This is a genomic window from Saccharopolyspora thermophila (assembly GCF_014646075.1).
GTDB lineage: Bacteria > Actinomycetota > Actinomycetes > Mycobacteriales > Pseudonocardiaceae > Saccharopolyspora > Saccharopolyspora thermophila.
In genome coordinates this window covers 115,094-171,200 of the sequence record NZ_BMMT01000013.1, presented here as the reverse complement: position 1 = coordinate 171,200, position 56,107 = coordinate 115,094, and the positions used below count along the sequence as shown (strand labels likewise).

At 70.4% G+C, this 56,107-nt stretch carries 55 protein-coding genes, 1 tRNA gene and 2 pseudogenes (2 of these 58 cut by a window edge); 23 read left to right on the top strand and 35 right to left on the bottom strand.

Annotation, left to right across the window (positions count from 1 at the left end):
- A protein-coding gene (locus IEY17_RS18360) for a class I adenylate-forming enzyme family protein (protein ID WP_188989365.1) crosses the window boundary here: on the bottom strand, window positions 1-820 show its 5' portion. It extends 749 nt beyond the left edge of the window; only the first 820 of its 1,569 coding nucleotides appear in the window; it begins with the start codon at window positions 818-820; its stop codon lies off the left edge, out of view.
- A 106-nt stretch (window positions 821-926) separates the two neighbouring features.
- On the opposite strand from IEY17_RS18360, the gene IEY17_RS18355 reads away from it, so the two are divergent.
- Window positions 927-1,484, top strand: coding sequence for a PadR family transcriptional regulator (locus IEY17_RS18355; protein WP_229680280.1), 558 nt, complete (start codon window positions 927-929; stop codon window positions 1,482-1,484).
- Window positions 1,485-1,585: 101 nt separating this feature from the next.
- On the opposite strand, the gene IEY17_RS18350 is transcribed toward IEY17_RS18355, so the two are convergent.
- The gene (locus IEY17_RS18350) at window positions 1,586-2,485 is read right to left on the bottom strand and encodes a helix-turn-helix domain-containing protein (protein ID WP_188989363.1); all 900 of its coding nucleotides are present in this window, start codon (window positions 2,483-2,485) and stop codon (window positions 1,586-1,588) included.
- A 147-nt stretch (window positions 2,486-2,632) separates the two neighbouring features.
- On the opposite strand from IEY17_RS18350, the gene IEY17_RS18345 reads away from it, so the two are divergent.
- The 4 genes from IEY17_RS18345 (at window position 2,633) to larB (ending at window position 5,981) form a co-directional block, all read left to right on the top strand.
- Entirely contained in the window at window positions 2,633-4,057 is a 1,425-nt protein-coding gene (locus tag IEY17_RS18345; RefSeq protein WP_188989361.1) for a lactate racemase domain-containing protein, read from the top strand.
- Window positions 4,054-4,359 carry a hypothetical protein gene (locus IEY17_RS18340; RefSeq protein WP_188989359.1) on the top strand — a complete coding sequence of 102 codons (306 nt, stop codon included), beginning with the start codon at window positions 4,054-4,056 and terminating at the stop codon, window positions 4,357-4,359. Before IEY17_RS18345 ends, IEY17_RS18340 begins: the two co-directional genes overlap by 4 nt.
- A 111-nt stretch (window positions 4,360-4,470) precedes the next feature.
- Window positions 4,471-5,298, top strand: coding sequence for an ATP-dependent sacrificial sulfur transferase LarE (gene larE, locus IEY17_RS18335; protein ID WP_188989357.1), 828 nt, complete (start codon window positions 4,471-4,473; stop codon window positions 5,296-5,298).
- Window positions 5,295-5,981 carry a nickel pincer cofactor biosynthesis protein LarB gene (larB, locus tag IEY17_RS18330; protein ID WP_188989355.1) on the top strand — a complete coding sequence of 229 codons (687 nt, stop codon included), beginning with the start codon at window positions 5,295-5,297 and terminating at the stop codon, window positions 5,979-5,981. The genes larE and larB overlap by 4 nt, the downstream gene beginning before the upstream one ends.
- 457 nt (window positions 5,982-6,438) lie before the next feature.
- On the opposite strand, the pseudogene cas6e reads toward larB, so the two are convergent.
- The 3 genes and pseudogenes from cas6e to IEY17_RS18315 all read right to left on the bottom strand — a co-directional run.
- Window positions 6,439-7,186 (bottom strand): annotated as a pseudogene (gene cas6e, locus IEY17_RS18325) (type I-E CRISPR-associated protein Cas6/Cse3/CasE).
- Window positions 7,177-7,914, bottom strand: coding sequence for a type I-E CRISPR-associated protein Cas5/CasD (gene cas5e, locus IEY17_RS18320; RefSeq protein ID WP_188989353.1), 738 nt, complete (start codon window positions 7,912-7,914; stop codon window positions 7,177-7,179). The pseudogene cas6e and the gene cas5e overlap by 10 nt, the downstream one beginning before the upstream one ends.
- Window positions 7,911-8,387, bottom strand: a pseudogene (locus IEY17_RS18315) (type I-E CRISPR-associated protein Cas7/Cse4/CasC); the annotation flags it as partial. The gene cas5e and the pseudogene IEY17_RS18315, both read right to left, overlap by 4 nt.
- A gap of 24 nt (window positions 8,388-8,411) precedes the next feature.
- Between IEY17_RS18315 and IEY17_RS18310 the strand changes: the two are divergent.
- On the top strand, window positions 8,412-9,695 hold the full coding sequence (locus IEY17_RS18310) for a recombinase family protein (RefSeq protein ID WP_229680279.1): 1,284 nt from the start codon (window positions 8,412-8,414) through the stop codon (window positions 9,693-9,695).
- An 896-nt stretch (window positions 9,696-10,591) separates the two neighbouring features.
- Here IEY17_RS18310 and IEY17_RS18305 read toward each other — a convergent pair.
- The gene (locus tag IEY17_RS18305) at window positions 10,592-11,059 is read right to left on the bottom strand and encodes a hypothetical protein (RefSeq protein ID WP_188989349.1); all 468 of its coding nucleotides are present in this window, start codon (window positions 11,057-11,059) and stop codon (window positions 10,592-10,594) included.
- Between the two features lie 251 nt (window positions 11,060-11,310).
- On the opposite strand from IEY17_RS18305, the gene IEY17_RS18300 reads away from it, so the two are divergent.
- Complete coding sequence (locus tag IEY17_RS18300) at window positions 11,311-12,960, top strand: transcriptional regulator (RefSeq protein ID WP_188989348.1); 1,650 nt, start codon at window positions 11,311-11,313, stop codon at window positions 12,958-12,960.
- On the opposite strand, the gene IEY17_RS18295 is transcribed toward IEY17_RS18300, so the two are convergent.
- From IEY17_RS18295 to IEY17_RS18285, 3 genes are all read right to left on the bottom strand, one after another.
- Window positions 12,957-13,313, bottom strand: coding sequence for a signal peptidase I (locus IEY17_RS18295; RefSeq protein ID WP_188989346.1), 357 nt, complete (start codon window positions 13,311-13,313; stop codon window positions 12,957-12,959). The genes IEY17_RS18300 and IEY17_RS18295 overlap by 4 nt on opposite strands.
- Complete coding sequence (locus IEY17_RS18290) at window positions 13,313-14,839, bottom strand: transcriptional regulator (protein WP_188989418.1); 1,527 nt, start codon at window positions 14,837-14,839, stop codon at window positions 13,313-13,315. Before IEY17_RS18290 ends, IEY17_RS18295 begins: the two co-directional genes overlap by 1 nt.
- A gap of 210 nt (window positions 14,840-15,049) precedes the next feature.
- Complete coding sequence (locus IEY17_RS18285) at window positions 15,050-15,433, bottom strand: helix-turn-helix domain-containing protein (RefSeq protein WP_188989344.1); 384 nt, start codon at window positions 15,431-15,433, stop codon at window positions 15,050-15,052.
- Between the two features lie 179 nt (window positions 15,434-15,612).
- Here IEY17_RS18285 and IEY17_RS18280 point away from each other — a divergent pair, with 179 nt between their 5' ends.
- The 6 genes from IEY17_RS18280 (at window position 15,613) to IEY17_RS18255 (ending at window position 21,271) form a co-directional block, all read left to right on the top strand.
- Window positions 15,613-15,822, top strand: a complete 210-nt coding sequence (locus IEY17_RS18280) for a helix-turn-helix domain-containing protein (RefSeq protein ID WP_188989342.1) — start codon at window positions 15,613-15,615, stop codon at window positions 15,820-15,822.
- The gene (locus tag IEY17_RS18275) at window positions 15,822-16,172 is read left to right on the top strand and encodes a WhiB family transcriptional regulator (protein WP_188989340.1); all 351 of its coding nucleotides are present in this window, start codon (window positions 15,822-15,824) and stop codon (window positions 16,170-16,172) included. The genes IEY17_RS18280 and IEY17_RS18275 overlap by 1 nt, the downstream gene beginning before the upstream one ends.
- A complete protein-coding gene (locus tag IEY17_RS18270; RefSeq protein ID WP_188989338.1) occupies window positions 16,169-16,501 on the top strand; it encodes a hypothetical protein in 333 nt (110 codons plus the stop codon). Before IEY17_RS18275 ends, IEY17_RS18270 begins: the two co-directional genes overlap by 4 nt.
- An 86-nt stretch (window positions 16,502-16,587) precedes the next feature.
- Complete coding sequence (locus IEY17_RS18265; protein ID WP_188989416.1) at window positions 16,588-17,223, top strand: hypothetical protein; 636 nt, start codon at window positions 16,588-16,590, stop codon at window positions 17,221-17,223.
- Window positions 17,213-19,357, top strand: coding sequence for an FtsK/SpoIIIE domain-containing protein (locus IEY17_RS18260; protein WP_188989336.1), 2,145 nt, complete (start codon window positions 17,213-17,215; stop codon window positions 19,355-19,357). Before IEY17_RS18265 ends, IEY17_RS18260 begins: the two co-directional genes overlap by 11 nt.
- A 150-nt stretch (window positions 19,358-19,507) precedes the next feature.
- Window positions 19,508-21,271 (top strand): recombinase family protein, encoded by a 1,764-nt coding sequence (locus IEY17_RS18255; RefSeq protein WP_188989414.1) that lies wholly within the window; start codon window positions 19,508-19,510, stop codon window positions 21,269-21,271.
- On the opposite strand, the gene IEY17_RS18250 is transcribed toward IEY17_RS18255, so the two are convergent.
- Window positions 21,253-21,337 (bottom strand) — tRNA-Leu (locus IEY17_RS18250). The two genes, IEY17_RS18255 and IEY17_RS18250, sit on opposite strands and share 19 nt — an antisense overlap.
- A 167-nt stretch (window positions 21,338-21,504) precedes the next feature.
- Between IEY17_RS18250 and IEY17_RS18245 the strand changes: the two genes are divergently transcribed.
- Window positions 21,505-22,812 carry a M20/M25/M40 family metallo-hydrolase gene (locus IEY17_RS18245; RefSeq protein ID WP_188989412.1) on the top strand — a complete coding sequence of 436 codons (1,308 nt, stop codon included), beginning with the start codon at window positions 21,505-21,507 and terminating at the stop codon, window positions 22,810-22,812.
- A 56-nt stretch (window positions 22,813-22,868) separates the two neighbouring features.
- The gene (locus IEY17_RS18240) at window positions 22,869-23,834 is read left to right on the top strand and encodes a tyrosine-type recombinase/integrase (RefSeq protein WP_188989334.1); all 966 of its coding nucleotides are present in this window, start codon (window positions 22,869-22,871) and stop codon (window positions 23,832-23,834) included.
- Here IEY17_RS18240 and IEY17_RS18235 read toward each other — a convergent pair whose 3' ends face one another.
- On the bottom strand, window positions 23,835-24,482 hold the full coding sequence (locus IEY17_RS18235; protein WP_229680278.1) for a VOC family protein: 648 nt from the start codon (window positions 24,480-24,482) through the stop codon (window positions 23,835-23,837).
- Between the two features lie 76 nt (window positions 24,483-24,558).
- Window positions 24,559-24,921: a hypothetical protein gene (locus tag IEY17_RS18230; protein ID WP_188989330.1), complete on the bottom strand. Its 363-nt coding sequence runs from the start codon at window positions 24,919-24,921 to the stop codon at window positions 24,559-24,561.
- An 18-nt stretch (window positions 24,922-24,939) separates the two neighbouring features.
- On the opposite strand from IEY17_RS18230, the gene IEY17_RS18225 reads away from it, so the two are divergent.
- From IEY17_RS18225 to IEY17_RS18215, 3 genes are all read left to right on the top strand, one after another.
- Window positions 24,940-25,782 carry a glycerophosphodiester phosphodiesterase family protein gene (locus tag IEY17_RS18225; RefSeq protein ID WP_188989328.1) on the top strand — a complete coding sequence of 281 codons (843 nt, stop codon included), beginning with the start codon at window positions 24,940-24,942 and terminating at the stop codon, window positions 25,780-25,782.
- A 102-nt stretch (window positions 25,783-25,884) separates the two neighbouring features.
- Complete coding sequence (locus IEY17_RS18220) at window positions 25,885-27,294, top strand: MFS transporter (RefSeq protein ID WP_188989327.1); 1,410 nt, start codon at window positions 25,885-25,887, stop codon at window positions 27,292-27,294.
- A 494-nt stretch (window positions 27,295-27,788) separates the two neighbouring features.
- A complete protein-coding gene (locus IEY17_RS18215; protein WP_188989325.1) occupies window positions 27,789-28,130 on the top strand; it encodes an RNA polymerase-binding protein RbpA in 342 nt (113 codons plus the stop codon).
- A gap of 61 nt (window positions 28,131-28,191) precedes the next feature.
- On the opposite strand, the gene IEY17_RS18210 is transcribed toward IEY17_RS18215, so the two are convergent.
- The 4 genes from IEY17_RS18210 to IEY17_RS18195 all read right to left on the bottom strand — a co-directional run bounded on the left by IEY17_RS18210 (window position 28,192) and on the right by IEY17_RS18195 (window position 33,380).
- Entirely contained in the window at window positions 28,192-28,977 is a 786-nt protein-coding gene (locus tag IEY17_RS18210; RefSeq protein ID WP_188989323.1) for a polyprenol monophosphomannose synthase, read from the bottom strand.
- A gap of 58 nt (window positions 28,978-29,035) precedes the next feature.
- On the bottom strand, window positions 29,036-30,610 hold the full coding sequence (gene lnt, locus IEY17_RS18205) for an apolipoprotein N-acyltransferase (RefSeq protein ID WP_229680277.1): 1,575 nt from the start codon (window positions 30,608-30,610) through the stop codon (window positions 29,036-29,038).
- A gap of 407 nt (window positions 30,611-31,017) precedes the next feature.
- The gene (locus IEY17_RS18200; protein WP_188989321.1) at window positions 31,018-32,637 is read right to left on the bottom strand and encodes an amidohydrolase; all 1,620 of its coding nucleotides are present in this window, start codon (window positions 32,635-32,637) and stop codon (window positions 31,018-31,020) included.
- Window positions 32,638-32,822: 185 nt separating this feature from the next.
- Window positions 32,823-33,380, bottom strand: coding sequence for an FxsA family protein (locus IEY17_RS18195; protein ID WP_188989319.1), 558 nt, complete (start codon window positions 33,378-33,380; stop codon window positions 32,823-32,825).
- A gap of 122 nt (window positions 33,381-33,502) precedes the next feature.
- On the opposite strand from IEY17_RS18195, the gene IEY17_RS18190 reads away from it, so the two are divergent.
- Window positions 33,503-34,582, top strand: coding sequence for a GDSL-type esterase/lipase family protein (locus tag IEY17_RS18190; protein ID WP_188989317.1), 1,080 nt, complete (start codon window positions 33,503-33,505; stop codon window positions 34,580-34,582).
- A 113-nt stretch (window positions 34,583-34,695) separates the two neighbouring features.
- Here IEY17_RS18190 and IEY17_RS18185 read toward each other — a convergent pair whose 3' ends face one another.
- The 7 genes from IEY17_RS18185 to IEY17_RS18155 form a co-directional block, all read right to left on the bottom strand.
- Entirely contained in the window at window positions 34,696-35,136 is a 441-nt protein-coding gene (locus tag IEY17_RS18185) for an Lrp/AsnC family transcriptional regulator (RefSeq protein ID WP_188989409.1), read from the bottom strand.
- A gap of 26 nt (window positions 35,137-35,162) precedes the next feature.
- Window positions 35,163-36,317 (bottom strand): M24 family metallopeptidase, encoded by a 1,155-nt coding sequence (locus IEY17_RS18180; protein ID WP_188989315.1) that lies wholly within the window; start codon window positions 36,315-36,317, stop codon window positions 35,163-35,165.
- Between the two features lie 246 nt (window positions 36,318-36,563).
- Entirely contained in the window at window positions 36,564-36,839 is a 276-nt protein-coding gene (locus IEY17_RS18175; protein WP_188989313.1) for an HPr family phosphocarrier protein, read from the bottom strand.
- A 24-nt stretch (window positions 36,840-36,863) separates the two neighbouring features.
- Window positions 36,864-38,330, bottom strand: coding sequence for a PTS fructose transporter subunit IIC (locus tag IEY17_RS18170; protein ID WP_188989311.1), 1,467 nt, complete (start codon window positions 38,328-38,330; stop codon window positions 36,864-36,866).
- On the bottom strand, window positions 38,327-38,779 hold the full coding sequence (locus tag IEY17_RS18165; protein WP_188989309.1) for a PTS sugar transporter subunit IIA: 453 nt from the start codon (window positions 38,777-38,779) through the stop codon (window positions 38,327-38,329). The genes IEY17_RS18170 and IEY17_RS18165 overlap by 4 nt, the downstream gene beginning before the upstream one ends.
- Window positions 38,776-39,720 carry a 1-phosphofructokinase gene (pfkB, locus tag IEY17_RS18160; RefSeq protein WP_188989307.1) on the bottom strand — a complete coding sequence of 315 codons (945 nt, stop codon included), beginning with the start codon at window positions 39,718-39,720 and terminating at the stop codon, window positions 38,776-38,778. Before pfkB ends, IEY17_RS18165 begins: the two co-directional genes overlap by 4 nt.
- Window positions 39,717-40,478, bottom strand: a complete 762-nt coding sequence (locus IEY17_RS18155; RefSeq protein ID WP_188989305.1) for a DeoR/GlpR family DNA-binding transcription regulator — start codon at window positions 40,476-40,478, stop codon at window positions 39,717-39,719. Before IEY17_RS18155 ends, pfkB begins: the two co-directional genes overlap by 4 nt.
- Before the next feature lie 97 nt (window positions 40,479-40,575).
- Between IEY17_RS18155 and IEY17_RS18150 the strand changes: the two genes are divergently transcribed.
- From IEY17_RS18150 to IEY17_RS18140, 3 genes are all read left to right on the top strand, one after another.
- The gene (locus tag IEY17_RS18150) at window positions 40,576-42,216 is read left to right on the top strand and encodes a phosphoenolpyruvate--protein phosphotransferase (RefSeq protein WP_188989303.1); all 1,641 of its coding nucleotides are present in this window, start codon (window positions 40,576-40,578) and stop codon (window positions 42,214-42,216) included.
- Window positions 42,217-42,291: 75 nt separating this feature from the next.
- Window positions 42,292-42,699: a YciI family protein gene (locus tag IEY17_RS18145; protein WP_188989301.1), complete on the top strand. Its 408-nt coding sequence runs from the start codon at window positions 42,292-42,294 to the stop codon at window positions 42,697-42,699.
- 88 nt (window positions 42,700-42,787) lie between these two features.
- Complete coding sequence (locus tag IEY17_RS18140) at window positions 42,788-43,705, top strand: 5'-3' exonuclease (RefSeq protein ID WP_188989407.1); 918 nt, start codon at window positions 42,788-42,790, stop codon at window positions 43,703-43,705.
- Window positions 43,706-43,710: 5 nt separating this feature from the next.
- On the opposite strand, the gene IEY17_RS18135 is transcribed toward IEY17_RS18140, so the two are convergent.
- The 11 genes from IEY17_RS18135 to pafA form a co-directional block, all read right to left on the bottom strand.
- Window positions 43,711-44,511 carry an MBL fold metallo-hydrolase gene (locus tag IEY17_RS18135; RefSeq protein ID WP_188989299.1) on the bottom strand — a complete coding sequence of 267 codons (801 nt, stop codon included), beginning with the start codon at window positions 44,509-44,511 and terminating at the stop codon, window positions 43,711-43,713.
- Window positions 44,512-44,539: 28 nt separating this feature from the next.
- The gene (locus tag IEY17_RS18130; RefSeq protein ID WP_373289900.1) at window positions 44,540-44,824 is read right to left on the bottom strand and encodes an LmrA/YxaF family transcription factor; all 285 of its coding nucleotides are present in this window, start codon (window positions 44,822-44,824) and stop codon (window positions 44,540-44,542) included.
- 90 nt (window positions 44,825-44,914) lie between these two features.
- Complete coding sequence (locus tag IEY17_RS18125; protein WP_188989295.1) at window positions 44,915-45,502, bottom strand: DUF4333 domain-containing protein; 588 nt, start codon at window positions 45,500-45,502, stop codon at window positions 44,915-44,917.
- Between the two features lie 83 nt (window positions 45,503-45,585).
- Window positions 45,586-48,366 carry a DEAD/DEAH box helicase gene (locus IEY17_RS18120; protein ID WP_188989292.1) on the bottom strand — a complete coding sequence of 927 codons (2,781 nt, stop codon included), beginning with the start codon at window positions 48,364-48,366 and terminating at the stop codon, window positions 45,586-45,588.
- A gap of 67 nt (window positions 48,367-48,433) precedes the next feature.
- Window positions 48,434-49,312 (bottom strand): diacylglycerol/lipid kinase family protein, encoded by an 879-nt coding sequence (locus IEY17_RS18115; protein WP_188989290.1) that lies wholly within the window; start codon window positions 49,310-49,312, stop codon window positions 48,434-48,436.
- 48 nt (window positions 49,313-49,360) lie between these two features.
- Window positions 49,361-50,311 (bottom strand): twin-arginine translocase subunit TatC, encoded by a 951-nt coding sequence (gene tatC, locus IEY17_RS18110; RefSeq protein WP_188989288.1) that lies wholly within the window; start codon window positions 50,309-50,311, stop codon window positions 49,361-49,363.
- Between the two features lie 20 nt (window positions 50,312-50,331).
- Window positions 50,332-50,604: a Sec-independent protein translocase subunit TatA gene (tatA, locus tag IEY17_RS18105; protein WP_188989286.1), complete on the bottom strand. Its 273-nt coding sequence runs from the start codon at window positions 50,602-50,604 to the stop codon at window positions 50,332-50,334.
- 76 nt (window positions 50,605-50,680) lie between these two features.
- Window positions 50,681-50,881, bottom strand: coding sequence for a bacteriophage holin (locus IEY17_RS18100; protein WP_188989284.1), 201 nt, complete (start codon window positions 50,879-50,881; stop codon window positions 50,681-50,683).
- A gap of 18 nt (window positions 50,882-50,899) precedes the next feature.
- A complete protein-coding gene (locus IEY17_RS18095; protein WP_188989282.1) occupies window positions 50,900-51,871 on the bottom strand; it encodes a helix-turn-helix transcriptional regulator in 972 nt (323 codons plus the stop codon).
- Complete coding sequence (locus tag IEY17_RS18090; protein WP_188989280.1) at window positions 51,868-52,845, bottom strand: helix-turn-helix transcriptional regulator; 978 nt, start codon at window positions 52,843-52,845, stop codon at window positions 51,868-51,870. Before IEY17_RS18090 ends, IEY17_RS18095 begins: the two co-directional genes overlap by 4 nt.
- Window positions 52,846-53,078: 233 nt before the next feature.
- A complete protein-coding gene (gene pafA / locus IEY17_RS18085) occupies window positions 53,079-54,437 on the bottom strand; it encodes a Pup--protein ligase (protein ID WP_188989278.1) in 1,359 nt (452 codons plus the stop codon).
- A 68-nt stretch (window positions 54,438-54,505) separates the two neighbouring features.
- On the opposite strand from pafA, the gene IEY17_RS18080 reads away from it, so the two are divergent.
- Window positions 54,506-55,981: a bifunctional phosphatase PAP2/diacylglycerol kinase family protein gene (locus IEY17_RS18080; protein WP_229680276.1), complete on the top strand. Its 1,476-nt coding sequence runs from the start codon at window positions 54,506-54,508 to the stop codon at window positions 55,979-55,981.
- A 115-nt stretch (window positions 55,982-56,096) separates the two neighbouring features.
- On the opposite strand, the gene prcA is transcribed toward IEY17_RS18080, so the two are convergent.
- A protein-coding gene (prcA, locus tag IEY17_RS18075; RefSeq protein ID WP_188989276.1) for a proteasome subunit alpha crosses the window boundary here: on the bottom strand, window positions 56,097-56,107 show its 3' portion. It continues 745 nt past the right edge of the window; 11 of the gene's 756 nt are visible here — the last part of the coding sequence; the start codon falls outside the window, past its right edge — the gene reads right to left on this strand; the stop codon is at window positions 56,097-56,099.

Here is a 56,107-nt window from a genome sequence, read left to right as displayed (position 1 = left end):
AGGCGAGCTTGCGGACACCGGTCTCGGTCAGCCGACCCGTACGCAGCAGGCTCCAGTAGATCGTGGGCACCAGGTACAGCGCCGAGACGCCCTCCCGGGTGATCAGCTCCAACGACTGCTCAGCGTCGAACCGGGCCTGCGGGACCCAGGTCCCGGCACTGACCACGCTGGACAACAGAGTGCGCAAGCCCATCGTGTGGAACATGGGCATCACACCGAGTGTCGTCTCAAACGGAGTCAACCGGGTTTGGTGCAGGTGCGCGAGGGCGGCGTGGAACTCCGCTCGGTGCGTGCGTGGAACGCCTTTCGGCTTCCCCGTGGTGCCGGAGGTGTAGAGCATGACGCTCGTGTCGGAATCGCGGACCTGCACGTCAAGCGCGCCGTCGGTCTGGTTGGCGGCGAGGTCCAGCAACGCTGTGGCGCCGGCCGGAACGCCGTCACCGACGTGTGCGTGCGCCAGGGGCTCGATGCGTTCCAGCGCCTCGCGCGCCGTCTCGACCGTGGACTGATCGGTGACCAGCAACGTCGGTGCCGCGTCGGACAAGCAGTAGGCGAGCTCGTCAACACCGAAACGGAACGACAGCGGAACCGAGACAGCCCCGAGCTTCTGCGCAGCCAGGTGCAGCGAGGCCATCGGTTCGCCACCGGCGAGCAGGAACACGACCCTGTCCCCGTGCCCGACACCGAGCTCGGCCAGGGCACGTGCCAGCCGATTGGTGTGGGCGTCCCACTCCGCGTAGGTCATCGAGAGCTCGCCACCAACCGCACGTCTGGCGGGGTACCGCTCGGCGGTCCAGCTCAGCACTGTCCCGAGATCCATTCCTAGTCCTCTCGCAACATCAGCGGCGCGACACAAGTCCGAAGACGATCATCCGGTCCACATCGTCTGAAACAGACGATGGGAAACGTACGGTAGGATTTGAAGCGTGTCAACGGTTCGGCTTTCCACGACCTCGTACGTCGTGCTGGGCATGATCGCCATGCGCGGGCCCTCAACCTCGTACGACCTCAAGCGGGCCATCGGACACTCGGTGGGCTACTTCTGGCACTTCCCGCACGCCCAGCTCTACTCCGAGCCCAAGCGGCTCGTACGGCTGGGACTGCTCGAGGTCGAGGAGGAGGACGACGGCCGTCGCCGCCGCACCTACACGATCACCGATGCCGGTCTCTCAGCCCTTCGCTCATGGCTGGCCGAGCCCACCGAACAGCACTTCGAGCTGCGCGACATTGCCGAGATCAAGCTCTTCTTCAACGAGGTCGCCGACCCCGACGACATCAAGCGGCTCGCGCGGGACCAGATCAAACAACACCAGGGGCGCATCACCGAGTACGAGCAGATACAGGAGCGCTTCGGCCACAACCCAGCCATCTCACGACGCCTGGTCACGCTCGGTCTCGGCCTGGAAATGGAGTACGCTGCCCTGCGATTCTGGACCTCAATCGCCGAACGCGCCGAGCAAGGCGAGTTCGAGGACCAACGCTGACGCGGGCCGTTCGGCAGCTACGCCCGCGAGCAGTTCGAACAGCAGCTCGACAGGAGGGCAGCGGGTCTGTTACTCGCGCTGCCACCCGGGGCACTGGTCCATCAGCTCTTTGTCTGGTTGTTCCGCCACCGCCCCGGCGGTAGGCCGTGCACCTGCCGAAACCGCCGGTTGAAGTGCGCGGGATCGGAGAAACCGACCGCGGCCGCGATCGACTCCACACTGCGGTCGGTGCTCAGCAGCAGCGTCCGCGCCTCCGCCATCTTCCGCTCCAGGATCCATGCCGACAGTGGGCGACCGGTCCGCTCGCGCACCAGCGTCGTCAGGTACGCAGGCGTCAGCCCGACTCGCGCGGCGACGTCGGCCGGCCCCAGATCAGTGGCCCAGTACTCCTCGATGACAGCGAAGACCTCGGCGAGCACGGGATCCTGCGCGGCACGCAGGTGGCGCTGGACGGGCTCGGCGCGCGACTCGGCGAGGCGGGCGATGTCGATGAGCAGCAGGAGCAGATTCCCGTACAGCGCGAGCGCTCGCCCGGTGCGGTTGTCCTGGTACTCGCGCTGCATCTGCCGACACCGGTCAGTCCACTCGGCCCGGTCCGGTCGCGGAACGCGAAGTCGAGCGGACACCCCGCCCGGCGTCACGTGGGCAAACGAACGCAGGAGGGGGTTGGCCCGCCACAGTGCGGTCGACGTGCCGCCACAGGTCATGCCGTCGAGGGCGGAGGCCGAGAACTCGATTGCCCATCCCTTCGCGTCCTGGTCGATGCCAGACAGGTCGTGCACGTGGCCCGGTGGGATGAGGTAGACATCGCCGTCGGCGAGCTCGTGCACCTCGCCGTCGAGGACATGCCGACCCTCGCCCCGTGCGAAGTACACGACCTGCAGATCCGCGTGGCGGTGGGGGCCGAGCAACACGCGGGGGTGCCTGCGGTCCACCACATGCACCTCGATCGCACCGAGGCCGCCGAGCAGGACCGGAGCCTGGAAGATCGGCGTGGACACAGCTGTGCACTCCTCCCCGTGGCCGAAAAGCGACGCAAGACCTACCGACGAATCGTCAAGATGGAAGGTGTCGCCTGGCTCACTCTAACCGTCTGAAACGCACTATGCCGCGGCCATGCGGTCGGCGGTGAGGAGCAGAGGTCAACGATGACAGAACCCTTCCGTGCCCGGATCCCCTACGAGTCGCTGGATCCACTGACGATCGGGACCACCGAGGACGAGGCCAAGGTCTACCGCGAGGAGCTCGAGCTCGAGATCCCAATGCGGAACCTGCTCGCCGCGATCTATCCCGACGAGCCGCCGGCGGTGCCGGACACGACCGCCGAGGCGCGCCGGGCGCTGGCGGAGCCGGTGGCCGGCAAGAGCCTCGCCCAGCTGCTCGAGGGCGGCCGAAGCATCACCGTCGTCATCGACAACCAGTTCCGGCCCACTCCCGCGTCGAAGATCCTCCCCGCCGTGCTCGACGAGATCGAGCGGGCAGAGACCACAAAGGCCACCGTCATCACCGGCAACGGCAAGGTCTTCCCGCTGTCGGAGAGCGACATCGAGCAGAAGGTCGGGCGCGAAAACCTCGCCCGGATGGAGCGACTGGGCATCCCGCTCCTGCAGAACGACCCGCTCAACTACGACGCCTACGCCTACCTTGGCGTCACCTCCCGCGGCACGCCCGCGTACGTCCACAAGTCGGTGGTCGAGCACGACGTGGTGATCACCATCGGGCAGGCCCAGGCGAACCACTGGGGATACGGCGGTGGCGGAAAGCTGATCATGCCTGGGGTCTGCGCCGACATCACGATCGAGGCCAACCACGCGAACTTCACGATGTCGCCGCAGACGCACTACGGCGCCCTCGCCGGCCCCATGCGATCGGACATCGACGAGATCGCCACGATGGCCGGGCTGACGGCCACGCTCGACGTTCTCCTCGACACGCGCGGCAAGGTCATCGAGATGAAATTCGGGTCCCACCCGGTGTCGCACCGCCGCGCCATCGAGCGGTTCAACGAGATCTACGCGTTCGACAACCCCGTCACCGAGCACGGGCCGGCCGACATCGCCATCTGCGGCGTCTTCGCACCAACTGACCACCTGTTCTTCCACACCGGGTGGGGTTGCATGTCCGCCGACTACGTCGTACGCGACGGAGGCACGATCATCTACACCAGCCCGTCGCCTGGCGTGAAAACGGAAGCGGGCGAGTTTCCCGGTCTCGCGCTGATGGATCTGATGAAGCCGTACATGCCGCCGAGCCGCGAGGGCCACGAACGGATGCTGCGCGACATCCACGCCCGCGAGATCCAGATGTGGGCCGGTTGCATCTGGGCACCGATCTACGACGTCATGGTGCGCAAGCACCTCACCCTCGTCACCCTCGAGGAAAACCTCGAGATGGCCGCCGACATCGGGATCGACGCCACCACCTCGCTGGACGAGGCGTTCGAGGCGGCGATGCGGCGCCACGGCCCCGACGCCAAGGTTGTGATCCTGCCGTTCGCGCGCTACCAGCTGCCCAAGACGCTGATCCAGCTCGACGCCCAGCCGTTGCGGTTCCCGCAGGAAGCCCTGACATGAGCGGCGCCGCCCCCGGCAAGGCCGCCCCCGGCGAGGGCGGCCGGCCGCGGGTGCGCGGCTCCACCACGATCGCCGAGCTGCTGCGGCGGCACCCTGACGGGTCGGCACGCAGGCTGCTCGCTGCGATCGGGGTGCCCTGCGCGTACTGCGGCGGGGCGCCGCGCGAGCCGATCACCCAGGCAGCCCGCAGGCACGGCCGCGACCCCGGAGCGTTCCTGCGGGTTTTCCAGGCCCTCGACGAGGGCTGGCCCGCCGACGAGCTCATCGCCGCCGCACAGCGTAAGACGGACAAGAAGAGGTAAACCCGTGGAGACGACCCAGCTCGCCGCGCGCGGCGAGGTTGCCGCGATCGAGTTCTTCGGCGACGGACCCTCGTCGACCCAGGCGAGGTACTTCTCGATTGGGGTGGTGGCGTGAACCGGCTTGCCGATCCCCTTACCGACCTCACGGCCCGTATCACCGCTCTCGGCAGCGCCGTCGTCGCGTTCTCCGGCGGCGTGGACTCCTCCCTGGTCGCGGCGGTCGCGGCCATCGCGCTGGGCCGGCGGGCGCTGGCCGTCACCGCCGTCTCCCCCACGCTGGCCAGCGGAGAGCTCGACGGCGCCCGCGCAGTCGCGGCGGCGGTCGGGATCGCGCACGAGGTCGTCGACACCGCGGAGCTGGACCGCGAGGAGTACCGGCGCAACGACCGGTTCCGCTGCTACTACTGCAAAAGCGAGCTCTACGACCGGCTCGGCGAGCTCGCCGCGCGCCGCGGATACGCGGCCGTGCTCTCCGGCGCGAACGCCGACGACGTCGGAGACTGGCGACCGGGGCTGCGGGCGGCCAAGGAGCACGGGATCCGCCATCCACTGCTCGAGGCCGGGCTCGGCAAGGAGGCCGTCCGGTCGCTCGCCCGCCGGCTGGGCGTGCCCAGCGCCGACAAACCCGCATCCCCCTGCCTGGCCTCCCGGCTGCCCTACGGAACCCCGGTGAGCGCACCGGTGCTGGCTCAGGTGGACCGGGCCGAACGCGCCCTCCGGCGCCTCGGCTACCGGGAGCTGCGAGTCCGCCACTTCGGCCCCGTCGGCCGGGTGCAGGTGGCTGCCGACGAGCTCGTGCGGTTGCAGGACCCGGCTGAGCGCGCCGCGGCGGTGGACGCCGTTCTGGCGGCGGGCTACGAGCGGGTCGAGATCGACGAGCACCCGTTTCGCTCCGGTTCCCTGAACCTCACCGTGACGCCCGTGGAGCCCACCCGATGAGCACGTTCGTCCGGGTCGGGGATTTCGCCGCCCTCGACGTCGACCGACGGCACCGCACCGGTGTCTGCGAGGTCGTGTTCGGCGCGGGCAAGACGGCGGAACAGACGCTGCGACTGCTCAGGGAGCTGCGCGAGAACGACCGGACCGGCCCGGCGCTCGCGACGCGCTGCTCGGACGAGGTCCTCCAGGCCGCGCCCGAGGCGTTCCCGGGCGAGCCGGTGGGTGTGGACGCCACGGCACGCACCGTCACCGTTGGCGATCTCCCGCCCCCCGCGGGCAACGCCGTGGTCGTCACCGCGGGCACGTCCGACCTGCCGGTCGCACGGGAGTGCCTCGTCACACTCTCGGTACTCGGGGTCGGGGCACAGGTGATCGCCGACGTCGGGGTGGCCGGCCTGCACCGGCTGCTCAGCCGGCTCGACGAGCTGCGCGCCGCGGACTGCGTGGTCGTGGTCGCGGGCATGGACGGCGCCCTCCCCAGCGTGGTCGCGGGCCTCGTGCCGGCCCCGGTGGTGGGGGTTCCGACCAGCGTCGGCTACGGGGTGGCCGCCGGAGGATCCGCCGCTGCGACAGCAATGCTGTCCTCCTGCAGCCCCGGCCTGGTCGTCGTGAACATCGACAACGGGTTCGGCGCCGCGGTGCACGTCGCAAAGATCATGGGCTGGGCCCGCCGCGCCGAATGACCGACCGGTCTGCGGAATCGACGCGAGTGCAGGCTCGTCACCGACATGCAGCCAGTCAGGTGACTGTGCGTGTCGGCGGGCTGGGCAATCTCCACGTCGATTTGCTCGGCGTCCATCCGGCGTGTGGGAGGACTCGCCGCGAGCCAGCGGCAGTACTGGGACGCCCTGAAGGCTGCACTGGCGCCGATTGCTGGCCGCCTACGTCGACCCCGGACCGCGAACCATCCCCGCGTGTGCGGGGCCGATACTTCGTGAACTGCGGTTTGGTCAGCCCTGACGGTCCTCTTGCGTTATTGGGGGAAACTGCGTGAGGCCATGTCGTGGTGGTCTCTGATCGCTGCATGGTTGCGGTCAGTGAACACCGCCCGCAGGTTGCCGCAGACTTTCTCCCCGCGAAGCGGGGCCTACTTCACTCCGTTGGCACCGAGCCAGATTTGGTATAGACCAGCGGGTGCGTCTATGGAATGGACCTTGAGGTGTGGGGCGGCGGCTCAGTTGGGTGAGGCGATGCTCGTTGCATGGATGCCGGTGGGGCGAGGCTGAAGAGTCCGCAGCCGTAGGCTTTGGCACGGCCGATGCCGTGTTGCAGGGCGTGGGCGAGGGCGGTGGGGTCGGTGACGGTGAGGTGGCCGTCGTAGCGGACCGGGCTGATGGTGATCTTGCGGCGTCGCGATCCGGAGACGGTCTTGTAGCCGGTGAGTGGGGGCGGGGCGCTGAGAGCGACGTCGGGTCCGTGGGCGCCTGCGTCGGGAAGGGTGAAGCCGCATCGTTCGCCTTGTCGGATGAGCCACGCGAGTTGTTCGTCTGGATCGTGCAATGGCACGCGGCGCCCGCGTCCGCGTGGCGGCAGGGAGCCGGATTCAGGGAAAGCGGCTTTGGTCGGATTCCCAAGCAGGCGGAAAGCGAAGCGTCGGCCAGGTTGCAGGGCGGCGAGTACGGGTTGCAGGCAGCGGACTAGAGCGCGGTCTCGGAGGTAGCCGTAGGGCAATCTGGTCCAGTCGGGATGAAGTTTGCTCTGGACGTAAAGTGTAGCCCTGCGGCGTGGTGTCCAGGCGCCAGAGGATCCCGTGTTCCTGACGAGCGGCGGTGCCTGCGGGAAGTGCAGGGAAGGCAGACATGACGGTGCGGTGCATGTCGTGGACGTTGGCGCAGTCGGTGCGGAAAGCGCGCGAGTTGCTGTTGATCGGGAGTTTGCTCAGGAACACGCGTGGCCTCCGATCAGAGCCTCGGTCAGGGTGACGTGGCCGTGGCGCACCGTACGGGAGGTGTGCTGCCGTTGTCCGTGGGCGAACGAGATCGGGTGGTCGTGCCGCAGCTCTGCCTCGGGATCTGAGGCCGGTACGTCATGGATGGTGCGCAGCTGGACAGGCCGGTCGCTGTAGCGGGCCTGTTGGCGTTGGTCCGGCCGGTGCTCGAGCCAGGGGTGGGTGTCGAGGACTTGCTCGAGAGGTTCGTTCAGCAGTCCGGTGCCGCAGGTTTCTCGTCGGTGGGGTGGTTCGAGCAGGGGACTGGCCGGGACGAACGCCTTGCGGCCGAAGTACAACGGCCACTGGGGACGGAGGATGGCGCTCTCGAGCTCAGTGAGGAGTTCCCGCGGACCGTGCAGAGCGACGAGGAACAGCGCATCCGCAAGGTAGTAGCGTTCACTGACCACGGTGCGGTGCCCGGTGCCGTGGGTGTTGGGAACGTTCTCGGTGACGTGGTAGTCGCGTTCGACGAGACCTTCGCGGTCGACCCGCACACCCATCTCGAGTGCGGCGAGCTCGGCGATGCCGGCGGCGTCAGCCCGGTCAGTGCCGCGAGCGGCGGCGAGCAGGCCGACGATGCCGGACTTCGTGGGCTCGGTGGCGGTGTCACGGTGTATGAACTTCGAGCGCACGCCCCAAGACTGCAGTGGAGCGTCGATGCGCAGTGCCAGCGTTGCCGTGGTCATGCGGCTTGCTCCAGGGCGGCTCCTAGGGTGCGGTCAACCAGCTCATTTAGAGAGGTAGCCGTGTCGCTGCCCTCAAGTGCTGGTAGTTCGCTGGTGGCGGCCGCAGCGATGACCTTGCGCAGCTCGTCGTCACCGTAGAACCCGCGCAGTCGGGAGAAGTGGTCCAGCATGCGCCTGGTGGATTCGCCAAGGAGATCGTCGCCGATCACGGGACGGAGGAAAGCGTTGGCGAGGTTCCATGCCCCGTGGTCACGCACCACGGTGAGCAGCGTTTCGGGCTTGGTACGTGCGGCCGTGGAGTTCTGCTTGCCGCTGGGATTGGCGTTGACGAACGCGCGCAACCATGCACCAGCGGTGCGTGCGATCAGGTCCTCGTCACCGCGAAGGTTCTTGGCTAGCTGGCCGAGGGCGAGATTGGCGTAGCGGTCGTAGCACGCGGCGTTGAAGTCGACGGTGCCGATCATGTCGGCTCCGGCTTCTTCTTCGGGTCACACAAGATGCTGATGAGCATGCTCGGCGGCATGAGTGAGTCAGAGCGCCAGCACGTGCAAGCCCGCGTGCGGGCGGCGATGGATGCCCAGGTGCTCAACGAAGGCCGCCACCAGGGTGGGCGGGCACCTTACGGCTACAACGTCGTCGACGGTGGGCCGCACCCCAACCCGCGCAAGGCGACGGAGGGCTACCGGCTGCGGGTGCTGGAAATCGACGAAGCATCGGCCGCGGTGGTGAGACGCATCTTCGCAGAGTATTTGAATGGCAAGGGTGACCGGGCCATCGCCAACGGACTCAACCGCGACCGCATCCCCTGCCCATCGGCTCGTCGACCAGAGCAGAACCGTCACAGGCTCGCCGACGGATGGCAGGCCAGCACGATCCGATCGATCCTGGAAAACCCCCGCTACACCGGCTACGCCTTTTTCGGACGCTGGACCCGTCAGGAAACCCTCCTCGACCCCGACGACGTCGCCGCCGGACACGTCATCCGATTCCGCCGAGCCAGTGCCGACCGCGTGGTGCGCTCACGCCGACCGGCCCACCCGGAGATCGTGGACGTGGAGACCTTCACGCAGGCGCAACTGATGCGCCGATCCCGATCGGCGGGCGGGAACCGCAGAAGAGCCAAGCTGGAACGCACCCGCAGTTCCGGATCGCGGAACTACCTGTTTCGAGGTCTCGTGCGCTGCGGGCTCTGCGGACGCAAGATGCACGGAGCCGTCATCCGCAAGCACGAGATCTACTACCGGTGCCTTGCCCGCACGCTCGCTCCCGGATCGGAGGCACTGGCGGACCACCCACGGACGGTCAACCTGCGTGAGATCGACCTGCTGGAGCCGTTGAACGGCTGGGTCGGCCTCCTGTTCACCCGCGAAAACCTCGACCGGACCGTGGCAGCGCTCGTCGGCTCACAAGCCGACGGCAACCGCCAGGCAGGCCAGCAGGAGGCAGCGAAGAAGCGCCTGACCGAGGCGACCACCCGGTTGCACCGGCTCCAAGCAGCCATCGAAGCGGGCGCGGACCCCGCCGCCTTGATCGAAGCAATCAACACAGCCCAAGCCGAGCGAGCCGCCGCGCAAGCCGAGCTCGACAACACCCCCGTCGCGCACACGCTCAGCGACGCCGAAATCCACGCGATGATCGATTCACTGGGGGACGTCGGCGCGGCACTCAAGGACGCCAAGTCCGAGAAGCTGAGCTGCCTCTACGAGAGCCTGGGCCTCCACCTAACGTACAGACCACACGCGCGTAATCGTGGAGGCCACGATCACGCCGCGTGTGGTTAGCGCGCGTGTCCGAGGGGCGAGTTGCACACTAACCACACGCCTCCGCCTTCCCGACGCTCGCTGAGGCCGGGTGCGGGTTCGCTGTCCAGCCTGTCCCGCCGAAATCCCACCCGGGACACCTCGGCGGGACAGGCGAAAAAGCTTTGTGACCTGCAAAAACGTCGGCATGTACACACCCGGGACAAGTGCTCCTGCGTGTCCCCATGTGTGCCCGAAAAGCGCCCGAAGGCGGGTCATGTGGTGACCGGCTCGAGGCACTGCTACCTGTCCCATCTAGGTTTAGGCCGCTTGGCCGGGCGCGCAATGCCGTGGGCTTCCGCAAGGTCGGTTACGGCCGCCAGCACATCTTGAATCGCTGGCCGCGGGTCGGTGCCGCTGCTTAACGCTCGCCGTACGGCCACCATTGCGGTGTCGACACGGTCGATAGCCTCCCATGAGAATGCATGACCAGACTGGAGCCGGGCTCGGCGGGCGCGTTGTCTGCATGCTGCTCCGTGGTATCGCGCACGCCGTCCACGTGACGAACGTGGCGGTAGCGGCTTGCCGCATCCCAAGCACACGCCAGCAGACATCGACCGTCCCCCATCGTGAGGAAACTCGTGACGCCCGCCTGAGGCGCAGTCACCATCACGGCAAGTGTCAGAACATTCTCGGAGCCGTGGCCGAAGTCTCGGCGGGCGTCGGTTGCTTCGCCTAGAGCCGCCAAAGTCCCTCAAGCACCGCTTGCAGGATCTCGACGGAAGGTGTCGAGAACCCGCTGTTCGTGGGCCTGCTCAGTTTGGCCAACGGGAGAATGCGAGTTGGCAGATCCGGGTTCAGATCGCCGCTCCAGGCGGTCACGTAGCCGCCAGGTTCGTGGTTGAGGCTGTGCCTACTCACCGGTTCCGCGATCGCGGTCATGCGCCGAACTGCTCGATCACGAGGTTCTGCGTGCCCTGCTCGCGGATCAGCGCGGCGAGCTGGTCCAACGTCTTCGCGAGCATTTCGCGGTCCTCTGTACTGCAACGTCCCTGGGGCAAGTAGTAGGCGGCGTCGTCGAGAAGCCACTGCGCCTTGCGCAGAACGACCGCGAGCTTGCCGTCCTCGGGGCTCGTTGACGCAGGTTGTCTCGTCTCGTCGGTCGCCGCCGCGAGTCTCAACAAGCAGGCGCTGCAGGGCGCGCACGCTGGAGCTTTGCCCGAGTCCGGCGGACTGGTCGGGTCAGCGGCTTCCTCGATATCCGAGGGATGGAACTTCAGACCACACCACGCCTGGACCTCGCCATCCTCGCTGGTCGGCGCAGCGCAGTGGGCGACGCGCAGCGAGTCGACCACGACGCCCGGCTTGAACTGGAACCACTTGATCTGTTCCGTCGATGCGTCCACGGGTGATCTCCAATCCTGGTGGGCCGCGGCCAGAGCCGAGCCATCCAAGGCACGGGCTCTGGCCGCGGTCCGTGTCCGGCGACGGTCGAGGGGCGCGGGCGCAACGCCGCCGGACGACTTGGGGTGACCGCGCGTGAGCGGTTCGCGTCAGACTGAAATCATGTTTACATCAGCGCTCGATCAGCGGAACGACCTGGACACGACCTGCTGACGACATAAGGCGACCCCCGTAGCGCGGACGGGAGACAGCGATGCAGACGGCACGCACGGTGCTCGAACTGAAGATCAAGGAACGGCGTCAGACGCTTCAGGAGTTCGCCGAGTACGTGGAGCGCTTCGCTCGCGAACACAACGAACCTGGAACGCTCAGCGTCCGTCACCTACAGCGGTTGGCCTCGGGGCGCGGGCCGAACGGCCAGCCCCTTGGTCAGCCCCGCGCTGCAACCGCCCGGTTGCTCGAACGGATCTTTGGTCTCAGCATCAATGAGCTACTTCTGCCGCCGGATGGGCCAACATCCGGAGGCACGGTCCCCAACCAGTTGAAAGACGGCTCGTCACCCACTGAGCCCGGGCAGGCGAACATCCTCGGTGCAGGCCGCCGCATCCCACCCTCTCCTGCTGTGCAGACGCCCGAAACGCGCGTCGACATGTCCACGTCATTCGTTTGGCTGGACGAACACGTCGGCTGGAGCCCCGACACAGCTCGCCGAAAGGTGATGGCCCGCCTGAGGAAGCTGGACATTGATGATCTGCTCGATCTGCACTCGCGGCGCGGCAGGGTTCGGCGGAGCGAGATCGCGCATGCGCTGTCGACGTACTACCGAGACGGTATGCCGGGCTACGACGTTTACCGCACGCGCTGCGGAAATCGGGAGATCCGGACAAGCATCCTCACCCAGCCGACCTGGCTGGATCTTGCGTGTCCGCTCGGCGAGGGCAGCGATCGGCTTACGTTGAGGACCGCGCCAGGTGCCAGCACAGTGTGCGAGGAGCATGCCGTGAATCGGCTCGCGGAAGCCGCTGCGCTTGGCGTACGAGTCGCGAATGTGCCGCTCTATCGCCTCTTGAGCGCCGACGTCAGCAAAGGTGCGATCACGGGTTCTGTGGGTGTCGCCTCGTTCGTCGAGTACGCCGTGACCATGGATTTGCTCGAAAAGGAATTGATGGATGCGATTGGCGGAACATCCCTAGTACTCCCCCACGATGTGCTGCCGCTGCGGGGCACGTACCTGCCGAACATTGCGTCGGTACTCGATCTTTCCAGTCGATTGTGCGCGGGAGGCGTGCTCGCGTTGTGTGCAGTTGCCCGACCCGCAGATCCATACCGGGGTGGACGGGACTACGCACTGCTGATCCAGCAAAGATCCGGTCATGTGCTCAATGCTGCGCGTCGGCTCGCGGTGATCCCGAAAGGATTCCACCAGCCGATGACTGATGTGGGCGCTGACGCACAATTGAGAACAACGTTGCTACGCGAGATGGAAGAGGAATTGTTCGGGCGGAGCGAGGTCGATAACACGATCGACACTCCCCGCATGGCGGCTCCCCTACATCCTGGCCGTTTGTCCGAACCGATGCGGTGGCTCATGGAAGATCCCACCCGCATGCGGATGGAGTGCACAGGTTTCGGACTGAATCTCGTCAGCGGAAATTATGAGTTCGCGTGCCTGGTCGTTATTGATGATGAGGAGTTCTGGGCACGGTACGGCGGGCAGGTCGAGGCCAACTGGGAGTCAGCCGGACTTCGCCTTTACTCCAGTATGGACGATCATCTCGTCGCCAAGCTGATCATCGACGAGGCGTGGAGCGACGAAGGACTTTTCGCGCTGTTGCAAGGAGTTCGCCGACTTCGACAGGTTGGAGACGACCGCGTGAACCTGCCCGCCGTGGAATGGTTCTAATTGGAAGCCGACGGCCAGCGGACGGTGACAACGACAGAGTCCGTGATGGCCTCCCAGGAATGATCGATTCCTGGTCCCCAGACTGCATAGTCACCCTGTTTGACCAACTCCACCGTGCCCTCGGTGAGGTGCAGGCGGAAGTTGCCCTGCACCAGCAGCAGCATGGTCGTCCGCTGGTCGTCAGTGGTCCACCCGTCGGGGCGTTTCTCGCCTGCTGAGTGAACGCCCCACTTCACTTCGACGTCTCTCGTTGACCGCACGCCTTCGGAGGGGTCGATGAAGTGGCCGAGCACCCAGCCACGGGTTTCGCTGCCGTCTTCAGCAGCGTTGCCGTAGTGCCAATTCCGGCTCATTACCACACCTCCCATTCGATCGGCGGCAAACTCACTCGTTCACCGCCGATTTGGCCGAGTCGTCGAAGGCCCTGAAGCAAGGCGAACAGTCCTTCGTTGCTCCACGCTACATCACGAACCAGCTCGCCGAGCAGGTCCCCGTCCAGGCTGGAGTATTGCCGGAGTCCTGCCGATTCCCAGTTCGCCTCGACTCGCCCTCCGTAACGCGCCCAGAACTCCTCGTCGTCGATGACGATCAGGCTGGGGAACTCGAAATTCCCGCTGAGCAGGTTCAGGCCGAATCCGGTGCACTCCATGCGCAGAACGCCCGGTTTCTCCATCAGCCACCGCATCGGTTCGGACAGGCGGCTCGGGTGCATCGGATCGGCGGTCCGCTGGTCACCAACGGTGCTGTCGATGTCGTCGCGCCCGAACAGCTCCTCTTCCATCTCGCGCCGCAGCGTCGCGCCCACCTGAGCATCGGCGCGCAGATCCGTCATCGGCTGGTGGAAGCCCTTCGGGATCACAGCCAGTCGACGCGCGGCGTTGAGGACGTTGCCCGAGCGTTCCTGCACCAGGAGGACGTAGTCCGCTTCACCTCGGAACGGGCTCGCGGGGCGGGCGATCGCGCACAGGGCGAGTGGCCCACCGGCGCACAGCCGACTGGAGACGTCGACCACGGACGCGATGTCCGGCAGGTACTTGTCCCGCAGCGGTAGAGCTGTGTGCGCCGAGCCGGCATCGGTTGCGATCGCGTCGATCAGCTCGCCTTCGAGCAGGTCCATCGTCACGGCGTACTCGACGAACCGTGTGACGCCGACCGATCCACGGATCGAGCCGCGGGAAACATCCACGCCGAGCAGCTGGTACAGCGGCATGTCGACAAGCCTGGTGCCCATGGCCAGCGTTTCCGCTAATCGCTGAGCTGCCCGTCCAGCGGCGTCATCATCGAGCGACAGGTCAGCCGCGGCTGCTCTGGTAATCGTCAGGCGGTCATGCGACGCGATCAGCGGGCATTCCAGGTCGAGCCAGTCTGCCCTGGTCAGGATGCTCGTCTCTGCCTCGGTGTCGCTGCCGAAGCGGGCGACGTACCTGCCGTGGCTACCTGTCCGCTCGCCGTAGTACCTGCCGAGCACTTGCGCGACGCTTCGTTGGTCGACGCGCCCGCGACGGCTTGCCCGGCTCTGAAGTTCCCCCACGTCCAGCCGCGCCAGCCGTGCGGCGACATCGCGCCGACTGGTGCCCGGCTCCCGGCCAGCGTGCTCGTCCAGCCACTCCAGCGCCGCGCCGATATTGGGATCGGTGCCGAGCCGCAGTTCAGCGTCCGGCGCCGCCTGGTCGTCGGTGGGCGTGTCCGCGGGCTTGGCCTCGGCAGCGTCGCTGATCAGCTGGGCGAACCGTGCTGCGACCGGTGGTGGTGCCTGTTCAAGCGCCGTGTCGAGCAACTGCTGCATCTCAGTTTTGGGCACCAGGGTGAGTTTCTTGTGCCACCCGCTGACTGTTCGGACTGCAATTCCCAGGTGCTCCGCGAATGCCTCGTTGCTCATTCGCAGTGCCGCCTGCAGCGCGCACGCCGTGCGACCTGTCCAGCCGGTCACCAATTCCCTCACGCCGCTCCCCCTGCCGCTGGTTCGTGCACTGGATCTGCACCGCTCGTGCACCGGATGTGCATCGCTGACGCATGGGTTGCCCAGCGGTTCCGCAATGCAATTGAAGGCATGGAAGACGTCCGGTCCGGCAAGCGGAATCACCACACCTCAGCGGTTCTCGCGGACCTGGTCGAGCACCTCGGCGAGATCGCTCTTGAGGTCGTCGAGCCGCTCGGTGATCTCGACCATGCGCTGTTCGAGAGCGTCCAAACGGGACCACACCGTCTCCGGGCCGACCGAGGTCGGCTCGTCGGGCTCAGGCGGTTTTCGACCGTGCAGCACGGAATGCAGGTGCTGCGGGTGCCAGCCCAGCGCCACCGACAGCGACTCCAGCGTCCGAGCGCTCCGGCGGCGCTCGACGACGTGGTGCTGGATCTCGCGGACGATCGCCTGCGAGACGTTCGAGCGCTCGGCAAGCTCCTTCTGCCGCCAACCAAGCTCGCGAACGCGCTCGTTGATGGCTCTGGCGACTGCCGCCCAATCTTCCGACACGTATTCCTCCGCGCTCCGCCTCGGTGCAGAGGTTAGCCGTTCCGTGCCGCATTCCGTGACATGACCGCGCACAAAAGCGCGGTTGGGACTTCACGCGCCATTGTGCGCTGAAATCATTAGAAATTCGCTGAAATCATCTCTCAATCCCGCCTGAAGGGCTTTCTTCAATGGGGACCGATATGTCCAAGAACGGGCGGCCGGTGTTTCTCACCGTCCGCAAGGCTGCCTGGATTCTCAGCGTCGATCCGTCGACGATCTCCCGTGCGATCCGGCTCGGCACGCTGCGCACCGCGCGGCGGAACGGCCGCCGCGTGATCCCCGCCAGCGAGGTGGTCCGCCTACTGAGCAAGCCGACCGACGGCGCGGCGCAGGACGGGGGTCGGCAGTGATGACTTCTCACAACGACGTCCGCTTGGTGGGTATCGCCCGGCGGCTGGACCGGCTGCGCTGGGTGCCGAGCGCCCTGCTTGCCCATGCAGTGCTCCGTGACGGCATGTGCATGTCAGGAAGCTCAGAGGACGAACCCGGGTGGGCCAACGAGCCGATGACGGACCGGGAGCTCGCGGCGCGGATGTGCGCGGGCTGCCCGGTCCAGGACGAATGCCTCGAACTGGACCTGCGCGTCGCGGGGAAGGACACCGCCGGCGTCTGGGGTGCTCTGCCCGAGGACGACAGGCGCGCGCTGTACCCGCACTGGCATCAGCGCGGGAAGCGTGCCGAAGGGGGTGCTGCACAGTGACGCTGCAACTGACCCCCGTCGAGATCCTCGCCGCGATCGGCGGCCTGATCGTCCTGGTCATGGTGTGGCGGGCGAGTGCGCGGGCCACGCGGCGAGCCACCGAGGCCGCTCGGGCGAGCGTGCGGTTGGTCTCGCTCGCCGGGCGGGTCGTGGTGACCGCCGCCGCGATCGTCGGCGTGCAGTGGATCGTGATCACGCACCCCGGCAACACGACCCTGCTGCTCACAGTGCTTGGTGTTCCGGCCTTGTTCGCGTCGTACACGCTGACCAGAGCACTCACCGTCACCGCAGCAGACGTGCCGCAGCACCGGAAAGGACGGCGTCGATGAACGCGCCGCCCGTGGTCAACGGGGATGGGCGGCGGGTGCCACCCACCCCGGCCGAGGCCGAAGCTGTCGAGCAGGTGCGCAAGCAGATGGACCGGTTGTGCTGGACCGGCATCCTGCTGGGCCTGGCGTTCACCATGACCAACGTCCAGAGCTTCGCCGCGAACGGCGCGGTCGCCTGGTCGCTGCCGTGGCTGGCGGCGTGGCTGCTGGACCCGATGGTGTCACTGATGTTGTTGGCAATCCTGCGGGCCGAGCAGGTCACGGCCCGCTACGGCATCCGTACCAGCGGATGGGTGCGCGGGGCGAAGTGGTTCACGCTCGCGGCCACGTACGTGATGAACACCTGGGAGGCGTACGCGGCTGGGGCGGCGGACATGGTGGTGCTGCATTCCGTGCCGCCGCTGGTGGTGTTCGTCGCCGCTGAGGCCGTGACCGACCTTCGGGAAAAGCTCCGCGAAGCAGTCCGGGCAACGGTCACGAACGCCGGGGCTGTTAGCCCGGACACGGACTCCGAGCAGGCACCCGAACCAGCTCGCGACCGGCCGCCGAAAGCCAAGCGGCGGACGTCCTTCGACGAGTACCTGCGCTGGGCGCGGGAGGCGTGGAACACGGACGTGACGGTCACACCCGCCTGGATTCGGGACGTCACCGGCTGCTCGCGTGGCTTGTCGTCGTGGCTGGCCGCCTCGCTGTCGGCCGAGGTGAGCGCCGATGACCGGTGAGACGCTTCCTGCTCCCGGACAGTCGCGGGAGGTCGAGCGGCACATCTTCGACGCCGAGCTGGTCGACGATGACCCGCTGCGCGAGCCGCACCTGAACCTGCGACGACGGTTCATGAACTGGTGGCAGCGTTCATCACGCGTGCCCGCCGCGTTGAAGTCGCGACAGGCTTTGAGGGGCACGGCTGTAGACGCTGTGGCGTTCATGGTGCGGTCGCCATGGCGGTTCATCAGCGCAGTCGGGCGGGGCGTGGCCGCGGCGGCCCGGAGCTGGCGGAGGTGGGTGCGCGTGCACGACTACCGCGAGGCCGCCGAGCAGTCCGACAAGCTCGCAGACAAGTTCACTGAAATCCGCGCCCTCACGCTGTTCCGCTGGAAGGTCACCGGCATCGTGGCAATGGCCACTGCCGCAGCGGCCACCGTGTCCTACGTCGTGTACGGCGGCCGGGTTCTCTGGATCGCAGCCGGCATCGGCTCGGTGGTACTGGCGGTGTTCGGACGCCGCAAGGACGGCGCACCTGGCCGTAAACCCGTGCTGGCCGGACCGCGGGCGCTGACCTGGACCATGGACCCGCAGGTGCTGGTCGACGCCTTCCGGGACGCGAAGCTGATCGGCAAGGACGAAACACTGCGCCTGGTCGAGCGTGCCGCACACGACGGCGCAGGTTGGGCCGTCACCGTCGACCTGCCCGCCACCCGCAAGGCCGCCGACGTCATCAGGCACCGCGAGGCGCTGGCCTCGGCGCTGGCGGTCGATGAGTTGCAGCTGATCGTCGAGCGAGTACGCGGGCGCGGTGGGCACGCCGGTCGGGTGTTCCTGTGGGTCGCTGACGAGGCCCCCTACTCCGGGCCTCCGTTGCGCTTCCCGCTGCTGGACGCGGAGTGCTGGGACGCGTGGCGGCCAATCCCTTTCGGGCGCGACGCGCGCAACCGCCGCATCGACCTGCCGGTGGTGTGGACGTCGCTGATCGTGGGGGCGATTCCGCGGCAGGGCAAGACGTGCGCGACCCGGCTACCGGCGGCTGGGCTGATCCTCGACCCGTGCACGCAGCTCTACGTCTTCGACGGCAAGGGCGGTAAGGACTGGAAAGCAGCCGAAGCCGTCGCGCACCGCTACGTCTGCGGTGACGAGCAGGAGCACGCCGAAGCGGTCCGGGACTACCTGGTCGAGCTGGTCGCCGAGGTGCAGGCGAGGTTCTCCCGGATGTCAACGCTGGATGACGAGATCTGCCCGGAGTCGAAGATCACCCCGCAGATCTCCCGGGACCGTGACCTGGGCATGCCGATCACGGCGGTGATCATCGACGAGGTCCAGGTGTACCTGGAGAACCCGACGCGGCTGGAGATCGAGGGCAAGCGGACGACGCTCGGGGCGTACCTCGCGGACCTGCTGACCTACCTGGCTCGCAAGGGGCCGGCGGTCGGCATCGTGGTCATCCTCGCCACCCAGCGCCCGGACTCGAACACCATCCCCTCGCGGCTGCGGGCCGTGCTGGGATCGCGTTTCGCGCTGCGGGTGATGGACTGGCGGGACTCGAACATCGTGCTCGGCGAGCAGATGAACACCCGCGGGTTCGACGCCTCCACGCTGCTGCCCAGTCACAAGGGTGTCGGCATCCTCCGCCCGGACGGCGACACCGACGCCGGGGCCGACACGGTCGCGGTCACGGTGCGCACGTTCTACATGGACAACGGGGAGTGGCGCACGATCTGCGAACGAGGGCGCGCTCTCCGGGAAGCAGCCGGAACCCTGACCGGACACGCCGCAGGAGACGACAGGCCACGGGCGATCGACCAGGCGGCGGTCGCGAAGGCGCTCGGCGCCGGCACCGACGGCGGCGTCCCGGTCGAGCTGCCGGAACCGCTCGCCTCGGTCGTCGAGTACCTCGGCGACGACCTGGATCGGCGCGAGTTCGTCCCCACGGCCGAGCTGACCGAAGCGCTGGACGTGGAACCGAGCGTGTTCGCGCGGGAAATGGGGCGGCTGGAGTGCCGACCGACGCGGCACCGAGTCCCCGACGCGACAGGAGAGGTGCGCCGGGTCCGCGGCTACTTCACCGCCGACATCCGAGCGGCGCTCGACCGAGTGAGGGATGAAATCAGCTCGACCGATGAGGCGGGAGCTGGTCAGTCATGACGGCCGACGATCGCGGCTCCGAGCGGATCACGGTGCGGTTTCCGCCTGAACCGCCTGTGCTGACGAGGCAATCTAGTCGCATACTGCTTGCCATACTGGTCGAGCTGACCGAGATCGAGGCCCCGGATGGGCCGCCAGGGAAGGGAACACATGACTGTTGATATCAGCGGTGACCCGTGGGCGACGCTGGATGATCTGCTGGGTGTTGAGGTGGTCGATGCTGTGGAGGAGGGCATTGGGCCGGTGGCGTTCTATGGGCGGTGTTCCACTGAGGACAACCAGGATCCGGAGACCTCGCACGGGTGGCAGGTGAACAATGCGCGGAAGTTCATCGAGCCGTTGGGTGGGACGATTGAGGCTGAGTTCTTTGATGTTGGTCAGTCGCGTTCGGTGCCGTGGGAGCGCCGCCGGGAGGCCAGTCGCTTGCTGGCGGCGTTGAAGGACCCGCGCCGTGGCTGGAGTGCGGTGGTGGTGGGGGAGGGGACTCGGTGCTGGTTCGGTAACCAGTTCTCTCTGATTGCGCCGAAGTTCGCCGCCTATGGCGTGGATTTGTGGGTGCCGGAGCTGGGTGGGAAGTTCGACCCGCGGAATCCGTCGCACACGATGTTGATGAGCATGCTGGGTGGGATGAGTGAGTCTGAGCGTCAGCATGTGCAGGCGCGTGTGCGGGCGGCGATGGATGCTCAGGTGCTCAACGAGGGTCGCCACCAGGGCGGCCGGGCACCGTATGGCTACAACGTGGTTGATGGTGGTCCGCACCCGAACCCGCGCAAGGCCGCCGAAGGATACAGGCTGCGGGTGTTGGAGATCGATGAGCAGGCGGCGGAGGTGGTGCGGCGGATCTTCGCCGAATACCTCAGCGGCAAGGGTGACCGGGCCATCGCCAACAGCCTCAACCGCGATGGTATTCCGTGTCCGTCGGCGCGGCGGCCGGAGCAGAACCGGCACCGGCTGGCCGACGGCTGGCAAGGCAGCACCGTCCGGTCGATCCTGGAGAACCCCCGTTACACGGGGTACGCCTTCTTCGGCCGTTGGGTCCGGCAGGAGACCCTGCTCGACCCCGATGACGTCGCCGCCGGGCATGTGGTCCGGTTCCGCCGGGCCGGTGCTGATCGTGTGGTGCGCTCGCGACGACCGGCGCACCCGGCGATCGTCAGTGTGGAGGACTTCACTCGGGTCCAGCTGTTGCGTCGGTCGAAGGGCGCGGCCGGGTTGCGGACGGCTCGCAAGGCCGAGCGGAGCGCTCGCCCCACCAAGCGGGCGTACCTGTTCCGGGGGCGCATCCGGTGCGGGGTGTGCACGCGGAAGATGGAGGCCAGCCCGCGTGCCCACGGCATGTACTACCGGTGCCCGGCCCGGACCCTGGCGCCCGGTTCGCCCGCGTTGGCCGAGCACCCGCCCGCGGTGTACCTGCGCGAGGACGTGATCCGGGACGAGATCAACACCTGGCTTGGTGGCCTGTTCGCTCCGGAGAACATCGATCAGACCGTCGCGGCGCTGCTGGCGTCCCAGGAGGTACCGCGCGCCACATCCACCACCGCGGAGACGGCGAAGAAACGGCTCGCGGACGCTGAAGCTCGGTTGCGGCGGTTCCAGGCGGCGATCGCTGCCGGTGTCGATCCAGCGGCGTTGATGGAGGCGATCAACGAGGCCCAAGCCGAACGCGCCGCAGCCCGCGCCGAGCTGGACGACGAACGTGCACCCAACGCGCTCTCGAGCGCAGAGATCCACGCGATGATCGATTCACTTGGCGACGTCGGTACGGCGCTGTCGAACGCCAAGCCGGACCGGCTGGCGAGCCTCTACGAGGCCGTTGACCTGCAGGTCCGGTACGAGCCGACCGAACGGGTCGCCCAAATAACTATTCACCCGGCAAGCCGGGTGAATAGTGTGCGTGTCCGAGGGGGGACTTGAACCCCCACGCCCTTAATCGGGCACTAGCACCTCAAGCTAGCGCGTCTGCCATTCCGCCACTCGGACATCTCGGGTCACCCCTGTCCCGCAGGGGCTCCCGCTGTGTTGTGCCCATAGATTAGCCCATGGTCATCCGGGGCCCAACGGGACCCCCTCCTGGCGGCTTCGGGTGGTAGAAATGCCTGGTGAGCGAGCGCAACGAAGGTACTTCCGGTAGTGATCTCGATCCTGGGTTGAAGGTCGCCCAGGAGGAGGTCGTGGAGCTGGCCAGCGAGCTGATCCGCATCGACACGACCAACACCGGTGATCCCGCGACGCTGGTCGGCGAGCGGGCCGCCGCCGAGTTCGTCGCCGCGAAGCTCAGTGAGGTCGGGTACGAGGTCACCTACGTCGAGTCCGGGGATCACCCAGGGCGGGGCAACGTCATCGCCCGGCTGCCTGGGGCCGACTCGTCCCGCGGCGGGTTGCTGGTGCACGGACACCTCGACGTCGTGCCCGCCGATCCTGCCGAGTGGTCGGTGCACCCGTTCTCTGGTGCCGTGCAGGACGGCTACGTGTGGGGTCGCGGGGCCGTCGACATGAAGGACATGCTGGCCATGAGCCTGGCCGTGGCCCGGCGGTTCAAGCGGGACGGGATCGTTCCGCCGCGCGACGTGGTGTTCGCGTTCCTCGCCGACGAGGAGGCTGGCAGCTTCCACGGGGCGCAGTGGCTGGTCGACCACCGACCGGAGCTGTTCGAGGGCTGCACCGAGGCGATCAGCGAGGTCGGCGGGTTCTCCGTCACCCTCAGGGACGGTGTGCGTGCCTACCTGGTGCAGACCGCGGAGAAGGGCATCCGCTGGCTGAAGCTGCGGGTGCGGGCCCGGGCCGGGCACGGCTCGATGGTGCACGACGACAACGCCGTCACCAAGCTCTCCGAGGCCGTGGCCAAGCTCGGCAAGCACCGGTTCCCGCTGGTGCTGACCGACTCCGTGCGGGAGTTCCTGGAAGGCGTCACCGAGATCACCGGCTGGGACTTCCCGGAGGACGACATCGAGGGCGCCGTCGCCAAGCTCGGCAACCTGTCCCGGATCGTCGGCGCCACGCTGCGCGACACCGCCAACCCGACAATGCTCACCGCCGGGTACAAGCACAACGTGATCCCCTCGGTGGCCGAGGCCGCCGTGGACTGCCGGATCCTGCCCGGCCGCGAGGAGGCGTTCGAACGGGAGCTCGCCGAGCTGCTCGGGCCGGACGTGGAACGCGAGTGGGTCGGGCTACCGCCGGTGGAGACCCGATTCGAGGGCCGGATCGTCGACGTCATGACGTCGTCGCTGGTCGCCGAGGATCCCGGGGCCAAGGCGCTGCCGTACATGATGTCCGGCGGCACCGACGCCAAGGCGTTCAGCCGGCTGGGCATGAGCTGCTACGGGTTCGCGCCGCTGAAGCTGCCCGCCGACCTGGACTTCGCCGCCCTGTTCCACGGCGTCGACGAGCGGGTCCCGGTCGAGGCGCTGCAGTTCGGCACGCGGGTGCTCGACCGGTTCATCCGCAACAGCTGAACTGTCGGTCCCCTCTGGTTACATCATCCCCGAGTTGATCATCGGGGAGGTGCCGAGTGGACCTGGCGCGGCTGATCGAGACCTACCTGGAACACCTGCAGGCCCGCAAGCTCGCGGCGAACTCACTGCGCGCGTACCGGCGCGACCTGGAGTCGGTGGCCGGTGAGCTGGTTGAGCTCACCGGTATCGACGCCGACCGGCTTGCCGTGGAGCGGGTCACCGCACCGGTGCTGCGCTCGGCCTTCGCCCGGTTCGCCGCCACCCGGTCGGCGTCGTCGGTGACGCGAGCCTGGTCGACCTGGAACGGCTTCTTCGGGTTCCTGGTGGTGGAGGGTGCCGTGCCCGGCAACCCGATGCAGGTGGTGCCCAAGCCGCGCAACGCCCCGGCCACGCCCAAACCGCTGCAGGGCGAGGACACCCCGGAGCGGTTGCTGCGGACGGTGGCCGCCGGCGCCCGGCGCGCGCGGAACCCGTGGCCGGAGCGCGATCTCGCGGTGCTGTCCACGCTGCTGTGCACGGGAGTGCGCTCCGCTGAGCTGCTGGAACTCACGATCGGATCGTTGGCCGGGCGTCCCGGGGACCGCCGCCTGCACGTGCACGGTAAGGGCGGGAAGAACCGTTCCATCCCGATCGAGGACACCCTGGACCAGCTGATCCAGAGCTACCTGCGGACCAGGCGGGCCCGGTTCGGCGACCGGCTGCCGGGTGGCGCCCCGCTGTTCGTCGATCACCGTGGTCAACCGCTGCGCCGCGGTGGGCTGCAGTACCTGGTGCGGCAGTCGTTGCGGGCCGCCGGGGTGTCCGACCGGGTGCAGCCGGGCGCGATGGTGCATGCGCTACGGCACACCTTCGCCACGCGGCTCGCCGAAGACGGCGCGAGCGCCGCCGAGATCGCCAAGCTGCTCGGGCACTCCTCGATCAACTCCAGCCAGACCTACATCGACGTCACCGCGCGCGAGCAGCGGCTGTCGGTGCGGGCCAACCGGACGTTGCGGGTGCTCGGGGAGTTGGCGGGCAGGTAGTCAGCCGCCCCAGGAGGTTGCGGTGGTCAGGCCGACCAGGGCGTCCGAGGGGTCGCGGACCAGGAGCGCATCGCCCAGCAGGGGGTGGTCGATGCGCTCGGCGAGGGTGCCGCCGAGCCTGGCCACCCGGTCGGCGGCGTCGGTGACGTCCTCGACGGCGAAGTAGCACAGCCACCCGGTCGGTTGGCCTTCGGTGCGGGACGCCAGCGGCCGGTCGCCCACCACGTAGTCGACACCCGGCTGTTCGGTGCGCACCGTCCAGTTCAGGATGTCGGCCCAGAACGCGTCCGCGCGGTTGGGATCGCTGGTGCGCAGCTCCACCCAGCACGGTTCGCCGGGGCGGGGTCCGGGCGCCCACGGCCCGTGCTGGGCGCGGCCTCGAGCCATCAGGGCGGTCGTGTCGTCCGGTCCGGTGAGGGTCCCGTCGTGGGCGGCTCCGGCGAACACCAGCCGCCAGCCTGCGGGCTCGCCCGCTCGGGGGGAGCGGATCGTCGCGCAGCGGCGCTCCCCCACCCAGCAGTCGATACCGGCGCGGGTGACCGCCGCCGACCAGTCGAGCAGTTCTCGGTAGAAAACCGCCGCGGCCACCAGGTCGGAGGTCAGGAGGTCGACGCGGCGCAGGCCGCGGACCGTGGGACGTGAGGACACCGTCGCTTCCTCGCCACCGCTGGAGACCAGTTCATCCTGGCCATCCCGACCGGCCGGCACAATGCTCCGTTCGTCCTTACCTGAGCCGTTCCAGCTGGACGGCCACGTCGACCACCTGCACGGCCAGTTTGCGCAGCTCCGCGTAATCGGCGGCGTCGTCGACGGCGGTGACCACGTCCTCGGCCGCGCAGCGCAGCTGGAACAACCGGTCCCGCAGGTCCGCCAGCTCGGCGGCCGAGAGGACCACCGCGTCCTCCGGCAGGCCACCGCGCTGCACGGCCGTGCGCCGCTCGTAGGCCCGCTGACGACAGGACTGCGTGCAGTACAGCCGGGGCCTGCCCTGCCGACCGGAGTCGGCAACGCGTCGCCCGCACCACGCGCAGTGGCGTTCGGCGCGCTGCCGACCGGCAGCGTGACGGACGGGCGGCGAGGATTCCACGATCGATCACGGTACCCAATGGCCCTGCCTGCACCGCGCAGGCGCGCCGATCAGGCAGAGTGTCTGATCGTGACCCACCCTTTCCTGCTCGGCCCCCGGCCCCGCGCGTTTGCCCACCGCGGCTGGCACCTCGGGGAGCTGCACGACATGGAGAACTCCTTGAGCGCCTTTCGGCGCGCCGTGGCGGAGGGCTACCACTACATCGAGACGGACGTGCACGCGACGGCCGACGGTGTCGTGGTCGTCAATCACGATCCGACGCTGGAGCGCACCACCGACGGCCGCGGGGTGATCGAGCGGCTGCCCTGGTCAGTGGTGGGTTCGGCGTTGATCGGTGGCCGGGAACCGGTGTGCCGCCTGGACGACGTGCTGGAAGAACTGCCGGAGACGTTCTTCAACATCGACGTCAAGGAGGATTCGGCGGTCGTCCCGGTGCTGCGTACGGTGCGGGCGCACAACGCCTGGGACCGGGTCTGCCTGGCCTCCTTCCGCGAGCACCGGGTGGCGAGGCTGCGCCGCCTCGGCGGGCCGCGCCTGCTGACCTCGGCGGGGCGCCGTTCCGCCGCGCTGCTGTGGCTCAGCTCGCGGGTGGGCGGCGGCGGGTTCCGGCCGCTGGTGGCCGGTGCGGCCGCGCAGGTCCCGGTGGGGCTGGGCCGGCTGCTGCCCGTGGTGGACGCGCGGTTCGTGCGACAGGCCCACCGCTGGGGAATCGAGGTGCACGTGTGGACGGTCGATGACGCCGCCGAAATGCGCGCGCTGCTGGACCTCGGGGTCGACGGCCTGGTCACCGACCGGCCGGACGTGCTGAGCGAGGTGCTGCGGGAGCGCTTCGGCGAACCAAGGGCGGACATCCCCGGCTGAGTGGAACTACGCATTGTCCACGCGCGGACCGCCGCAGTATTCGTGGAGCCAGTAAAGTCCGGTTACCCCCAATCGAGTGACATTGGCCGGAGGACCGAACGGATGAGCGTGATGGACAGCGACCTGGCACCGGACGCCGCGCGCAGGCGGCGGCGGGAACAGCGGGGCTGGTGCTGGTACGACTGGGCCAACTCGGTGTTCCCGACCTCGGTGACGACGGTCTTCCTCTCGCTCTACCTGACCTCGGTGGCCACCGAGGGCGCCAGGGCGGACGTCGCCCGCAACGGGCTGAACCCATGTCCCGGGGGCAACGCGCTGGTGCAGTGCGACATCTCGATCTTCGGTCTGACCTTCCCGGCGGGTTCGCTGTGGGGCTACCTGCTGTCGGTGGCCACCGTGGTGCAGGTGGTGGTCCTGCCGATCACCGGCGCGATCGCGGACCGGACGCAGAGCAAGCGGCTGATGCTGGCGGTCTTCGCGTTCGGCGGCGCCGGCACCACCGCGTTGCTGGCGCTGGTCGGCGGGCAGGACTGGCAGCTCGGGGTGGTGCTGTTCATCCTGGGCAACATCTGCTTCGGCGCCTCCGTCGTCGTCTACTACTCGTTCCTGCCGGAGATCGCCGACGCCGACGAGCGCGACCAGGTCTCCTCGCGCGGGTGGGCGATCGGCTACCTCGGGGGCGGCCTGGCGCTGGCGATGCACCTGGTGATCTACCTCGGCCACGACGCGGTCGGCATGGACTCCGACACCGCGGTGCGCCTGGTGTTCCTGTCCTCCGGCGTCTGGTGGGCGGTGTTCACGCTGCTGCCGCTGACCGCGCTGCGCCGCCACCAGGCGCCGGAGGGCAGTGAGCGGGGCACGTCGGCGGTGACCGCGGGGTTCAGGCAGCTGCTGCGCACGTTCCGGCAGGCCCGGCACTTCCCGCTGACGCTGGCCTTCCTCGGGGCGTACTGGATCTACACCGACGGGATCTCCACGGTCTCCCAGGTGTCGGCGCAGTACGGCAGCCTGGAGCTGAAGCTGCCGCAGGACTCGCTCATCATCACGCTGCTGATCGTGCAGTTCATCGCTTTCGTCGGCGGCATGCTGCACGGGACGCTGGCGCGACGCATCGGCGCCAAGAAGACGATCCTGATCAGCCTGGCCACCTGGCTGGCGGTGCTGGTGGCCGCCTACTTCGTGCAGGCCGGGCAGGACCTGCAGTTCTACGGGTTGGCCGTGGGCATCGGGTTGGTGCTCGGCGGCACCAACGCGCTGTCCCGGTCGCTGTTCAGCCAGATGGTGCCGCCCGGGCGGGAGGCCGAGTACTTCTCGCTCTACGAGGTCGGTGAGCGGTCCACGTCGTGGCTGGGGCCGCTGGTGTTCGCCGGGGTGGGCCAGGCCACCGGCTCGTTCCGGCTGGCCATCATCTCGCTGGTGGCGTTCTTCGCCATCGGCCTGGTGCTGGTGTCGCTGGTGCCGGTGCGGCGGGCGATCGAGGCCGTCGGCAACCGGCCGCCGAAGATCCTGTGATCCCCTGTGCGGGGGGGCGTCGTGCGCGGTGCGTGACGACTCGGGATCGGGTCGCCACGACCGCCCCGTTGCTCCATGCTGGTGATAGAGCGCCCAGGTTGTCTGCGTGATCGGAATATGCCAGTACGCAGCGTTGTGTCGACAGGAAACCAGATGCCACTACATTCTGTTATCGATTTTTGCAGCGATCCTGCGGTCGGGGTCGTGATCTGTGTCCCACTCCTGCCGTTTTCCCGGGACCCCGTTTGGCCTTAGTGACCCCACATCTGGCACTATCACCCGTTCGAACGCACCTATAGATTGCAAGTGGGATAACGCGTCACGAACGCGGACCGACTGCATCTCTAGGGAGAACGCCGTCGTTGACGAGTGAACAACGTCACCGACGGCAACCAGTAGCACCACATCGGGAACAGACGCCGGGTCCCCCGTCGTTGCACTCGGTGAGCACAACCGCCCGGGCTCGGCCCCGGGCCGAAGGGAAAGGAACCGTCATGGCCGACCGCGTTCTGCGTGGCAGCCGGCTCGGAGCGGTGAGCTACGAGACCGACCGCAACCACGACCTCGCACCGCGCCGGACGGTGCGCTACGCCTGCCCCAAGGGCCACGAGTTCGAAGTGCCGTTCTCCGACGACGCCGAGGTTCCGCCGACCTGGGAGTGCCGCCTGCACGGCACCGAGTCGAAGATCGTCGACGGCAGCGAGCCAGAGCAGAAGAAGGCCAAGCCGCCGCGCACCCACTGGGACATGCTGCTGGAGCGGCGCACCATCCCCGAGCTGGAGGAACTGCTCAACGAGCGGCTGGCGCTGCTGCGCGAGCGGCGCGGCCAGGTCTGACCGCACCCACCACCGAAGCGCCTGGGCCCACCCCGGGCGCTTTGCCGTGTCCGGGCCCGCGTCAGCGCCTCCGGATCAGCTCCAGCGCCTGGTTGCCGCGGCGGCGCAACCCCCACCTGGTGACCCGCAGCAGCGCCTCGCGGACCACCGCACCACTCATCTTCGAGCTGCCGTGCTCCCGCTCGACGAAGGTGATCGGCACCTCGACGACCACGAACCCGGCCTCCAGCGAACGCCAGGTCAGGTCGACCTGGAAGCAGTAGCCCTGCGAGGCGACGGTGTGCAGCCTGAGCGCCCGCAGCACCTCGTGCCGGTACACCCGGAACCCGGACGTGATGTCGTTGATGGACAGTCCGAGGGCGACCTTGGAGTAGATGTTGGCGCCGCGCGAGAGCACCTCGCGGTACCAGGGCCAGTTCACCACCCGGCCGCCGGGCACGTAGCGCGAACCCAGCACGACGTCGGCCCCCGCCCCGTCGGGACCGAGCATGCTGAGCAGCCGCGGCAGGTCCTCCGGGGAGTGCGAGCCGTCGGCGTCCATCTCGACGACCGCCTGGTAGTCGCGGGCCAGCGCCCACTCGAAACCGGCCACGTAGGCCGCGCCCAGCCCCGCCTTCGCCGAGCGGTGCAGCACGTGCACCCGCTCGTCCTCCGCGGCCAGCCGGTCGGCCACCTCCCCGGTGCCGTCCGGGCTGCCGTCGTCGACGACCAGCACCTCCGCCGTGGGCAGCGCGCGGAACAGCCGCCGCACGATCGGCTCCAGGTTGTCCCGCTCGTTGTAGGTGGGGATCACCACCAGCACCGAGCCCGGGTCGGCACCGCCACCGGGGGCTTGCCGGTTCGCCATCCTCGTGTCCTCCCAGCCGGTCCGGGCCGGACCGGCAGTGCGTTCGTTCTCGATCGGGTCAGGCGTGGGCCGCTCGCCGGGGCCGCCACCAGGAGGCGGCGACCGCGCCGACACCCAACAACACCACTGTCCACGTTGGAGCGCTGCCCAGCCTGGTGGCGATCGTCTGGTCGGTGCGCAGCGGCACCTCCGCGACCAGGGTCTGCGCGGTGAACAATTCGCTCTGCCGGGTTACGCTGCCGTCGGGCTGCACCACGGCGCTGACGCCGCTGGTCGCCGCGACCAACACGGCGCGCCCGTGCTCCACCGCGCGCAGCCGCGACATCGCCAGCTGCTGGTAGCTCATCTCCGAGTGGCCGTACCAGGCGTTGTTGGTCGGCACCGCGAGCAGTGTCGCGCCCCACTGGGTGGCGCCGGTGAACACGTCGTCGTAGGACACGTCGTAGCAGATCCCGACGCCGAGCCGGACGCCCCCGACGTCGAGCACCCCGGGCTGGTCGCCGGGCACCATATCCTGCCGGAAGCGGTCCACGAACGGGCTCACCAGGCGGGCGATCGGCCGCATCGGGATGGTCTCGGCGAACGGCACCAGGTGCTGCTTGACGTACTCCGCACCGGCCCCGGTGGCGGGGTCCCACTTCAGTACGAGGTTGTGCAGCTCGCCGTCGGCGTCCTGGCCCAGCCCGCCGACAACCAGCGGCACGCCCAGCCGCGCCGCGACGGCGGACAGGTCCGGGTCGGCCCGGTCGGGCCCCCAGCTGCCGACCTGCTCGGGCAGCACGACGAAATCCGGGCGCGGCACCCGACCCGCGGCGACGTCGTCGGCCAGCCGATCGGCGGCGGCGATGTGGTTGTCGTGCAGCACATCGTCCTCGTAGAGCAGGCCGAGGCCGATGTTCGGCGCGTTGCCCTGCACGATCGCGACCCGGGCGGTGCCCGCCTGGGCGTCGGTGCCGACGAACGGCCACGCGACCAGCCCGGCCAACACCGGCACGAGCACCGCCGCAGCCGGCGCGATCCAGCCGCGCGGGGTGCGCGCGCGGTGCGCGAGTTCAGCGAGCCCCGCGCCCGTGAGGGCCACCGCGAAGCTCACCGCGACAGCGCCGCCGATCGATGCCAGCGACAACAACGCGCCGGTGTCCTGGGTGAAGGCCAGCCTGCCCCACGGGAACCCGCCGAACGGGACGGCGGAGCGGGCGATCTCGGCGGTGACGAACACCGCGGCCATCCACACCGGTGCGCCCGGCAACCGGCTGACGCGGGCCATCCCGGCCCCGGCCAGGCCGACGAACAGTGCCTCCACCGCAGCCACGCCCAGCCACGGCCAGGGCCCGAAGTCGGCCCCGAGGAAGTCCTGCAACCAGCCCAGCAGCGGCAGCAGGTACGCGAACCCGAACAGCAGACCGTAGCCGAACCCGGCCCGGGCGCTCCGACCGCGCACCACCGCGGCGAACACCGCGAACGCGATCGGCGCCAGCCACCACAGCTCGCGCGGCGGCGACCCGGCGTACAGGCCGAACCCGGCCGCGACGACCGCGAACGCGCGATACCACCCTGCACCGGTGGGGAGGATCCGTGCCGCGCTGCCACCGCGCTGGGCACGCCGTTGCGGACGAGCCGTGGGGACAACCACCCGATCAACCTTCTCGGTGCCGCGGTCCCGGCGGCCAGGCCAGGACGAGATCGTGCAATGCCGTTTCTGTCGTGCTCTGTCGTGGTGCGCGGTGCGCAGGCTACCCCGGCGCGCGCCCATCAAATGTACGCCGACCGGGTGTACGCGGGCCTGCCCGCCCGGCCGCACCCCCGGGACTTCCGGACATTCCCGGCAGCGCCGCAGATCAGACCTGATCGAGCGATGCGAACCGGTGTTCGACTCTGGAACATGGAGTCATGATCACCAACGACTCCGCTTCCGCACGAACGACAGCACCGACGACACTGCCGCGAACACTGCCGAAGACGTTGCGGGAACAGACCATCCCGCCGCGTCCACACTCGACGACCGCCGGGGTCAGTCCACGGTGGACGCCGGTCGCGCCGTCACTCGAGGTCGTCGTCCTCGGGATCGCGGGCATACAACGTCCGCCCCCGCAGCACCGTGCGCAGGCAGCGTGGCCGCGGCGCGTCCGGCGAGAGGTCGGGCAGCCCCGGCACGCCCGCCCGCGGGTCGGTGGACCACCGCTGCACGCGGGAGTCGGGCGCGGTGACGACCAGTTCGCCGGCATCCCACACCGCGTAGGTGGCGGGCGCTCCGGGGACGAGCGTGCCCGTGACACCGTCGTCGGTCCCTGCGGCCCGCCAGCCGCCTCGGGTGTGCGCGGTGAACGCCGCGCGCGGCGAGATGCCGAAGCCCTCGGTGCGGTGGTGCACGGCCGCCTGGACCGCGCGCCACGGGTCGACCGGGGTCACCGGGGCGTCCGAGCCGAACGCCAGCAGCATCCCGTTGGCGGCCAGCCGGGAGAACGGGTTGAGCCGGGTGCCGCGCTCGCGGCCGAGGCGGCGCGCGTACATGTCGCCGGGGCCGCCCCAGGACGCGTCAAAGGCCGGTTGCACGGAGGCCACCACGCCGAACCGGGCCAGTTCGGCGGCCTGCTGCTCGTCCACCATCTCCAGGTGCTCCAGCCGGTGCCGCAGGGCGGCCAGCGCCGGTTCCCCGACGATCTCGGCGGCCTTGCGGAAGCCGTCGCACACCTCGGCCACCCCGGCATCGCCGATGACGTGGAAGCCCGCCTGCAGACCGGCGCGGGTGCACTCCACGAGGTGCTCGGCGATCGCGTGCGCGTCCAGGTAGAGCGCGCCGGAGGTTGTCGGGGCGTCGGCGTAGGGCTCGCGCAGCGCCGCCGTGCGGGAGCCGACGGCGCCGTCGACGAACAGATCGCCGGCGAGACCGCGGGCGCCGAGTTCGCGGGCCTTGTCCACCGCACCGAGCTCGCCCCAGTAGCCGACGACCTCGGGCACCCCGCCCTGCGCGGACAGCGCGAGCAGGTCGGCCAGGTCGTCGGCACCCGAGATGTCCGGTCCGGCGCACTCGTGGACGCAGGCCACACCGCGGGACGCGGCATGGCGGAGGAAGGCCAGTTGCGCTTCGCGGCGCTGCGCGGTCCCGAGCGCCTCGCGCGCGGCGCGGCGGGCGTGGTGGTGCGCGACCCTGGTCAGCGGGCCGTCCTCGCTCCAGCCCTCGGCCCCGCGGGCGAGCGGTGCGCGGTCGACCAGCGCGGTGGACACCAGGGCGGAATGCACGTCGATCCGGGACAGGTACACGGGTGCGCCGCCGGCCGCGCGGTCGATCTCGGCACGGGTCGGCGGGCGGCGTTCGGGCCACCAGGTCTCGTCCCAGCCGTGCCCCCACACCAGCGCACCGGGGTACTCCTCCACGTAGTCGCGCAGCGCATGCAGGAACTCCGTCAACGACGCGCAACCGGTCAGGTCCAGCCCGTTGAGCAGCAGACCTGTGGCGGTGGCGTGCACGTGCGCGTCGACGAAGGCAGGCGCCACGAACGCGCCCTCGAGGTCGATGACCTCGGCGTCGGGATGCAGTGCACGACCGGCCTTGTCGCCACCGACCCACGCGATGGTGCCCTCGGTCACGGCCATCGCGGTGGCACCGGCGTCGGCGGGCGAATAGATCCGGCCGCCGAGCAACAGCGTGGTCTCGGACATCTCTTCCGTGCTTCCCTGTTCCGGGTTTCCAACTGCGCAGTTCGACGTCGGCCGGTGGATCGGGGCGCGATTCCGCGCTCGGTCCCGGCTCCGCGACGGGGCCCAGTCCCACGATCGAACCCGACCACGATCGTTCGGGCGAGCTTACCCGCCGTCGGTGGACGGTCCGCGCAACGGCAACCCGATCAGCGACGCGGCTGCTCGTCGGGGTATCCGGCCTGCGCAGACCGCTGCGGCGGGAGCAGTTCCGGCCCGCTGCGCGGCGCGGCGGCGTCGTCCTCGGTGACCGAAACCACCTCGCCGTCGATGACGTCGCTGCCCGGGGCGGTGGCCCCGCGGTCGCGGTGGGCCCGCTGGACGTGCAGCCACATCTGGTCCTGCACCTGCTGGGACCGCCGCTCCGCGGCGCGCAGTATCCGCGTGCGCAGCAGGGCGCGGGTGGGCGGGAACAGGCAGATCAGCCCGCAGATGTCGCTGACGAAGCCGGGCAGGATGATCAGCAGGCCGCCCGCGGCGATGAGCACGCCGTCGGACAGTTCGCGGTCCGGGGCCCGCCGCTGGAGTGCCGCGTCGCGGAATTCCTGCAGCGTGCGGCGGCCTTCCCGGCGCAGTAGCCAGGTGCCCAGCGCCGCTGCCGCCACCAGCAGGCCGAGGGTGGGCAGCAGCCCGATCACCGTCCCGAGGGCGATGAGCACGGCGATCTCGACCACACCGGCGACGAGGAGCACAACGAGGATCGGCACGGGGCGGACACCTCCAGTCCATGGCAGTCACCCGGTCCAACGTCCGGGATGCCGCAAATGCTCCCGGTGCGCGTCCGAGGCGTTGCGCGCACCCTCGCTCGCGCCCCATAGACTTCCCTCCGATGCGGGCGCACAGGTCGAAATCACTCATCCTCCTGCTGGTCAGCAGCGTGCTCGCGCTCGCGTTGCTGATCAGCGACCAGTACCTGCCCGGGCTGCCGTTGCAGCCCAAGCAGTTGCCGGAGGCTGTGGTGACGCTCGGCGACAGCACACTGTCCGGAGAGGGGGGCGGCCACTACGTGGCCGGCACCAACGGCGAGCACGACAACTGGTGCCACCGCTCCCCCGCCGCACCGATCAACCAGTTGCGCCTGCCGCCGACGGTGACGCGCATCAACCTCGCCTGCTCAGGGGCGCAGGCCGAGATGGTCGGCGCCAATCCGCCTCCCGGCTCGGCCGAGGGCTCCCAGTCGAAGCGGCTGGCCGAGCTCGCGCAGCAGTACCGCATCACCGACGTCATCGTGCAGATCGGCGCGAACGACGACCCGGGGTTCTCCGCCGTGGTCAACCAGTGCGTGGAGGCATGGGTGCGGCAGGCACCGGACGGGTGCGCGGGTCCGCTGCGCACCGAGTGGCCGCAGCGGGTGGAGCGGATGAAGCCGAAGGTGCTCGCCGCGCTGCAGGACATCCGGGCGGCCATGGACAGCGCGGGCTACACCCCGAGCAGCTACTCGCTGGTGGTGCAGTCCTACGCCTCCCCGGTCGGCCCGGCCATCCACCCGGAGTTGCAGGGCCTGTCGGGGTGCCCGTTCCTCACCACGGACCTGGAGTGGATCCGCGACACCGGTGTCCCGCAGTTGGCCGCGGGACTGCGCGACGTGGCGCGACAGGTCGACGCGCGGTTTCTGGATTTGTCCCGCGCAGGCGTGGGCCACGAGGCGTGCACGGGCAACCCGCGAACCACCGAGGGCGAGTGGTTCACCAGGCTCACCGTGGACTGGCAGAGCCTGAAGGACGAACGCCGCGCCCCGCACGCGATGCAGGAGTCGTTCCACGCCAACGCGGCGGGGTACGCGCAGTTCGGCCGCTGCCTCGGCGAGTTTCTGGCGACGGAGGAGCCGAAGGCGGTGTGCCTGGCCGACGAGCACGGCAACCTCCGGGCGGTGCCGGAGCACATCGCCGCCATGCAGGCGCATCCCTAGCCGAATCGGCTTCGCGCCGAGCACGGCGGCCCGCGCGGCAGAGTCAGCACGACCCGCCCCGACGTGACGCATCGCCACACACGGCACGCCGGGGCCTGGCAGCGGAACTGGGTTCAGATGGCGGGAGGGCGGTTCTCGAACGGGGTGGACAGCACCACCGTGGTGCGGGTGGAGACCTTCGCCGCCTCGCGGATCTGCCGCAGCAGTTCCTCCAGGTCGAGCGGAGAGGCGACCCGCACCTGCAGGATGTAGGACTCGTCCCCGGCCACCGAGTAGCACGACTCGATCTGCGGCAGGTGCTCCAGCCGCTGCGGGTAGTCGTCCGGGGCGGCCGGGTCGATCGGCGTGAGCGAGATGAACGCGGTCAGCGGCAACCCGATCTGCTCACCATCCACTTTGGCCACGTAGCCCTGCAGGGCGCCGCGCTGCTCCAGCCGCCGGACGCGTTGGTGCACGGCGGACACGCTCAGCCCGACGCGTTCGGCGAGGTCGGTGAAGCTGCACCGGCCGTCGCGGGCGAGTTCGCGCAGGATGGCCCGGTCGGTGGCTTCCAGGGGGCCGGGGGTCCCGGATCTGTCGCTCACGCCGGCAGCACCACCAGCTCGTGCGGGCGGTTGTTGACGCTCTCCACGCCGTCCTCGGTGACCACGACGATGTCCTCGATCCGCGCGCCCCAGCGGCCCGGCTGGTAGATGCCGGGCTCGACGCTGAACGCCATGCCCGGCTCCAGGACGAGCTGGTTGCCGCCGACGATGTAGGGCTCCTCGTGGACGTCGAGGCCGATGCCATGCCCGGTGCGGTGCACGAAGTACTCGCCGAACCCGGCGGCGGCGATCGGTTCACGCGCGGCGGCGTCGATCGACTCGGCCGTGGCACCCGGCCGCACCGCCTGCACCGCGGCCCGCTGCGCCGCCTGCAGCACGGCGTAGGTGTCGCGAACGTCGGACTGGGCGGGCTCGCCGACGGCGTAGGTGCGGGTGCAGTCGGAGTTGTAGCCCTCCGGGATCGGCCCGCCGATGTCGACCACGACGACGTCGCCGCGCTCGATCACCCGGTCCGACAGGGCGTGGTGCGGGCTGGCGCCGTTGGGCCCGGAGCCAACGATGACGAACGCGGCTTCGACGTGGCCCTCGGCGCGGATCGCGGCGCTGATGTCGGCACCCACTTCGGCTTCGGTGCGGCCGGGCTTGAGGAACTCCGCCATCCGGGCGTGCACCCGGTCGATGGCGGCTCCGGCCTTGCGCAAAGCTTCGATCTCGGCGGCGTCCTTGCGCATCCGCAGTTCACGCAGCACGGGCGCGGCCAGCACCTGCTCGGCTCCGGGCAGTGCGGAGCGCAGCGGGATGGTGTGCAGGGCGGGCATGACGTCGGCGACGGCGAGCCGGGCGGGCGCGGCCCCGCCGCGCCGCAGCAGGTCGGCCACGAGAGCGTGCGGGTCCTGGCCGTCGACCCAGGTCACCACCTCGACCCCCAGGTCGGCCAGGGGCAGGTCGGCGAAGCCGGGCTCTTCGAGCTTGGGCACGACCAGCGCGGGCGGTGCCGCCGCACCGGCCGCGGGCAGCACGAGACAGGTTAGCCGCTCGTGGGACTCCCCACCGGCGCCGAGCAGGTAGCGCAGATCGGAACCTGGCGAGATCAGCAGCGCGTCGAGGTCGGCCGCGGCGGCGGTTGCGGCTGCCCGGGTCAGGCGGGCCGCGAGCACGGCCGGGTCCTGCTTCATCGAGACGGTGGCCATGGCGCCCAGCCTAATCCCGGCGCGCGGCCGCGACGCCCGCGCGGTCCCACTCCCGCCACAGCCGAACACCACGACCGCGGTTCCAGGAACCGCTGTGTGACGGCGGCGTGACCTGCGGCGACTGCACGACGGCGCAGAAGGCCGGAAAGGATGCTCTGCACGCGTTGACGGCCGGGACTCCCCGCGGGAAGTCCCGGCCGTCAACAGGAATCGCGTGGTCCGCCGTTGGGCCCGGACCACGCATCGTCAGGCGGGCACCTCGTCCAGGTCCTGTTCCAGCAGGGCGACGAGTTCGTCCAGCACCGCTTCGCTGTCCGCGGTGAGCTCCACCTCGTCACCGTGCTGCGCATTCAGCGTCATCAGGCCCAGGATGCTGGAGGCGTCGACCGGGTCACCGGCCGCACCGTCGACGACCTTGGCAATCGTGACCGGGACGGGTTGCTCGGCAGCGGCCTTGGCCAGCAGCGCCGCCGGGCGGGCGTGCAGGCCGACCGAGGCTGCGATGCGCACACGTCGTTGCATGGGTTCTTTCCTCTCGGTTCCGGATCAGGCGGGGACCGCGGCCGACTCGGGCGCGGGCTGCTCGGCCCGGTTGCGGCCGAGCTGCTTGGCGAACAGCACCAGCACGGTCGAGACGGCGACCCCGGCGAGGATCGCCACCAGGTACATCAGCGGGTTGCCCACGAGCGGCAGGACGAAGATCCCGCCGTGCGGGGCGCGCAGCGTGGCGCCGAAGGTCATCGACAGCGCCCCGGTGGTCGCCGAACCGATGACGATGGACGGGATCACCCGCAGCGGGTCGCCCGCGGCGAACGGGATCGCGCCCTCGGTGATGAACGACGCGCCGAGGAGCCAGGCGGTGCGCCCGCTGGCCCGCTCCGCGGGGGTGAACAGCTTGCCGCGCACCACCGAGGCCAGCGCCAGCCCCAGCGGCGGCACCATGCCCGCGGCCATCACCGCGGCCATGATCTGCAACGAGGCCGTGTTGCCGATGCTCAGGCCGCCGACGGCGAAGGTGTAGGCGACCTTGTTGACCGGCCCGCCCATGTCGAAGGCGATCATGGCGCCGAGCAGGGCGCCGAGCAGCGCCGCGTTGGCCCCGGACAGGCCGGTGAGCCAGTCGGTGAGCGCCGACATCGCCAGGGCGATCGGCTTGCCGATCACGACGAACATCAGCACACCGACGACCAGCGATCCCAGCAGCGGCAACACCACCACCGGCATGATCCCGGCGATGCCGCGCGGCACGTTGATCTGCTTCAGCCCAGCGATCACCGCACCCGCCAGCAGACCGGCGACCAGCCCACCGAGGAAGCCCGCGCCGACGGTGACCGCGATGGCGCCGCCGACGAAGCCGGGGGCGATGGCGGGCCGGTCGGCGATCGCGAAGGCGATGAACCCCGCCAGCACCGGCACCAGGAACGTGAACGCCTCCGAGCCGATCTGGTTGGCCAGCGCCGCCCAGCTGATCAGGCTGGTGGGGTCGAACTGCTCGGTCACCGGCGGGGCGTCGGTGATCTGGTAGCCGCCGAGCGCGAAGCTCAACGCGATCAGCAGACCACCGGCGGACACGAACGGGATCATGTAGCTCACGCCGGTCATCAGCCACTGCCGCAGCCGGGTGCCGAACCCGGCGCCCGACACGACCTTGCTGGACAGCGCGGGTTCGGTGGATTCCGGTTGCGCCGACGTCGCGTCGGCGGGCTTCGCGCGGGCCGCTTGCCTGGCCTGTTCCAGCAGCCCGGGCGCGTCGTTGATGGCCTGCTTGACAGTAGCCTCCACGACGGGCTTGCCCGCGAACCGCTCGCGGTCGCGGACCCCGACGTCAGCGGCCAGGATGACCGCGTCCGCGCCCTGCACGTCCGCGGCGGACAGCGGGGTGGACCCGGCCGATCCCTGGGTCTCGACGGCGATCTCGTCGCCGGCGGCCTTGGCCGCCTGCTCGAGGGCCTCGGCGGCCATGTAGGTGTGGGCGATGCCGGTGGGGCACGCGGTGACGGCTACGTACTTCATGGCGCGACCTCCTCGCGCACGTACTGGGCGACCTGGGCGGGGTCGGTGGCGTCCAGCAGGGTCTGCTTGAACTCGGCGCGCACCAGCCGGCGGGCCAGCGCGGCGAGCACGGTCATGTGGTCGGCATCGCCGCCTTCCGGGGCGGCAATGAGGAAGATGAGCCGGGCGGGGCCGTCCTCGGCGCCGAAGTCGACACCGGCGGAGCTGCGGCCGAAGGCCAGCGACGGCGCGGTCACCGCCGCGGAACGGCAGTGCGGGATGCCGATACCGCCTTCCAGCCCGGTCGGCATCTGCTGTTCGCGCGCTTCGATGTCGGCCAGGAAGCGTTCGAGGTCGGTGACCCGCCCGGCCTTCACCAGCCGTTCGGCCAGGCCCCGCACCACGGCGCGCCGATCGGTGCCGACCAGTTCCAGGTCGACGAGGTCCGGGGTGATCAGTTCGGTCGTCATGCCGCCACTCCGCTGAGGCTCACTGTTTTGTCCACTGCATCCACGTGCACCCGGGACGGGTGCACGTCGTCGGGTCCGGGCATCCGGCTACCGGCCAGTCCGACCGCCGCCGTTCCGTAGGCGACGGCGGTGCGCAGGGCGGCGGGGCCGGTGCCGCCCGCCCGCAGGAATCCGGCGAGCATTGCATCACCCGCGCCGACGGTGCTGCGCACCTGGGTGGCGACACTCGTGGCGTGCCAGGTGCCGGTGTCGGCCACCAGCACGGCACCGAGCTGGCCGAGGCTGACCAGCACGGTCCGCACGCCGTCGGCGCGCAGCCGGTGCGCCACGTCCAGCACGTCGCCGAGGTCGCGCAGCGGGCCGCCGGCCAGTTCGGCGAGCTCGGCGAGGTTGGGTTTGACCAGGTCCGGGGCTGCCGCACAGGCCAGACCGAGGGCCGGGCCGGAGGCGTCGACGGCGACCTGGGCGCCGGAGCGCCGGGCGGCGCGCACGATGCGCGCGTGCAGGTCGTCGGGGCATCCGGCGGGCAGGCTGCCGCAGGTGACCAGCCAGTGCGCTCGGGCGGCGAGGTCCGCGGCGGTGCGTTCCAGTGCCGCGACCTCGTCCGGGGTGAGTTCCGGGCCGGGTTCGTTGAACTTGCTCGTGGTGCCGTCGGCTTCCACCACCGCGACGTTGGTGCGGGTCGGGGCCTGCACCGGTACCTCCACCACGGGCACCGCCTCGGGCGCGAGCAGTTCGGCCAGCTGGGCTCCTTCGGCCCCACCGGTGGGCAGCACGGCCAGCGTCGGCACGTCGGCGGCGGCCAGCGCGCGAGCGACGTTGACGCCCTTGCCGCCGGGGTCGAGGTGGACCCGGATGCTGCGGTGCACGGCTCCGGGCACGAGCCGGTCGATCTGCACCGTGCGGTCCAGGCTCGGGTTGGGGGTCACGGTCACGATCACGCCAGCACCACTTCCGCGTCGACACCGGCCAGCTCGTCCAGCGCCGCCTGGTCCAGCCCGTCATCGGTGATCACCAGGTCGATCTCGGCGAGCTCGGCGAAGCGGCTGAACTGGTCGTCGCCGTACTTGCTGTGGTCGGCCAGCAGCACCCGCTTGCGGCAGGCGGCGATCATCGCGGCCTTGACCGCGGACTCCGCCGGGTCGGGCGTGGTGCAGCCGCGCGCTGCGGAGAAGCCGTTGGTGCCGAAGAAGCCGACGTCGATCGTCAGGGTGCGCAGCACGTCCAGGGCCCACGACTCGACCGAGGCGAGCGTGGTGCTGCGGATGCGGCCGCCGAGCAGGTGCAGGTTGTAGTTGTTGCGGGGCGCCAGCTGGTTGGCCACCGGCAGGGAGTTGGTCACCACGGTCAGTTCGCGGTCGGCGGGCAGTAGTCCGGCGAGCCGTGCGGTGGTGGTGCCCGCGTCCAGCAGCACGGTGCCGCGGCTGGGCACGGCGTCGAGGGCGGCGCGGGCGATGCGCTCCTTCTCGGCGGCGTTGGTCTGGTCGCGCAGCGAGACGCCGGGTTCGAAGTCCAGCCGCTCGACCGGGATGGCGCCGCCGTAGACGCGCCGGACCAGGCCCTGGCGTTCCAGCGCGGCCAGGTCGCGCCGGATGGTCTCGGGTGCCACCTCGAACTCGGCCGCCGCGGCGGTGACGTCGATGCGCCCGTCGCGTCGTGCCCGTTGCACCAGCAGTTGCTGGCGCTCCGCCCCGTACATGACCGTTGTCCTCCGGTTCCTGTTTGGTGTTGCCTGATTGTGCCCTGTGTTGCCATATTGTCAAGGCTTGGAGAACACGGAGGGACGAGGAGTGGTCATGTCCGCCAGCACGTTGCAGGGCGTCGGTGTCAGCCCCGGCCGGGCTGCGGGCCCGATCATGCGGGTTCGCGACCGGTTGCCCGAACCGGCGGCCGAACCCGCCCCGGCGGACCGCGAGGCTGACGCGGCGCGCATCCGGCCCGCGGCCCAGGCGGTGGCCCAGCGCCTCCGCGACCGGGCCGCCGGCGCGACCGGGCAGGCGCGGGCCGTGCTGGAGATGACCGCGGCGATGGTCACGGATCCGGCGCTGCTGGACAACGCGGAGAAGGCGGTGCTCAAGCGCGGGCTCCCGGCGCCGCGCGCGGTGTTCGAGGCCGCCGACGAGTTCGCCGCGCTGCTCACCGCCACCGGCGGCTACCTGGCCGAGCGCGCGCAGGACGTGCGCGACGTGCGGGACCGGCTGGTCGCCGAGCTCACCGGCACCACCCCGCCGGGAGTGCCGGAGCTGACCCGGCCGAGCGTGCTGGTGGCGCGTGATCTCGCTCCGGCCGACACCGCCGACCTCGATCCGACGCTGGTGCTCGCGCTGGTCACCGAGGAGGGCGGCCCGACGAGTCACACCGCGATCCTCGCGCGGGCGCTGGGCATCCCGGCGGTGGTCGCGGCGCGCGGTGTCCTGGCCACGGCGGCCGCCGGTGCTCGTGTGGACGGCGGGGCCGGTGTCGTCGAACTGCTCGACCACGCGGTTGAGCCCCAGGCCGCGGACCGCTCCCGCGCGCGCTGGGACGGCACCGGCGCGACCGCCGACGGGCACCGGGTGCGGCTGCTCGCCAACATCGGCTCGGCCGCCGACGCGCAAGCCGGGATCGAGGCGGGCGCGGAGGGTGCGGGCCTGTTCCGCACCGAGTTCTGCTTCCTGGACGCCGCGACCGAACCGGACGTCGAGGCGCAGCGAGATGCCTACGCGGCGGTGCTGCGACCCTTCGCGGGCAGACCGGTCGTGGTGCGGACGCTGGACGCCGGGGCGGACAAGCCGATCCCGTTCCTGGGTGTGGACGGCGAGCCCAACCCGGCGCTCGGGGTGCGGGGGCTGCGGATCGCCTTCGACCGGCCCGAGTTGCTGGACCGCCAGCTCGCGGCGATCGTCGCGGCGGCGTCCGACACCGGTGCGCAGGTGTCGGTGATGGCCCCGATGGTGGCCACCGCCGGCGAGGCGGCCTGGTTCGCCGAGCGGGCCCGCGCGGCCGGTGTCGAGCGGGTGGGCGTGATGGTGGAGACCCCGGCCGCGGCGCTGTGCGCCGACCAGGTCCTGGCAGCCGTCGACTTCGTCAGCATCGGCACCAACGACCTCGCCCAGTACACCACCGCGGCGGACCGCATGATCGGCGCGCTGGCCACCCTGAACGACCCGTGGCAGCCCGCTCTGCTGCGCCTGGTCGCCGGGCTCGGCCGGGCCGGGCGGGAGTCCGGCAAGCCGGTCGGGGTGTGCGGGGAAGCGGCGGCCGACCCGCTGCTGGCGGGTGTGCTGGCGGGGCTGGGTGTCACCAGCCTGTCGATGACGGCCGCCGCGCTGGCCGCGGTCGGGGCCTCGCTGGCGGAACACCCGCTGGCCGACTGGCAGGCGGCCGCGCAGCAGGCGCTGTCCGCTCCTGGCCCGGCGCAAGCGCGGCAGCGGGCCGCCGCGGTGCTGGGCGGCTGAGGTGGTCGGTGATCGGCTCGGCCCTCGCGGGTGAGCGTGACCACAATGGGTCGCACAGCACCGAGGAGAACCACGATGACCAAGTACCTGCTGCTCAAGCACTACCGCGGGGCCCCGGCTCCGGTCAACGACGTGCCGATGGACCAGTGGACGCCGGAGGAGATCTCCGCCCACATGCAGTACATGCGTGACTTCGCGGCCCGACTGCAACAAACCGGCGAGTTCGTCGACGGTCAGGCGCTCGCCCCCGAGGGCACGTTCGTCCGGTACGACGGCGAAGGTCGTCCGCCGGTCACCGCCGGCCCGTTCGCCGAGACCAAGGACCTCATCGCTGGCTGGATGGTGATCGACGTCGACAGCTACGAGCGCGCCATCGAGCTGGCCGGCGAGCTCTCCGCTGCGCCCGGAGCCGGCGGGAAGCCGATCCACGAATGGCTCGAGGTGCGCCCGTTCCTCACCGAGCCGCCCACGGTGACCCGGTGAACGCCCACGATGAACTCCGATGCGCCGGAGCCGGACACGCGGCTGTCGCGGGGACGTGACAAGCTGGCGCACCGTGACTGGTCCTCTGATGCTCGTCGATTCGGCCGGGTTGTGGTTCCGCTCGTTCTACGCCCTGCCGGACTCGCTGACCGCCCCGGACGGCACGCCGGTGAACTCGGTGCGCGGGTTCTGCGACATGCTGGCCAAGCTGATCACCGAACGGCGGCCGGGACGGCTGGTGGCCTGTCTGGACAACGACTGGCGCCCGCAGTTCCGCGTCGACGCGCTGCCGTCGTACAAGGCGCACCGGGTGGCCGTTGCGGACCCGGACGCCGAGGAGGTGCCCGATGCGCTGTCGCCGCAGATCCCGGTGATCATGGCGGTGCTGGACGCGGCGGGCGTCGCCACCGCGGAGGCCGAGGGCTACGAGGCCGACGACGTCATCGGCGTGCTGGCGGCGCGCGAGGACCGCGACCCGGTGGAGGTGATCACCGGCGACCGGGACCTGTTCCAGTTGGTGCGCACCGACCCGACGCCGGTGCGGGTGGTCTACATCGGGGCGGGGTTGGCGAAGGCGCAGGACTTCGGCCCGGCCGAGCTCGCCGAGAAGTACGCGCTGACGCCGGAGCGGGCCGGGGACGACTACGCGGACATGGCGGTGCTGCGCGGCGATCCCTCGGACGGGCTGCCCGGGGTGGCGGGCATCGGCGAGAAGACGGCGGCGAAGCTGATCACCCAGTTCGGCTCGCTGGAGGCCCTGCTCGTGGCGGCCGGGAGCGGTGACACCCGCCTGACGCCACGGGTGCGCGGCAAGCTCACCGACGCCGCCGACTACCTCGCGGCGGCCCCGTCGGTGGTCCGCGTCGTCCGCGACGCCCCGGTGGTCCTCGACCGCCCGGACACCTTCCCGCCGTCCGCTGTGGACATCGACCGCCTGCGCGACCTGCAACGCGAATGGGGCCTCGGCGCCAGCATCGACCGCCTCATCACCGCCCTCACGCCCTGAGCTGGTCAGCTGTCCTGTGTGGACGTGTAGCGGTCGAGCTCGATCGGATCGTGCGCACAGAACACCTCGACGTGCCCGCGGTGCGCGGTGACGAGGTCGTGCAGCCGTTCCTGGTTGCGGCGCCGCAGCGGCCCGTTGACCTGTACGCGGCTCTGGAAGTACCGCAGCATCGGCGTGCAGTGCGGCCGTTCGGCCATCTCGCCGTGGTAGAAGTACGCGTCACCGGCGTGCAGCAGCCACCGGCCGTCCGACCTCCGGACCGCGACGCCGGTGTGCCCGCGGGTGTGCCCGGGCAGCGGGATGAGCAGGATGCCCGGCGGCAGGCCGGGCAGCTCGCGCACCGCCTCGAAGCCGAACCACCGCTCCCCGTCGGAACTACGGTGGAGGTTCCACTGTGGACCGTGCTGGAACTGGTGGCTGAGGTAGCGGGCCCGCTCGGGGCTGTTGCGCATCGCCCGGTACTCCGAATCGTGGACGTGGACCTGGGCGTGCGGGAAGTCCGGCAGGCCACCCGCGTGGTCGCGGTCCAGGTGCGTCAGCACGATGTGCCGCACGTCCTCGATGCGGTAGCCCAGCTGTTTTACCTGCGCCGCAGCGGTTTCCGCGACTTCCAGCACCGGGCGGCTCAACCGCAGGAAGCTGCGCTCCAGCTGCTCGGTGTGCGTGGTGACGTCGGCGATGCCGTAGCCGGTGTCGACGAGAATCAGTTCCCCACCGGTCTCGATCAGCAGGCAGTGGCAGACCATCCGCGCGCGGCCGAGCAGGCTGCCGCCCTCGTTGACCAGCCGCCCGCCGAACGGCCGCATGGTGCCGCAGTTGAGGTGTCGACGCGCATCAGCTCTCCTCCGTTCGGGCCGCGGTCAGCAGCTCCACCAGTTGATCGGCGACGGTCTGCAGCGGGGTGAGGCCGCGCTGGACCCGGCAGAGCAGCAGCGCGCCTTCGAGCATCGACAGCGCCGCCACCGCCCGCTGCTCGGCCCGCGTGACGCCCCATTCCTCGAATTTCGTCGTCAGCTGCCGCAGCCACGACCGGTACGCGTCGTCGCAGGCGGTGCGCACCTGCGGGCTCTCCGCGCTGGCCTCCAACGCGACCGTCGCCACCGGGCAGCCGCGGGTGATGTTTGATTCTCGTGGACACCCGCCGCGCCGCTGCAGCGGAGCACAGGCGGCGTGAGCGTGACGGCGACCCGTCTGGTCGTCGAACGAGGTTTACTTGGGGTGGCCGACCTCGTAGACGCCCTTGTCGTTCTTGACCGTCACCGTCACCGTGCGGGACTGCGAGTTGATGCTGACCTTGCAGTCGAAGCGCGTCCCCGGCTGCACCGCCTGCCCACTCGGGCAGCTGACCTTGCCCACCCCGGCCAGCCCGTAGGAGCCCTTCAAGGTCTGCGCCACGCCCTTCTCCACGCTGGCCGCGTCGAACACCGGCCGGACGAACCAACCGGGCGAGACGAAGCCCAGCACCAGCACCACGGCGGCCACCACGACCACCCCGGCCCCGGTCAGCACCCATGGCAGCGCGGAACGCTTCTTCGCCGGCGGCCGCTGCTGCCCGTGGCCGCCCTCGAACCGGCCGTACCCGCCGCCGTAGGCTCGCGGCGCGGGCGGCGATGGCGGCGCATACCCGCCTGGCTGCCCGTAGCTGCCCGGTTGCCCGTACCCGCCTGGCTGCCCGTACCCGCCCGGCTGCGGGTAGCCCGGCGCGGTCTGCGGCACCCCACCCGAGTACGTCCCGGGGCCCTGGGGCTGCTGCCCCCACCGGGGGTAGCCCCCTGGCGGGCCGTATGGGGTCGACATCTGCACCTCCGGAAGACGATCACCTGGGCGGTCGGGCGCACCGCCGCCAGCAGATCAAACCACAACACGCCGACGGAAGGTCATCACACCGCGCCCGCGGCCACCACGCCACGGCGGATCGCGGTGACCGCCTTGGCCGCCGCCGCACCCACCGGGTCGCCGACCCCGACGACCTCGCGGATCTGGTCGAGCAGGTCCACCACCTGGCGGCACCAGCGGACGAAGTCGCCCGCGGACAGCTCGTGCCCGCTGGACTCCGCGGCCGTCAGCACCCGCTCCAGCGACTCCCCGCGCGCCCAGCGCAGCACGGGCCACGCGAACCCGGGGTCCGGTTCGCGGGTCCGGGTCAGCTTGTGCCGCCGCTCGTCGTCCTCCAGCTCCGCCCACAGCTGCCAGGTCGCCTGCAGGGCGTCGCTGACCGGTCCGGACGGCACCGCCGGGGCCAGCGGCCCCTCCCGGCGCGACTCGTACACCAGCGACGACACCACAGCCGCCAGCTCCGCCGGGCCGAGCTCGCGCCACGCCCCCACCCGCAGGCACTCCGCGGCCAGCAGGTCCGACTCGCTGTACAGCCGGGACAGCCGCCGCCCGTGCCGGGTCACCTCGCCGTCCGCGCTGCCGGACGCGGGCAGGTAGCCGCGTTCGACCAGCAGGGCGACGATCCGGTCGAACGAGCGGGCCAGCGAGTGGGTGGTGGCCGCGACCTTGCGCCGCAGGTTCTCGTTCTCCCCGCGCAGCCGCTCGTAGCGCTCCGCCCAGCGGGCGTGGCTCTCCCGCTCGTCGCAGCCGTGACACGGGTGCGCCTTCAGCGCCCGCCGCAGGCTCGCCAGCTCCGCGTCGTCGGCGGCGTCGGAGCGCCGCCGGGACCGTCTGCCGGAGGCCTCCAGGCCGGTGTTGCGCAGCGTGGACGCCAGGTCGCGGCGGGACTTCGGGGACCGCGTGTCGACGTGCTTGGGCAACCGGATCCTGCCGAGCGGCTCCACCGGCGAGGTGAAGTCGGCCACCGACAGCCGCCCCGACCAGCGGTCCTCGGTCACCACCAGCGGGCGCGGCTCGCCCATCGGCTCCAGCCCGGGGTCGATCACCACCGCCAGGCCGGAACGCCGGCCCGCGGGCACCGCGATCACGTCGCCCTTGCGCAGCTTCTCCAGCGACTTGGCCGCCTCGGCACGCCGCGACTGCCGGTTCTGCCGCGCCAGGTACTTCTCCCGTTCCGAGATGCGGCGCCGCAGCTGGAAGTACTCGTCGAAGTCACCGAGGTGGCAGCGCATCGCCTCGGCGTAGCCCTCCAGCGCGTTGTTGTTGCGCTCCACGCGGCGCGACAGGCCCACCACCGACCGGTCGGCCTGGAACTGCGCGAACGACTGCTCCAACAGCTCCCGCGCGGCGTCGCGGCCCACCCGCTGCACCAGGTTGACGGCCATGTTGTAGCCGGGCCGGAACGACGAGCGCAGCGGGTAGGTGCGGGTGGAGGCCAGGCCGGCGACCTGCCGCGGGTCCATCCCGGGCTGCCAGACGACCACCGCGTGGCCCTCGACGTCGATGCCGCGCCGCCCGGCCCGGCCGGTCAGCTGCGTGTACTCGCCGGGGCCGAGGTCGACGTGCGACTCGCCGTTGAACTTCACCAGCCGTTCCAGCACCACCGTGCGGGCGGGCATGTTGATGCCCAGCGCCAGGGTCTCGGTGGCGAACACGGCCTTGACCAGGCCGCGTACGAACAGCTCCTCGACGGTCTCCTTGAACGCCGGCAGCAGCCCGGCGTGGTGCGCGGCCAGCCCGCGCTCCAGCGCCTCCCGCCACTCCCAGTAGCCCAGCACCGCCAGGTCGGTCTCCGGCAGGTTCGCGGTGTGCTCGTCGACCACCTGCCGGATCTCGTCGACCTCGGCGTCGGTGGTCAGCCGCAGGCCCGCCCGCATGCACTGGGCGACGGCCTGGTCGCACCCGTTGCGGCTGAAGATGAACACGATCGCCGGCAGCAGTCCGGCCGCGTCCAGCCCGGTCAGCATCTCCACCCGCGACGGCGGGGAGAAGCGCGGCGGGCGTGGTCCCCTGCGCCTGCCGTTCGGGCCGCCGCGGCGACCGCCGTAGGGCAGGTGCACCCGGGTCAGCTGCTGGGTGTGCCGCAGCAGGTTGGGATTGATCTGCAGCTCCCGATCGGCGTCTTCCCCGCCGAACAGGTCGAACATCCGCGGCCCCACCAGCATGTGCTGCCACAGCGGCACCGGCCGGTGCTCGTCGACCACCACCGTGGTGTCGCCGCGCACCTCCTGCAGCCACTCGCCGAACTCCTCGGCGTTGCTGACCGTCGCCGACAGGCTGGCCACCTGCACGTGCTCCGGCAGGTGCAGGATGACCTCCTCCCAGACCGCGCCACGGAACCGGTCGGCGAGGTAGTGCACCTCGTCCATCACCACGTAGCCGAGCTGGTCGAGGCTGCGCGACCCCGCGTAGAGCATGTTGCGCAGCACCTCGGTGGTCATCACGACCACCTGGGCGTCACCGTTGATGGAGGTGTCGCCGGTCAACAGCCCCACGGCCGCGCTGCCGTGCCGCTCGCACAGGTCGGCGTACTTCTGGTTGGACAGGGCCTTGATCGGCGTGGTGTAGAAGCACTTGCGGCCCTCCGAGAGCGCGAGATGCACGGCGAACTCGCCGACCACGGTCTTGCCGGCGCCGGTGGGCGCGCACACCAGCACGCCCCGGCCCCCTTCGAGGGCCTGGCACGCGGTGCGCTGGAACGGGTCGAGCTCGAACGACAGCCCTCCGGCGAAGTCGGCCAACCTGGGGTGGGCGTTGCGGCGAACGTGCGCCGCGTAAGCCTCGGCCGGGGAGAGCTTGGCGGGGTTGGAACGGCTGGCAGCCACCCCCCAAGGTTTTCACATCACCCCGACCGGCGTCGCAGCACTGGGCAGCCCGCCGGTGCCGGGCCCGTCACAGCAGCACCGGCAGCGCACCCAGCACGCACCGCATGCTCAGCGGCAGGCGTGCCTGCGGTTCACCGTCGGCGAAAGCCACCCAGCCGTTCTCGCCGCCCAACCGCACCGTGCGGGCCCGCAGCGTGCACACCGCCGGATGCTCGACGTGCCGCCCGGTGCGCAGGCGAGGCAGGATCCGCACCAGGTCCAGTCGGGACACCCGGCCAACGATCGTCAGGTCGAACGCCCCGTCGGTCGGGTCCGCGTCGGGGCACACCGGGATGCCACCGCCGTAGCAGGCGGTGTTGCCGACCGCGACCAGCGTGGCGTCCAGCTCGGTGGTGCCCGACTCGGTCTCCACCCGCAACGGCATGGCGTGCAGGCCGATCAGCTCCCGCACCACGGCCACGTCGTAGCGGCGCTGCCCGCGCAGCCACCGCATCCGGTTCGCACGCGCGTTGACCCGCGCGTCGAAGCCCGCGCACAGCACCGTGGCGAACCAGCCGCCACCGGCGATCTTGCCGAGGTCGATGTGGCGGCGGCGCCCCTCCCCCAGCGCGGTGGCGGCGGCCCGCGCGGCGGCGATCGGCTGCAGCGGCACGCCCAGCCCACGGGCGAGGTCGTTGCCGGTACCGGCCGGGATCAACGCCAGCGCCGTGCTCGTTCCGGCGCACGCCTGTACCGCCAGGTGCGCGACCCCGTCACCACCGACCACGGCGAGCACATCAGCACCGTCGGCCACCGCGCGCCGGGCCGCGGCAGCCGTTGCGCCCGGGTCGCTCGCCAGCACGGTCCGCACGTCGCAGACGGCGCGGAGGTGACTGATGACTTCGCGGGCCACGGCCGCGGAAATCCCACCACCGGCCGCCGGGTTGATCACCAGGACACAGCGCACGAGGCAGCATCTTCGCCCACCGCACCCCGGCTTGGCCAGCAGCTCAGGTCACGTGACGTCGTCGGTCTGGGAGAGCTTCGACGGCGTGGTGTCGATGTCCGAGGGCCGGTAGTCGATCGGGGACGCCTCGTCCAGGCCCACCCCGATCAGGCCCTGGGCCGCCAGCTTCTTCTCCCGGCGCTTGTCGTTGGCCCGGCAGATCAACGCCGCGACCAGGAACAGCAGGCACAGCGCCGCCGCCAGCGCCAGCATCGAGAACGGGTCCTGCCCCGGCGTGGCGACCGCGGCGAACACGAACAGCGCGAACACCAGGCCCCGCCACCAGCTCTTGATCTTGGCGTAGCTGACGATCCCGGCCAGGTTCAGCATCACCAGGATCAGCGGCAGCTCGAAGCTGACGCCGAAGATCACCAGCAGCAGCAGCATGAAGTTGATGTACTTGCCACCGGTGAGCGCGGTGAAGAACGCGTCCCCGCCGAATCCGGCCATGAACGTCAGTGCCTCGGGCAGCACGAAGTACGCCAGCACCGCACCGGCGGCGAACAGGATCGAGGCGAAGAACACGAAGGTGCGCGCGAACTTGCGTTCCTTGTCATACAGCCCGGGGGTGATGAACGCCCACAGCTGATAGAGCCACACCGGGCTGAACACCAGCGCGCCCACCGCCATGCCGACCTTCAGCGTCAGCATGAAGATCTCGAACGGCTCGGTCTGCAGCAGCTGACAACGCCCGTTGGGGCTGAGCCGCTGCTCGACGGGCAGCGCGCAGTACGGCCCCATCAGGATCTCGCTGAGCGGGGGCAGGCCGAAGACCGGGTGGGCGAACCACCAGATCCCGAAGACGGCCCCGACGACCACCGCCGTCATGGCCACGCCCAACCGGTACCGCAGTTCGAAGAGGTGGTCGACGAGCGACATGGTGCCGTCGGGGTTGTGCCTGCGCCCCCACCGACGGCGGTCCTTGCGGAACGGGTTCAGGCGACGCAGTGGACCAGCCACCGTGTTGTCCCGTCCCTCACTCAGTTCTTCTGGTCGTGGCGCTGCTTGTCATCCGCCGGTGACGCGGCCGGCGGCGGGCTCGCCTCACCGGCGCTGAGCTCCGGCTTCTGCTCGCGCTCGGCCTGCGCCTTCTTCGCCGCTTCCTCGTCGGCCTTCAGGCCGCGCGCTTCGGCCTTGAACACCCGGGCGGACTGGCCGAGCGAGCGGGCCATCTGCGGGAGCTTGGTGGCACCGAACAGCAGCACCAGCACCAAGACGATGACGACGAGCTCCCAGCCACCAGGCAAACCCATCCGTGCACAACCTTTCGTGATGTCCCTGCTCGCGATGATACGCGCGGCAGGGGTGGACAAACAGGGCCGCTGAGCGTCAGCGTCGGCGGCGTTCGGCGAACGCCACCTTCAGCCCCGCCACGCGCGCCTTCACCAGGCCGCTGCGGTCGTTGAGGTCGTCGACGACCTGTCGCTGCACCGACCGGAACCGCCGCAGTCCCCGGACCACCCGGACCAGCAGCAGGGCCAGCAGCACCAGGCCGACCGCCAGCAACACCAGACTCCACACGTACGGCACGCGGTCACCGTAGCTGGCTCAGGTGGATGGCAGGTGACGTGCCCGCGTCAACGCGTCTTCCGCACGTTGACGCACGTCACGGGCCAGCTCCGGCGGGCTGATCACCCGCACCTGCCCACCCTGGCCCAGCACCAGGCGCACCATCCAGGACCGGTCGGAGTAGCGCATCCGCACCCGGGCGCGCCCCCGCGGCAGCTCCACCAGCTCGTCCACCGGGTAGTACTCGGCGATCCACCGCGCGTCCGGCTCCAGCTCCAGCTCCGCGCTGGGCTGGTCGGGCAGCGGGCGGAACAGGCCCGCGGAGACGTCGGTCGGTTCGGCGTCCGACGGCGGCCGGGCCGGTTCGCCGAGCACCTCGACCTCGTCGATGCGGTCGAGCCGGAACAGCCGCACCCCCGACGCGCTGCGACACCACGCCTCCAGGTAGCTGCGCCCGTCGATGAGCAGCAGCCGCATCGGGTCCACGGTCCGCTCGCTGATCTCGTCGCGGGAGGCCGTGTAGTAGCGCATCCACAGCGCCCGCCGCCGCGTCGTGGCGTCCTGCACCGACGCCCGCACTCCCGGCCGCACCGCGCTCTCACGGCCCTCCAGCCCGACGACCACACCGGCCGGCCGGGCCTGCCCGACCGCGTTCTCCACCTTCGCCAGCGTCCGCTGCACCGCGTCGGTGTCGGTGATGCCGGGGGTGTCGGCCAGCGCCCGCAGCGCCACCAGCAGCGCGGTCGCCTCGGACGCGGTCAGCCGCAGCGGTCGGCGCATGCCCGCGTCGTAGGTGACGGTGATCGAGTCGCTCTCGAAGGACAGGTCGATCAGATCGCCCGGCCCGTATCCGGGCAGCCCGCACATCCACAGCAGCTCCAGGTCCTTGCGGAGCTGCTGCTCGGTGACGCCGAAGTCGGCCGCGGCGTCGGCGATCGGGATGCCTGGGCGGCTCAGCAGGTAGGGAACCAGCGCCAGCAGCCGGGGCAGCCGCTCGGTCGCGCTCGTCATCGGCCCCCCTCGTCCAGCACGTCCAGGTGGATCTCGTGGACGGTCTTGCGCAGCGTGTCCGGCTCCAGCACCGCCACGTCCGGGCCATACCCGGCGATCCAGCTCGCCGCCGACTCCGGGTAGCTCAGCTCCAGCTCCAGCACGTCCCCCCGATCGCCGGCGAGCTCCATGGCGCCCACCACCCGCGCCCGCCGCCGCAGTCCGTGGGCGCGCCCGTCCGCCACCCACACCCGGGCCAGCGTGCTCGGCGGCGGTTCGCGCTGCTCACCGGCGACGAAGCGGAGCAGGTCGGTGTCCGGCGGGCGCTGCACCTGACCGGCCGCTCCGACCGCGCGCACCTCCCCGAGGATCCGGGACAACCGGAAGCACCGCGGGGCCTGCCGGTCCCGGTCGTGCCCGACGAGGTACCAGCGGCCGCGCCAGGACACCACGCCCCACGGTTCCACGGTGCGGCGGTGCGCCTCCGGGCTGCTCGGTCGCCGGTAGTCGAACTCCACCACCCGGCCCGCCTGCACCGCCGCCAGCAGCGGCGCGAACGCGGGCTCGCTGGTGCGCACCTTCGGTTCCACGCCCGCCGAGGCACGCTCGTCGACGTCCACCCCGGCGGCACGCAGCTTCAGCAGCGCGCCCCGGGCGGCCGCGGTGAACTCCGGCGAGTCCCACAGCCGGACGGCCAGCGCGACCGCGGCGGCCTCGTCGGGTTCCAGGTCGATGTCGCCGAGCTCGTAGTCCCGGCGGGCGATGCGGTAGCCGTCGGTGGTGTCGAAGGCGGAGTTGCGCCCCGTCTCCAGCGGGATCCCCAGGTCGCGCAGCTCGGCCTTGTCGCGCTCGAAGGTCCGGAAGAACGCCTCGTCGGTGGGTGCGCCGGCATAGCCCGGCACGATCGCCCGAATCCGTTCCGCAGTGAGGTACTGGCGCGTCGACAGCAGACACAGCACCAGGTTCACCAAGCGTTCCGCACGCGCAGTGGCCACTTCGAAACTCTAGCTCCGCGGCATTCGATCATGTGTTTGGGTGGGGGCGTGTCGCCGCAGTTCAGCCGCCCGGCCGCGGACCAGGTGGTCAGGGCGCCCTCGGGTCTGCACACCCACGCCCACCTCGGTCCAGCGAGAACCACACGAGCTCCGCGCACCCACACCCGAACCACTGGACGGTGCAGGGCGCCTGTGTCGCAGGCGCCCTGCACTCTTACCCGAAAGCGTGAACCTCAGAGGGAGCTGATCAGCCGCTCCACCCGCTCGTCCACCGCCCGGAACGGGTCCTTGCACAGCACCGTCCGCTGGGCCTGGTCGTTCAGCTTCAGGTGCACCCAGTCGACCGTGAAGTCCCGGCCCGCCGCCTGCGCGGCCGCGATGAAGTCACCGCGCAGCTTCGCCCGGGTGCTCTGCGGCGGCGTGTCCTTGGCCGCCTCGATCTCCCCGTCCTCGGTCGCCCGGTCCACCAGGTCCTTGCGCTGCAGCATGTCGAACAGCCCGCGCCCCCGGCGGATGTCGTGGTAGGCCAGGTCCAGCTGGGCGATGCGCGGGCTGGACAGCTCCAGGCCGTGCTTGCTCTGGTAGCGCTCCAGCAGCCGGTGCTTGATCGCCCAGTCGATCTCCCGGTCGATCAGCGAGAAGTCCTGCTTCTCGATGGCCTCCAGGGTGCGGCCCCACAGCTCCAGGATCCGCTCGGTCATCGGGTCCGAACCGCGCCGCGCCACGTGGTCCACCGCGCGGCCGTAGTACTCCTGCTGGATGTCCAGCGCGGATGCCTCCCGCCCGCCGGCCAGCCGGACGGTGCGCCGCCCGGACAGGTCGTGGCTGATCTCCCGGATGGCGCGGATCGGGTTGTCCAGGCTGAAGTCCCGGAACTGCACGCCCTGCTCAACCATCTCCAGCACCAGGTTCGCCGAGCCCACCTTCAGCAGTGTGGTCACCTCGGACATGTTGGAGTCGCCGACGATGACGTGCAGCCGGCGGTAGCGCTCGGCGTCGGCGTGCGGCTCGTCCCGCGTGTTGATGATCGGCCGAGAGCGGGTCGTGGCGCTGGAGACGCCCTCCCAGATGTGCTCGGCGCGCTGCGACAGGCAGTACACCGCGCCGCGCGGAGTCTGCAGCACCTTTCCCGCACCGCAGATGAGCTGGCGGGTCACCAGGAACGGCAGCAGCACGTCGGCGATGCGGGAGAACTCGCCGGACCGGCCCACCAGGTAGTTCTCGTGGCAGCCGTAGGAGTTGCCGGCCGAGTCGGTGTTGTTCTTGAACAGGAAGATGTCCCCGCCGATGCCCTCGTCGGCCAACCTCCTCTCCGCGTCGATGAGCAGGTCCTCCAGGATCCGCTCGCCCGCCTTGTCGTGGGTGACGAGCTGGACGAGGTCGTCACATTCGGCCGTGGCGTACTCCGGATGGGAGCCCACGTCCAGATAGAGCCTGGCCCCGTTGCGGAGGAAGACGTTGGACGACCGCCCCCACGACACGACCCGTCGGAACAGGTACCTGGCGACCTCGTCCGGGGACAGTCGACGCTGCCCGTGGAAGGTGCAGGTGACCCCGAACTCGGTTTCGATGCCGAAGATCCGCCGCTGCATGACTCCACACTAGGCGCAAACAGCGGTTCGCGGCGGTCCGCCGTTCGGGCACCGGTAGCGTGTTTTGCGTGCTGGGATGGTTGCACCGCGTCATCGACCACGCCAGGAGAGCCGACGGACGGCTGGCGCTGGGCAGCGCGGTGCTGCCGCGCACGGCCGCGGACATCGGCCTGAAGGTGCTCAGCACCTCCGCCAACCACAGCATGTTGTGGTTGGGGGTCGCCGCACTGCTCGGGTTACGCAGCGGGAGCACCCGGCGGGCAGCCATTCGGGGCATCGCGGCCATCGCGGGGGCCAGCGCCACCACGAACCTGGTCGGCAAACCGCTGCTGCAGCGCCGCCGTCCCCCGGCCGGGCTGGTCGCCCCGCACCGCAGGCTCACCGCCCCGCCGGCGTCCTCGTCGTTCCCGTCCGGGCACGCGGCCTCGGCGGCGGCGTTCGCCACCGCCGTGGCCCTGGAGTCGCCGGTGGCGGGCGCGCTCGTCGCGCCGGCCGCGGTGGCGGTGGCCTACTCGCGGGTGCACACCGGGGTGCACTGGCCCAGCGATGTGGCCGTCGGAGCCGCGATCGGCGCCGGGGCGGCGTGGGCGACCCGCCTGTGGTGGCCGGTGCGCCCGGTCGCGCACGCGGCCGAGGCGACCCTGGCGCAGCTCCCGGCGCTGCGCGACGGCGCGGGCATGGCGGTGCTGGTCAACCCGGAGGCGGGGGACGGCGCGGTGTCACCGCAGGAGTGGATCGGGCGGCACTGGCCCGCCGCGCAGGTGTGCTACCCCGGCTCCGGCCGGGACCTGGTCGCCGAGGTGGACCGGTTGGCCCGCCGGGAGTCGGCGCGCGTGCTCGGGGTGGCGGGCGGCGACGGCACGGTGGCGGCGGTGGCCGCCGTCGCGGCACGGCACGGGATGCCCCTCGCGGTGCTGCCCACGGGCACGCTCAACCACTTCGCCACCGACCTCGGCATCTCCGGCACCGATGCGGTGGCCGACGCCGTCCGGCACGGGCACGGCTGCACCGTGGACCTCGGCACGGTCCGCATCGACGGGCAGCGGACCCGCTGGTTCCTCAACACGGCCAGCCTCGGCGGCTACCCCGACATGGTGCGGTTCCGGGAGAAGTGGCAGAGGCGCTGGGGCAAGTGGCCCGCGACCGCCGCGGCCCTGGTGCGGGTGCTCCACGAGTCCACACCGCTGGAGTTGGAGCTGGACGGGCGGCGGCAGCGGGTGTGGGTGTTGTTCGTCGGCAACGGCGCCTACGCCCCGCGCGGCTTCGCCCCGACCTGGCGCCCGAACCTGGACAACGGGCTGCTGGACGTGCGCTACGTGCGCGCCGACGCCCGCTTCTCCCGGCTCCGGTTCGTCGCGGCCGCGATGCTCGGTTCGCTGAAACGCAGCCGCATCTACGTGGAACGCGCCTGTCCGGCCCTCGATGTGGCCGTCCTCGGCGGCCCGATCGCACTGGCCAGCGACGGTGAGGTCGGGCCCCGTGGCTCCCGCTTCCGCTTCGCCGCGCGCGAGGCCGCGCTCCGGGTCTACCGACCCACGCCCTGACGGCAGCGCGTCGACGTCCGGATCGCCGGGAGAGCACGCGACCGGATCACCAGCGCCGGGGAGGCGCCGAGCGATCCGGTCGGAAGCGATGTGGCCAGAAAGGACAGCCGATACCCTACTTGTCCT

Bases quoted from the DNA above. Each gene is read 5' to 3' on its own strand.
- IEY17_RS18215 (WP_188989325.1), top strand. From the start codon at position 27,789: ATGGCCGACCGCGTTCTGCGTGGCAGCCGGCTCGGAGCGGTGAGCTAC.
- IEY17_RS18200 (WP_188989321.1), bottom strand. From the start codon at position 32,637: ATGTCCGAGACCACGCTGTTGCTCGGCGGCCGGATCTATTCGCCCGCC.
- IEY17_RS18180 (WP_188989315.1), bottom strand. From the start codon at position 36,317: ATGGCCACCGTCTCGATGAAGCAGGACCCGGCCGTGCTCGCGGCCCGC.
- IEY17_RS18220 (WP_188989327.1), top strand. From the start codon at position 25,885: ATGAGCGTGATGGACAGCGACCTGGCACCGGACGCCGCGCGCAGGCGG.
- cas5e (WP_188989353.1), bottom strand. From the start codon at position 7,914: ATGACCACGGCAACGCTGGCACTGCGCATCGACGCTCCACTGCAGTCT.
- IEY17_RS18295 (WP_188989346.1), bottom strand. From the start codon at position 13,313: ATGAGCCGGAATTGGCACTACGGCAACGCTGCTGAAGACGGCAGCGAA.
- pafA (WP_188989278.1), bottom strand. From the start codon at position 54,437: ATGCAGCGGCGGATCTTCGGCATCGAAACCGAGTTCGGGGTCACCTGC.
- IEY17_RS18310 (WP_229680279.1), top strand. From the start codon at position 8,412: ATGCTGATGAGCATGCTCGGCGGCATGAGTGAGTCAGAGCGCCAGCAC.
- tatA (WP_188989286.1), bottom strand. From the start codon at position 50,604: ATGGGTTTGCCTGGTGGCTGGGAGCTCGTCGTCATCGTCTTGGTGCTG.
- IEY17_RS18165 (WP_188989309.1), bottom strand. From the start codon at position 38,779: ATGACGACCGAACTGATCACCCCGGACCTCGTCGACCTGGAACTGGTC.
- IEY17_RS18150 (WP_188989303.1), top strand. From the start codon at position 40,576: ATGTCCGCCAGCACGTTGCAGGGCGTCGGTGTCAGCCCCGGCCGGGCT.
- IEY17_RS18125 (WP_188989295.1), bottom strand. From the start codon at position 45,502: ATGTCGACCCCATACGGCCCGCCAGGGGGCTACCCCCGGTGGGGGCAG.
- IEY17_RS18290 (WP_188989418.1), bottom strand. From the start codon at position 14,839: ATGAGCAACGAGGCATTCGCGGAGCACCTGGGAATTGCAGTCCGAACA.
- IEY17_RS18095 (WP_188989282.1), bottom strand. From the start codon at position 51,871: ATGACGAGCGCGACCGAGCGGCTGCCCCGGCTGCTGGCGCTGGTTCCC.
- IEY17_RS18155 (WP_188989305.1), bottom strand. From the start codon at position 40,478: ATGTACGGGGCGGAGCGCCAGCAACTGCTGGTGCAACGGGCACGACGC.
- IEY17_RS18300 (WP_188989348.1), top strand. From the start codon at position 11,311: ATGCAGACGGCACGCACGGTGCTCGAACTGAAGATCAAGGAACGGCGT.
- larB (WP_188989355.1), top strand. From the start codon at position 5,295: ATGAGCACGTTCGTCCGGGTCGGGGATTTCGCCGCCCTCGACGTCGAC.
- IEY17_RS18145 (WP_188989301.1), top strand. From the start codon at position 42,292: ATGACCAAGTACCTGCTGCTCAAGCACTACCGCGGGGCCCCGGCTCCG.
- IEY17_RS18280 (WP_188989342.1), top strand. From the start codon at position 15,613: ATGTCCAAGAACGGGCGGCCGGTGTTTCTCACCGTCCGCAAGGCTGCC.
- IEY17_RS18175 (WP_188989313.1), bottom strand. From the start codon at position 36,839: ATGCAACGACGTGTGCGCATCGCAGCCTCGGTCGGCCTGCACGCCCGC.
- IEY17_RS18265 (WP_188989416.1), top strand. From the start codon at position 16,588: ATGGACCGGTTGTGCTGGACCGGCATCCTGCTGGGCCTGGCGTTCACC.
- IEY17_RS18210 (WP_188989323.1), bottom strand. From the start codon at position 28,977: ATGGCGAACCGGCAAGCCCCCGGTGGCGGTGCCGACCCGGGCTCGGTG.
- IEY17_RS18340 (WP_188989359.1), top strand. From the start codon at position 4,054: ATGAGCGGCGCCGCCCCCGGCAAGGCCGCCCCCGGCGAGGGCGGCCGG.
- IEY17_RS18260 (WP_188989336.1), top strand. From the start codon at position 17,213: ATGACCGGTGAGACGCTTCCTGCTCCCGGACAGTCGCGGGAGGTCGAG.
- IEY17_RS18140 (WP_188989407.1), top strand. From the start codon at position 42,788: ATGCTCGTCGATTCGGCCGGGTTGTGGTTCCGCTCGTTCTACGCCCTG.
- IEY17_RS18135 (WP_188989299.1), bottom strand. From the start codon at position 44,511: ATGCGGCCGTTCGGCGGGCGGCTGGTCAACGAGGGCGGCAGCCTGCTC.
- IEY17_RS18190 (WP_188989317.1), top strand. From the start codon at position 33,503: ATGCGGGCGCACAGGTCGAAATCACTCATCCTCCTGCTGGTCAGCAGC.
- IEY17_RS18345 (WP_188989361.1), top strand. From the start codon at position 2,633: ATGACAGAACCCTTCCGTGCCCGGATCCCCTACGAGTCGCTGGATCCA.
- IEY17_RS18170 (WP_188989311.1), bottom strand. From the start codon at position 38,330: ATGAAGTACGTAGCCGTCACCGCGTGCCCCACCGGCATCGCCCACACC.
- IEY17_RS18255 (WP_188989414.1), top strand. From the start codon at position 19,508: ATGACTGTTGATATCAGCGGTGACCCGTGGGCGACGCTGGATGATCTG.
- IEY17_RS18225 (WP_188989328.1), top strand. From the start codon at position 24,940: ATGGCCCTGCCTGCACCGCGCAGGCGCGCCGATCAGGCAGAGTGTCTG.
- IEY17_RS18275 (WP_188989340.1), top strand. From the start codon at position 15,822: ATGACTTCTCACAACGACGTCCGCTTGGTGGGTATCGCCCGGCGGCTG.